This window comes from Roseococcus sp. (assembly GCF_965227005.1).
Lineage (GTDB): Bacteria > Pseudomonadota > Alphaproteobacteria > Acetobacterales > Acetobacteraceae > Roseococcus.
In genome coordinates, this window is the sequence record NZ_CBDDFJ010000020.1 from 112,268 (window position 1) to 167,415 (window position 55,148).

General features: G+C 69.6%; 56 protein-coding genes and 1 pseudogene (2 of these 57 running past the window's edge). 28 read left to right on the plus strand and 29 right to left on the minus strand.

The window, feature by feature from the left end; translation table 11 throughout:
- The 5 genes in view from ACO057_RS10815 to ACO057_RS10835 are tightly spaced (each overlapping or abutting the next) and all read right to left on the minus strand, a layout consistent with a single transcriptional unit that may run on beyond the window.
- Positions 1 to 256: the beginning of a heterodisulfide reductase-related iron-sulfur binding cluster gene (locus tag ACO057_RS10815; RefSeq protein ID WP_421991497.1), read on the minus strand. Its footprint begins 590 nt before the window's first position; the window shows 256 of its 846 coding nt (coding positions 1–256); it begins with the start codon at positions 254 to 256; its stop codon lies off the left edge, out of view.
- Positions 253 to 663 (minus strand): 4Fe-4S dicluster domain-containing protein, encoded by a 411-nt coding sequence (locus ACO057_RS10820; RefSeq protein WP_421991499.1) that lies wholly within the window; start codon positions 661 to 663, stop codon positions 253 to 255. The genes ACO057_RS10815 and ACO057_RS10820 overlap by 4 nt, the downstream gene beginning before the upstream one ends.
- Positions 660 to 1,751: an alanine racemase gene (locus ACO057_RS10825; protein WP_421991501.1), complete on the minus strand. Its 1,092-nt coding sequence runs from the start codon at positions 1,749 to 1,751 to the stop codon at positions 660 to 662. Before ACO057_RS10825 ends, ACO057_RS10820 begins: the two co-directional genes overlap by 4 nt.
- Positions 1,748 to 3,247 carry a M81 family metallopeptidase gene (locus ACO057_RS10830; protein ID WP_421991503.1) on the minus strand — a complete coding sequence of 500 codons (1,500 nt, stop codon included), beginning with the start codon at positions 3,245 to 3,247 and terminating at the stop codon, positions 1,748 to 1,750. The genes ACO057_RS10825 and ACO057_RS10830 overlap by 4 nt, the downstream gene beginning before the upstream one ends.
- On the minus strand, positions 3,244 to 4,386 hold the full coding sequence (locus ACO057_RS10835; protein ID WP_421991505.1) for a threonine synthase: 1,143 nt from the start codon (positions 4,384 to 4,386) through the stop codon (positions 3,244 to 3,246). Before ACO057_RS10835 ends, ACO057_RS10830 begins: the two co-directional genes overlap by 4 nt.
- Before the next feature lie 27 nt (positions 4,387 to 4,413).
- Between ACO057_RS10835 and ACO057_RS10840 the strand changes: the two genes are divergently transcribed.
- The 3 genes from ACO057_RS10840 to ACO057_RS10850 are packed head-to-tail and all read left to right on the plus strand — an operon-like array spanning position 4,414 to position 8,479.
- A complete protein-coding gene (locus ACO057_RS10840) occupies positions 4,414 to 5,493 on the plus strand; it encodes a M20 family metallopeptidase (RefSeq protein WP_421991507.1) in 1,080 nt (359 codons plus the stop codon).
- Between the two features lie 41 nt (positions 5,494 to 5,534).
- Positions 5,535 to 7,628: an acetate--CoA ligase family protein gene (locus tag ACO057_RS10845; RefSeq protein ID WP_421991509.1), complete on the plus strand. Its 2,094-nt coding sequence runs from the start codon at positions 5,535 to 5,537 to the stop codon at positions 7,626 to 7,628.
- Positions 7,625 to 8,479 (plus strand): MaoC/PaaZ C-terminal domain-containing protein, encoded by an 855-nt coding sequence (locus ACO057_RS10850; protein WP_421991511.1) that lies wholly within the window; start codon positions 7,625 to 7,627, stop codon positions 8,477 to 8,479. Before ACO057_RS10845 ends, ACO057_RS10850 begins: the two co-directional genes overlap by 4 nt.
- Before the next feature lie 54 nt (positions 8,480 to 8,533).
- On the opposite strand, the gene ACO057_RS10855 is transcribed toward ACO057_RS10850, so the two are convergent.
- The 4 genes and pseudogenes from ACO057_RS10855 to ACO057_RS10870 form a co-directional block, all read right to left on the minus strand.
- On the minus strand, positions 8,534 to 8,968 hold the full coding sequence (locus ACO057_RS10855; protein WP_421991513.1) for an amino acid ABC transporter permease: 435 nt from the start codon (positions 8,966 to 8,968) through the stop codon (positions 8,534 to 8,536).
- A gap of 31 nt (positions 8,969 to 8,999) precedes the next feature.
- A pseudogene (locus ACO057_RS10860) lies at positions 9,000 to 9,209 on the minus strand (amino acid ABC transporter permease); the annotation flags it as partial.
- A gap of 4 nt (positions 9,210 to 9,213) precedes the next feature.
- Entirely contained in the window at positions 9,214 to 9,894 is a 681-nt protein-coding gene (locus ACO057_RS10865; RefSeq protein ID WP_421991515.1) for an amino acid ABC transporter permease, read from the minus strand.
- A 40-nt stretch (positions 9,895 to 9,934) separates the two neighbouring features.
- Positions 9,935 to 10,786: a transporter substrate-binding domain-containing protein gene (locus ACO057_RS10870; RefSeq protein ID WP_421991517.1), complete on the minus strand. Its 852-nt coding sequence runs from the start codon at positions 10,784 to 10,786 to the stop codon at positions 9,935 to 9,937.
- Between the two features lie 156 nt (positions 10,787 to 10,942).
- Between ACO057_RS10870 and ACO057_RS10875 the strand changes: the two genes are divergently transcribed.
- Entirely contained in the window at positions 10,943 to 11,143 is a 201-nt protein-coding gene (locus ACO057_RS10875) for a hypothetical protein (protein WP_421991519.1), read from the plus strand.
- A 5-nt stretch (positions 11,144 to 11,148) separates the two neighbouring features.
- On the opposite strand, the gene mtnA is transcribed toward ACO057_RS10875, so the two are convergent.
- The 3 genes from mtnA to ACO057_RS10890 all read right to left on the minus strand — a co-directional run bounded on the left by mtnA (position 11,149) and on the right by ACO057_RS10890 (position 13,202).
- Positions 11,149 to 12,228 carry an S-methyl-5-thioribose-1-phosphate isomerase gene (mtnA, locus tag ACO057_RS10880; RefSeq protein ID WP_421991521.1) on the minus strand — a complete coding sequence of 360 codons (1,080 nt, stop codon included), beginning with the start codon at positions 12,226 to 12,228 and terminating at the stop codon, positions 11,149 to 11,151.
- Between the two features lie 76 nt (positions 12,229 to 12,304).
- A complete protein-coding gene (locus ACO057_RS10885; RefSeq protein ID WP_421991523.1) occupies positions 12,305 to 12,799 on the minus strand; it encodes a UPF0262 family protein in 495 nt (164 codons plus the stop codon).
- On the minus strand, positions 12,780 to 13,202 hold the full coding sequence (locus ACO057_RS10890; protein WP_421991525.1) for a DUF983 domain-containing protein: 423 nt from the start codon (positions 13,200 to 13,202) through the stop codon (positions 12,780 to 12,782). The genes ACO057_RS10885 and ACO057_RS10890 overlap by 20 nt, the downstream gene beginning before the upstream one ends.
- A gap of 68 nt (positions 13,203 to 13,270) precedes the next feature.
- On the opposite strand from ACO057_RS10890, the gene ACO057_RS10895 reads away from it, so the two are divergent.
- The gene (locus ACO057_RS10895) at positions 13,271 to 13,942 is read left to right on the plus strand and encodes an aspartate/glutamate racemase family protein (protein ID WP_421991527.1); all 672 of its coding nucleotides are present in this window, start codon (positions 13,271 to 13,273) and stop codon (positions 13,940 to 13,942) included.
- Positions 13,939 to 14,346, plus strand: a complete 408-nt coding sequence (locus ACO057_RS10900; RefSeq protein ID WP_421991529.1) for a ketosteroid isomerase-related protein — start codon at positions 13,939 to 13,941, stop codon at positions 14,344 to 14,346. The genes ACO057_RS10895 and ACO057_RS10900 overlap by 4 nt, the downstream gene beginning before the upstream one ends.
- On the opposite strand, the gene ACO057_RS10905 is transcribed toward ACO057_RS10900, so the two are convergent.
- Positions 14,347 to 15,162, minus strand: a complete 816-nt coding sequence (locus tag ACO057_RS10905) for a S49 family peptidase (protein WP_421991531.1) — start codon at positions 15,160 to 15,162, stop codon at positions 14,347 to 14,349.
- A gap of 51 nt (positions 15,163 to 15,213) precedes the next feature.
- Here ACO057_RS10905 and ACO057_RS10910 point away from each other — a divergent pair, with 51 nt between their 5' ends.
- The 3 genes from ACO057_RS10910 to ACO057_RS10920 all read left to right on the plus strand — a co-directional run bounded on the left by ACO057_RS10910 (position 15,214) and on the right by ACO057_RS10920 (position 17,406).
- A complete protein-coding gene (locus tag ACO057_RS10910) occupies positions 15,214 to 15,624 on the plus strand; it encodes a CoA-binding protein (RefSeq protein ID WP_421991533.1) in 411 nt (136 codons plus the stop codon).
- 112 nt (positions 15,625 to 15,736) lie between these two features.
- Positions 15,737 to 16,492 carry a DUF2076 domain-containing protein gene (locus ACO057_RS10915; protein ID WP_421991535.1) on the plus strand — a complete coding sequence of 252 codons (756 nt, stop codon included), beginning with the start codon at positions 15,737 to 15,739 and terminating at the stop codon, positions 16,490 to 16,492.
- A 71-nt stretch (positions 16,493 to 16,563) separates the two neighbouring features.
- Positions 16,564 to 17,406, plus strand: a complete 843-nt coding sequence (locus tag ACO057_RS10920; protein WP_421991537.1) for a LysR family transcriptional regulator — start codon at positions 16,564 to 16,566, stop codon at positions 17,404 to 17,406.
- A gap of 56 nt (positions 17,407 to 17,462) precedes the next feature.
- Here the strand turns inward: ACO057_RS10920 and ACO057_RS10925 are convergent, their stop codons facing one another.
- The 7 genes from ACO057_RS10925 to ACO057_RS10955 form a co-directional block, all read right to left on the minus strand.
- The gene (locus tag ACO057_RS10925; protein WP_421991540.1) at positions 17,463 to 18,800 is read right to left on the minus strand and encodes an LLM class flavin-dependent oxidoreductase; all 1,338 of its coding nucleotides are present in this window, start codon (positions 18,798 to 18,800) and stop codon (positions 17,463 to 17,465) included.
- A gap of 30 nt (positions 18,801 to 18,830) precedes the next feature.
- Positions 18,831 to 19,667 carry a CheR family methyltransferase gene (locus ACO057_RS10930; protein WP_421991542.1) on the minus strand — a complete coding sequence of 279 codons (837 nt, stop codon included), beginning with the start codon at positions 19,665 to 19,667 and terminating at the stop codon, positions 18,831 to 18,833.
- The gene (gene cheB / locus ACO057_RS10935; RefSeq protein ID WP_421991544.1) at positions 19,664 to 20,737 is read right to left on the minus strand and encodes a chemotaxis-specific protein-glutamate methyltransferase CheB; all 1,074 of its coding nucleotides are present in this window, start codon (positions 20,735 to 20,737) and stop codon (positions 19,664 to 19,666) included. Before cheB ends, ACO057_RS10930 begins: the two co-directional genes overlap by 4 nt.
- On the minus strand, positions 20,734 to 21,111 hold the full coding sequence (locus tag ACO057_RS10940; protein WP_421991546.1) for a response regulator: 378 nt from the start codon (positions 21,109 to 21,111) through the stop codon (positions 20,734 to 20,736). Before ACO057_RS10940 ends, cheB begins: the two co-directional genes overlap by 4 nt.
- A gap of 11 nt (positions 21,112 to 21,122) precedes the next feature.
- Positions 21,123 to 21,608 (minus strand): chemotaxis protein CheW, encoded by a 486-nt coding sequence (locus ACO057_RS10945; protein ID WP_421991548.1) that lies wholly within the window; start codon positions 21,606 to 21,608, stop codon positions 21,123 to 21,125.
- Positions 21,609 to 21,623: 15 nt separating this feature from the next.
- Positions 21,624 to 24,164, minus strand: coding sequence for a chemotaxis protein CheW (locus tag ACO057_RS10950; protein ID WP_421991550.1), 2,541 nt, complete (start codon positions 24,162 to 24,164; stop codon positions 21,624 to 21,626).
- Between the two features lie 126 nt (positions 24,165 to 24,290).
- Positions 24,291 to 24,887, minus strand: a complete 597-nt coding sequence (locus ACO057_RS10955) for a histidine phosphotransferase family protein (RefSeq protein ID WP_421991552.1) — start codon at positions 24,885 to 24,887, stop codon at positions 24,291 to 24,293.
- Positions 24,888 to 25,117: 230 nt separating this feature from the next.
- Here ACO057_RS10955 and ACO057_RS10960 point away from each other — a divergent pair, with 230 nt between their 5' ends.
- From ACO057_RS10960 to modC, 4 genes are read left to right on the plus strand one after another with little or no spacing between them, the layout of a single operon-like run.
- Positions 25,118 to 25,285, plus strand: a complete 168-nt coding sequence (locus ACO057_RS10960) for a DUF3553 domain-containing protein (protein ID WP_421991554.1) — start codon at positions 25,118 to 25,120, stop codon at positions 25,283 to 25,285.
- Positions 25,282 to 26,037 carry a sulfite exporter TauE/SafE family protein gene (locus tag ACO057_RS10965; RefSeq protein ID WP_421991556.1) on the plus strand — a complete coding sequence of 252 codons (756 nt, stop codon included), beginning with the start codon at positions 25,282 to 25,284 and terminating at the stop codon, positions 26,035 to 26,037. The genes ACO057_RS10960 and ACO057_RS10965 overlap by 4 nt, the downstream gene beginning before the upstream one ends.
- Before the next feature lie 21 nt (positions 26,038 to 26,058).
- Positions 26,059 to 26,790 carry a molybdate ABC transporter permease subunit gene (gene modB, locus ACO057_RS10970; RefSeq protein WP_421991558.1) on the plus strand — a complete coding sequence of 244 codons (732 nt, stop codon included), beginning with the start codon at positions 26,059 to 26,061 and terminating at the stop codon, positions 26,788 to 26,790.
- Positions 26,790 to 27,890: a molybdenum ABC transporter ATP-binding protein gene (gene modC / locus ACO057_RS10975; protein ID WP_421991559.1), complete on the plus strand. Its 1,101-nt coding sequence runs from the start codon at positions 26,790 to 26,792 to the stop codon at positions 27,888 to 27,890. Before modB ends, modC begins: the two co-directional genes overlap by 1 nt.
- Positions 27,891 to 27,990: 100 nt before the next feature.
- On the opposite strand, the gene ACO057_RS10980 is transcribed toward modC, so the two are convergent.
- From ACO057_RS10980 to ACO057_RS10990, 3 genes are all read right to left on the minus strand, one after another.
- A complete protein-coding gene (locus ACO057_RS10980; protein WP_421991560.1) occupies positions 27,991 to 28,950 on the minus strand; it encodes a Bug family tripartite tricarboxylate transporter substrate binding protein in 960 nt (319 codons plus the stop codon).
- 66 nt (positions 28,951 to 29,016) lie between these two features.
- Positions 29,017 to 30,354, minus strand: coding sequence for an MmgE/PrpD family protein (locus ACO057_RS10985; protein ID WP_421991562.1), 1,338 nt, complete (start codon positions 30,352 to 30,354; stop codon positions 29,017 to 29,019).
- 12 nt (positions 30,355 to 30,366) lie between these two features.
- Positions 30,367 to 31,326, minus strand: coding sequence for a Bug family tripartite tricarboxylate transporter substrate binding protein (locus ACO057_RS10990; protein WP_421991564.1), 960 nt, complete (start codon positions 31,324 to 31,326; stop codon positions 30,367 to 30,369).
- Between the two features lie 127 nt (positions 31,327 to 31,453).
- On the opposite strand from ACO057_RS10990, the gene ACO057_RS10995 reads away from it, so the two are divergent.
- The 10 genes from ACO057_RS10995 (at position 31,454) to ACO057_RS11040 (ending at position 42,078) form a co-directional block, all read left to right on the plus strand.
- On the plus strand, positions 31,454 to 32,251 hold the full coding sequence (locus ACO057_RS10995) for an SDR family NAD(P)-dependent oxidoreductase (RefSeq protein ID WP_421991566.1): 798 nt from the start codon (positions 31,454 to 31,456) through the stop codon (positions 32,249 to 32,251).
- A gap of 28 nt (positions 32,252 to 32,279) precedes the next feature.
- On the plus strand, positions 32,280 to 33,236 hold the full coding sequence (locus tag ACO057_RS11000; RefSeq protein WP_421991568.1) for a Bug family tripartite tricarboxylate transporter substrate binding protein: 957 nt from the start codon (positions 32,280 to 32,282) through the stop codon (positions 33,234 to 33,236).
- Positions 33,237 to 34,001 carry an SDR family oxidoreductase gene (locus ACO057_RS11005; RefSeq protein WP_421991570.1) on the plus strand — a complete coding sequence of 255 codons (765 nt, stop codon included), beginning with the start codon at positions 33,237 to 33,239 and terminating at the stop codon, positions 33,999 to 34,001.
- Complete coding sequence (locus tag ACO057_RS11010; protein ID WP_421991572.1) at positions 33,983 to 35,023, plus strand: LacI family DNA-binding transcriptional regulator; 1,041 nt, start codon at positions 33,983 to 33,985, stop codon at positions 35,021 to 35,023. Before ACO057_RS11005 ends, ACO057_RS11010 begins: the two co-directional genes overlap by 19 nt.
- A gap of 78 nt (positions 35,024 to 35,101) precedes the next feature.
- Positions 35,102 to 36,016, plus strand: a complete 915-nt coding sequence (locus ACO057_RS11015; protein WP_421991618.1) for an NAD(P)-dependent oxidoreductase — start codon at positions 35,102 to 35,104, stop codon at positions 36,014 to 36,016.
- The gene (locus ACO057_RS11020) at positions 36,013 to 36,984 is read left to right on the plus strand and encodes a Bug family tripartite tricarboxylate transporter substrate binding protein (RefSeq protein ID WP_421991574.1); all 972 of its coding nucleotides are present in this window, start codon (positions 36,013 to 36,015) and stop codon (positions 36,982 to 36,984) included. Before ACO057_RS11015 ends, ACO057_RS11020 begins: the two co-directional genes overlap by 4 nt.
- A 91-nt stretch (positions 36,985 to 37,075) precedes the next feature.
- On the plus strand, positions 37,076 to 37,990 hold the full coding sequence (locus tag ACO057_RS11025) for an allantoinase PuuE (RefSeq protein WP_421991576.1): 915 nt from the start codon (positions 37,076 to 37,078) through the stop codon (positions 37,988 to 37,990).
- Between the two features lie 257 nt (positions 37,991 to 38,247).
- Entirely contained in the window at positions 38,248 to 39,297 is a 1,050-nt protein-coding gene (locus tag ACO057_RS11030; RefSeq protein WP_421991578.1) for an ABC transporter substrate-binding protein, read from the plus strand.
- 2 nt (positions 39,298 to 39,299) lie between these two features.
- Complete coding sequence (locus ACO057_RS11035) at positions 39,300 to 41,009, plus strand: ABC transporter permease (protein WP_421991580.1); 1,710 nt, start codon at positions 39,300 to 39,302, stop codon at positions 41,007 to 41,009.
- Between the two features lies 1 nt (position 41,010).
- Entirely contained in the window at positions 41,011 to 42,078 is a 1,068-nt protein-coding gene (locus ACO057_RS11040) for an ABC transporter ATP-binding protein (protein ID WP_421991582.1), read from the plus strand.
- Positions 42,079 to 42,090: 12 nt separating this feature from the next.
- Here ACO057_RS11040 and allE read toward each other — a convergent pair whose 3' ends face one another.
- Positions 42,091 to 42,855 (minus strand): (S)-ureidoglycine aminohydrolase, encoded by a 765-nt coding sequence (allE, locus tag ACO057_RS11045; RefSeq protein ID WP_421991584.1) that lies wholly within the window; start codon positions 42,853 to 42,855, stop codon positions 42,091 to 42,093.
- 213 nt (positions 42,856 to 43,068) lie between these two features.
- On the opposite strand from allE, the gene ACO057_RS11050 reads away from it, so the two are divergent.
- Positions 43,069 to 44,307: an Hsp70 family protein gene (locus ACO057_RS11050; protein ID WP_421991586.1), complete on the plus strand. Its 1,239-nt coding sequence runs from the start codon at positions 43,069 to 43,071 to the stop codon at positions 44,305 to 44,307.
- Between the two features lie 150 nt (positions 44,308 to 44,457).
- Positions 44,458 to 45,171 (plus strand): response regulator, encoded by a 714-nt coding sequence (locus tag ACO057_RS11055; protein ID WP_421991588.1) that lies wholly within the window; start codon positions 44,458 to 44,460, stop codon positions 45,169 to 45,171.
- A gap of 22 nt (positions 45,172 to 45,193) precedes the next feature.
- Here the strand turns inward: ACO057_RS11055 and ACO057_RS11060 are convergent, their stop codons facing one another.
- Positions 45,194 to 47,188, minus strand: coding sequence for an ATP-binding protein (locus tag ACO057_RS11060; RefSeq protein ID WP_421991590.1), 1,995 nt, complete (start codon positions 47,186 to 47,188; stop codon positions 45,194 to 45,196).
- On the minus strand, positions 47,185 to 48,642 hold the full coding sequence (locus tag ACO057_RS11065) for a PAS-domain containing protein (protein WP_421991592.1): 1,458 nt from the start codon (positions 48,640 to 48,642) through the stop codon (positions 47,185 to 47,187). The genes ACO057_RS11060 and ACO057_RS11065 overlap by 4 nt, the downstream gene beginning before the upstream one ends.
- A 199-nt stretch (positions 48,643 to 48,841) precedes the next feature.
- Here ACO057_RS11065 and ACO057_RS11070 point away from each other — a divergent pair, with 199 nt between their 5' ends.
- The 3 genes from ACO057_RS11070 (at position 48,842) to ACO057_RS11080 (ending at position 51,173) form a co-directional block, all read left to right on the plus strand.
- On the plus strand, positions 48,842 to 50,071 hold the full coding sequence (locus tag ACO057_RS11070; protein ID WP_421991594.1) for a CaiB/BaiF CoA transferase family protein: 1,230 nt from the start codon (positions 48,842 to 48,844) through the stop codon (positions 50,069 to 50,071).
- 150 nt (positions 50,072 to 50,221) lie between these two features.
- The gene (locus ACO057_RS11075; protein ID WP_421991596.1) at positions 50,222 to 50,716 is read left to right on the plus strand and encodes a cupin domain-containing protein; all 495 of its coding nucleotides are present in this window, start codon (positions 50,222 to 50,224) and stop codon (positions 50,714 to 50,716) included.
- Positions 50,717 to 50,792: 76 nt separating this feature from the next.
- Complete coding sequence (locus ACO057_RS11080) at positions 50,793 to 51,173, plus strand: cupin domain-containing protein (RefSeq protein WP_421991598.1); 381 nt, start codon at positions 50,793 to 50,795, stop codon at positions 51,171 to 51,173.
- 78 nt (positions 51,174 to 51,251) lie between these two features.
- Here the strand turns inward: ACO057_RS11080 and folP are convergent, their stop codons facing one another.
- The 3 genes from folP to tilS form a co-directional block, all read right to left on the minus strand.
- Positions 51,252 to 52,166, minus strand: a complete 915-nt coding sequence (folP, locus tag ACO057_RS11085) for a dihydropteroate synthase (RefSeq protein ID WP_421991600.1) — start codon at positions 52,164 to 52,166, stop codon at positions 51,252 to 51,254.
- Between the two features lie 113 nt (positions 52,167 to 52,279).
- Positions 52,280 to 54,202 carry an ATP-dependent zinc metalloprotease FtsH gene (ftsH, locus tag ACO057_RS11090; RefSeq protein WP_421991602.1) on the minus strand — a complete coding sequence of 641 codons (1,923 nt, stop codon included), beginning with the start codon at positions 54,200 to 54,202 and terminating at the stop codon, positions 52,280 to 52,282.
- Positions 54,203 to 54,293: 91 nt separating this feature from the next.
- Positions 54,294 to 55,148 carry the 3' portion of a tRNA lysidine(34) synthetase TilS gene (tilS, locus tag ACO057_RS11095; RefSeq protein ID WP_421991604.1) on the minus strand. 330 nt of this gene lie beyond the right edge of the window, so the window shows 855 of its 1,185 coding nt (coding positions 331–1,185); its start codon lies off the right edge, out of view; the stop codon is at positions 54,294 to 54,296.

Consider the following 55,148-nt stretch of genomic DNA (forward strand, 5'->3'; position numbering starts at 1 on the left):
GGCAGGAAGGGCACCAGGTGATGACCCGGGGCGCGCCAGTCGCATTGAAGCCGGCCATGGTGCGGTCGCCCATCGCCTCCGAGACGCGCGGCGTGCTCTCCTTGGGATTGCCGCAGCAGGCGCCCGGCCCGCCGACCGGCGCGGCCTCCACGCCCACCGCACGCAGCATGCGCTCGCTGAGGCGGATGATCTCGGCATGGCGCGTCATGTTGCAGCCATACCAGAAGAGGCTCTTGGTCGCGGCCGGTTCGCTCATAGCCAATCCCTCTGCTCGTCCTCGGTGAAGCCCAGCCGCGCGAAGACCTTCACGCGGGACATGACGATCGAGGTGTCACGCTGAGGCAGCAGCCCCGTCTCGCTCGCGCGCCAGGTGGCGAGGCGGATCATAAGCTGCGGGTTCACCGCCTCGGGGCAGGCGGCATTGCAGCTGCCGGTGCGGGTGCAGGAAGCGATCCAGGCGCGCGAGGCGGCATCCCCCTCCCCGCCCGTCAGCACTTCCAGCACGCCGCGCACCACCGCCGGGCGGTCCGCGTCCTGCAGCGCGGGCACATAGGGAACCATGGGGCACGCCTCGACACAGGCCCCGCATTGCGAGCAGGCGGCGAGCATGCGCGCCGTCTCGCTCTCGCGCAGGGCCGCCAGATCGGCGTGCCGCGCCGTCACCAATGGTTCACCCGGTCCCATACGCCGATCACCTCCCGCGAGCCGTCGACCACATGATACTGCGTGTGGGCGGCGACGGTCATGCAGGTGTGGTTCGGCGCGACCCGCACCTTGTCGCCGATCCGGAAGGTCTCGCCGCCGGGCACCAGCACCTCGCCATGCTCCTGATAGGCCCGGCGCATGATGGCATCTCCGAAGGCCGGATTGCCATCGAGATCGAGCATCAGGCCGAAACCGTAATCCTTCGGCGCGGCCTCCGTGCTGCGGTCCTTGCTCATGGCGAGGCCACCGGCATCCAGCAGCACCGTGCCGCGATCGGGACGGCGGCCGATGACGCTGGAGAGCACCGTCACCGCGATGTCCCGCAGCGGGTGCGTGCCGATCTGGCCCTGGAACAGGTCGCCGAACATGTAGACGCCGGCGCGCACCTCGGTGACGCCCTCCAGGCTCCTGGCGTAGAGCGCCGTGGGCGAGGAGCCCATGGAGACGATCTTCACCTTGAGGCCCGCATCCCGCATCGCCTGGGCGGTGCTGACCACGGCGGCGCGCTCGGCCTCGGCCACCTCGGCCATCTGGGCCTCGGTGCGGCCGGCATAGGAGTGCCCGCCATGGGTGAAGGTGCCGAGCATCTTCTTGCCCAGGGCACGGGCCACGGCCATCGCGCCTTCCGGCACGGTGCCGCCGCGATGCTCGCCGCTGTCCACTTCCACCAGCGCCGCGATCTGGCCGGGATGGGCGGCAATCTTCTCCGCCATCTCCACGTCGTCGGTGATGATTTTTATCCGCGCGCCGTTCGCGTTCAGGGCCGCCACGCGCTCAAGCTTCTGCGGCGTGATGCCGACCGCGTAGATCTGGTCGATCCAGCCGGCCTTGGCGAGATACTCGGCCTCCGCCAGGGTCGAGACGGTGATCGGGCCGAAATCCGGCGCGGCGAGCTTCGCCACCTCGACGGACTTCGCCGTCTTCATATGCGGCCGCAGCGCCACGCCCGGATGGCGCGCCAGCGCATCGGTCATGAGCTTGAGGTTGCGGCGGAGCACGCCCAGGTCGAGGACCAGGGCCGGGGTCTGGATATCGTCGAGGTTCATCGGTCGGTGTCCTGATCGATCGGCAAAACGGGCCGAGGCAGCTTCTGCCAGTCGAAACGGGTGAGGATGGGTGAGGTCAGGCCGGGGGCATCCACCTCGACGATCTGCTCATGCTGGAAGAACTCGTCGAAGCCGCCACGGAAATGCCCGCGCGACTTCACGACCACGGCGCGGGCCTTGCCCACATCGATGCCGAGATGCTCCAGGAAGGCCGGATCGGCGCATTGCGTCCGCTGGCTGATGACGACGACGGAGATGCCGTCGATCTGAATCCAGGCCGTCTCGCCCAGCTGCATGGCCGTGCCAGCGAAGATGCCGCGCCGGCCGGTGACCTTGCCATCGGAGAGCGCCATGACCTTCGCCTCGGCGGCGAAGGGACGGCGGAAGGGATCTTGCTCGGCGGCGCGGTTGAAGCGGGCCTCGAAGGTCTTGCCCAAGCCGAGGCCGTGCGCCTCGGCCGCCAGCGCCGGATCGTGGATCACGCCGAAGACCGCGCCCTGGACGCCCGCGCGATGGAAGGATTCCAGCAGCCACATGGTGTTGCCACTTCCGCCGCCGCCGGGATTGTCGGCCACATCGGCGAAGGCGAGCGGCGTCTCGCTGGTCCGCGCGCGCTCGGTCGCCTCCTCCAGGCTGGTGAGCTTCGCCACGAAGCGGTCGCGCCGCGCCCAGGCCGCCTCGGCCAGCTCGTCGGCCAGGCGGTCCACCGCGCCCTGATGCGTGCCGGTGACGACGGCGGTCATGCCGTTGAAGGGCGTATCGCCATAGGCGAAGCCGGCCATGACGGAGACATTGGCGATGCGCGGATCGGCCGCCCGGCGCTCCTGGCCGAGGTTGATGACCTCGGCATAGGGCCCCTGAGCGGTGAGCAGGGATACCGTGGGCGCGACGATGGGCAGGCGCCGATGGGCGCGGCAAAAACGCTCGCCGGCCAGCAGGCGGCGCATGAGCTGCGCGCTCTCCGCCCCGCGCTCGCGCATGTCCATGTGCGGGTTGGTGAGGTAGCCGACATAGGCGTCGTTCAGCGCCACATTGGCGTCGGAGACATTGGCGTGCAGGTCGTAGCTGCAGATGAAAGGCAGCTCGCCCAGCTCGGCCCGGACCAGCGCCTGCACGGCGCCCTCCGGATCATCGAGCACCGTCGTCAGCCCCGCGCCGTGCATGACGCAGAAGACGCCATCCACCTGGCCGCGCAGCGCGCGCAGCCCGGCCTGCCATTCGGCCATCAGCGCCTCGAAGAAGGCGTGGTCCACCGGCCCGTTCGGCTCGGCCATGGCGAGCAGGATGGGGAGCGGCCGCCAGGGGCCGGCCGCGTCCATGTCGGTGACGAAGCCCGGCATCTCGCCCAGCGCCTGGGGCGAGGCGCTGCGGGAGTCGGTGACGATGGTCTCGCCGCGCAGCAGGCAGCGATAGGCGAAGTCGGCCTCCGTCGCGAGGGGCGCGAAGCGGTTGCACTCGATGGAGAAGCCCAGCAGCGCGATGCGCGGGTTCTTCATATGGCGACGCCCAGCATCTCGGCATAGCGCTGCGTGGCCTTGATGCCGGTGCCGGTCAGCACCGCCACCGTCGTCTCGCGCGCCGCAATTTTCCCCGAGGCGATGAGCTTGGGCACGGCCGCCGCCGCCTGGGCCGAGGTCGGCTCCACATAGACGCCTTTCTTCGCGAGGCTGAGCGCGGCCGCGGCGATTTCCTCCTCGCTCAGCATCACCGCGCCGCCGCCGCTCTCGCGCATCGCGCGCAGGCATTCGGCCGTGCGCAGCGGCTTGGAGATGGAGGTGCCCTCGGCGATGGTCGGAATGGCCTCCACGGGGTCGAGCCCGAGCGCGGCGCGCGCGATGGGGGCGCAATTGGCCGGCTGGGCCGCGAAGATACGCGGCAGCTTGCGGATCTGCCCGGCCCGCAGCAGCTCCGAGAAGCCGATATAGGCGCCGAGCACGTTGGAGCCCGCGCCGCAGGGCACGATCACATTGTCGGGCGCGGTGAAGTTGAGGTCCTCCCAGAGCTCATAGGCGAGCGTCTTGGTGCCCTGGAGGAAGAAGGGCTGCCAGTTGTGGCTGGCGTAGAAGATCTTTTCCGCCTCGCGCTCGGCCGCATCCGCGCAATCCTGGCGCGAACCGGGAACCATCGTGATCGAAGCGCCCACCGCGCGGCTCTGCACCGTCTTGGCGGGGCTGGTGCTGGCCGGGACGAAGATCGTCGCCGCCATGCCGCCCGCCGCCGCATAGGCCGAGACCGCCGCGCCGCCATTGCCCGAGCTGTCCTCCAGCACGGCCGTGATCCCCTGCTCGCGCAGCAGCGACAGCATCACCGAGGCGCCGCGGTCCTTGAAGCTGCCCGTCGGCATGAACCATTCGCATTTCAGCAATGCGGTCGCGCCGCCGCCGAGGTCCTGCTCGACCAGCGGCGAGCAACCTTCCCCCAGGGTGATGGGCCTGGCCGGCAGGAAGGGCAGCGCGGCGGCGTAGCGCCAGATGCTGCGGATGCCGCCGGCGATGTCGTCGCGTCCGATTCCGGGCAGGTCGCTCACCAGGAGCGGCGCGCCGTCGTCGCCGCACCAGCGAGGCGTTTCAAGGGGATAGCTGCGCCCGGAGCGCGGATCGAGATAAGAAGGCATGGCCGACAGGGTTGCGCGCAAGCCCGCTTCGGGCAAGCCTGGGACACCATGGAAAATGACCTCGTTCGCCTTGCCGTCGATCTGGTGCGGATCGACAGCCGTAGCCCTCTCTCCAATATCCCGGTCGCTGACCGCATCGAGGCGGAACTGGAAGGTTTCGAGATCGAGCGGGTGGATTACACCGACGCCGCCGGCACGCCGAAGCGCTGCCTGGTGGCCCATCGCGGCGGCCCCGGCGGCTTCGCCCTTTCCGGCCATATGGACACGGTGCCCAACACCGGCTGGACCGACGATCCCTGGAGCGGCCGCGTCGCCGACGGCATCCTGCACGGGCTCGGCTCGGTGGACATGAAGGCCAATGTCGCCGCCTGCATCATCGCGGCCAAGGCGAGTCCCCGCGCGACGCTGCTCATCACCACCGACGAGGAGACGACCAAGCAGGGCGCGCGCACCATCGCCGAGCATTCGAAGCTCGCGCAGCGCGCCGGCCTCAAGGGCATCATTGTCGCCGAGCCCACCGGCCTGATCCCCGTGCGCGGCCACCGCGCCCATATCGCCTTCACCGCGACGGCCGAGGGCGTGCAGGCGCATTCCTCCACCGGCAAGGGCACCAATGCCAATTGGGCGCTGATCCCCTTCCTGGTCGAGGTGAAGGCGATGTTCGAGCGGCTGCGCCACGACGTCTCGCTGCAGGATGCAGCCTATGATCCGCCCTTCAGCGACTTCAACCTCGTGATCGACAACCACGGCACGGCGGTGAACGTGACGGCGGCCAAGGCCACCGCGCGGATCAAGTTCCGCTACAGCCACCGCATCGACCCCACGCCGGTCGTCGCCGCCATGCGGGAATCCGCCCAGGCCAACGGCCTGACCCTGGAGGAGATGCGCGAGGGCCGCCCGCCAGAGCTGCCCGCCGATCACCCCCTGATCGCGCTCGCCGCCCAGATCACCGGCAAGGCGCCGCGCACCGCGCCCTACGGCACCGACGCCTCGGAGCTCCAGGCCATCGCGCCCTGCGTGATCCTGGGCCCGGGCAGCATCGAGACGGCCCATACGCCGCACGAGCAGGTGGCCGTGGCCGAGCTTGCGCAGGCGGTGTCGATCTACCAAAGAATGCTGGCGACCTGAGCCGACCGATAGGTCGGCGCCTCGGAGGAAACGTAATAAAAATGGACTTCTCTTCGCTCGACCCGGTCATCAGCCCGCGCTCGATCGCCATCATCGGCGCGTCCGACGAGCCGAGCCGCATCGGCGGCCGGCCCATCGCCTATATGAAGGCGCGCGGCTTCAAGGGCGCCATCTATCCGGTGAACCCCAAGCGCCCGACCGTGCAGGGCCTGACCGCCTATCCGGATGTCGCGAGCCTGCCTGCCGTGCCCGATGTCGGCATCATCGCCGTGCCCGGCGCCGCCGCGCTGGAGGCCATCGAGGCGCTGGGCGCCATGGGCTGCAAGGCCGCCATCGTCTTCACCGCCGGCTATGCCGAGGTGGATGAGGCCGGCGCCGCCGAGCAGGACCGCCTGGTCGCCGCCGCCAAGAAGCATGGCATGCGCCTGCTCGGGCCCAATTGCCTCGGCCTCTTCAACGACGCCATCGGCTTCTACGCCACCTTCACCGCCTCCTTCGACAGCGGCTGGCCGGTTGCCGGCGGACGCATCGGCATCGCCAGCCAGTCCGGCGCCTATGGCACGCATCTCTTTTCGCTGGCGCGCGACCGCAACATCGGCGCGGGCATCATCGTCACCACGGGCAACGAGGCCGAGGTCGCGCTCGGCGACGTGCTGGGCTGGATGGCGCAATCGCCCGATATCGACGTGATCTGCGCCTATGCGGAGGGCATCCGCGAGAGCGAGAAGTTCCTCGCCGCGCTGAAGCTGGCGCGCGCGAACGGAAAGCCCATCGTGATGATGAAGGTGGGCCGCAGCGAGCTCGGCGGGGCGGCCGCGCAGTCGCACACCGCCTCCATCGCCGGCGACGACGCCATCACCGACGCCGTGCTGCAGGAATTCGGCGTGATCCGCGCCCGCAACACCGAGGAGCTGCTGGACATCGCCTATGCGGCGACCAAGGGCATCTATCCCGCAAACAACACGCTGGGCGTGATGACCGTCTCGGGCGGCGCGGGCGTGCTCATCTCGGATGCGGCCGATGCCGTGGGCCTGCCCATGCCGCCGATGCCGCAGGACGCGCAGGACAAGCTGCGCAGCCTCATCTCCTTCTGCGCGCCGCGCAATCCGGTGGACTGCACCGCCCAGGCCATCAACCAGATCGAGATGGTGGGCGAGTTCACGCGCAGCATGGTGGTGGATGGCCAGTACAAGTCCTGCCTGATCTTCTTCTCGCAGGTCGGCGGCTCGCGCACCGTGGCGCCGAAGATCCGCGCACAGCTGAAGGCCGTGATGGAGGAGCACCCGGACCGCATCTGGGCGCTGTCCATCATCGCCCCGCCGGACATGGTGCGCGAATGGGAGGCGGACGGCTTCCTCGTCTTCGAGGATCCGACGCGCGCGGTCGTCGCGCTGCACGCCTTGGGCCGCTTCGGCGACGCCTTCGCCAAGGCCGAGACGGTGGCCGGGCTGCTGCCGAAGGTGACGCTGCCCACGCACACGCCCTCGGAGGCGGAAAGCAAGCGCATCCTGGCGGCCGCCGGCGTGCCCGCGGTGCCGGAGCGCGCCTGCCCCAGCGTCGAGGCCGCTTTGGCCGCTGCGAAGGAATTCGGCTTCCCGGTCGTGCTGAAGATCCTGAGCCCCGACATCCTGCACAAGAGCGAGATCGGCGGCGTGCTGCTCGACATCGACAGCGAGGCGGCCGTGCGCGAGGGCTATGCCACGCTGCTCGAACGGGCGGGCAAGCGGGCGCCGAGCGCGCGGCTCGAGGGCGTGCTGGTCGCCAAACAGATCAAGGGCGCGGTCGAGATGGCGCTCGGCATGGTGCGCGATCCGGTCTTCGGCCCGGTGGCCATGGTGGGCTTGGGCGGCATCTTCATCGAGGTGCTGAAGGACGTGACCTTCCGCCGCTGCCCCTTCAACGCGGCCGAGGCCGAGGCAATGATCCGCAGCCTCAAGGGTTTTCCCCTGCTGGACGGCGTCAGGGGCCGCAAGAAGGCCGACGTGGCCGCGCTGGCCCAGGCGCTGGCGAACCTCTCCACCTTCGCCGCGGCGGCGGGCCCCCAGCTCGCCTCCATCGACATCAACCCGCTGCTGGTGCTGCCCGAGGGTGAGGGCGCCTATGCGGCCGATGCCGTGCTGGAGATCACCCCATGATCGTCGAGGAAAAGCTTCTCGCCTTCCCGATCCCCGAGATCCGCAGCAGCGTCCGCTGGCAGGACACGGCGCTCTACAATCTCTCCATCGGCCTCGGCCAGGACCCGCTGGACCTGCGCCAGCTGCCCTTCACCTATGAGCCGCAGCTGCGCGCCATGCCCTCGATGGCGGTGGTGCTGGGCTATCCCGGCTTCTGGGTGAAGGACCCCGGCACGGGGGTCGACTGGGTGAAGGTGGTGCATGGCGAGCAGTCGCTCATCCTGCACAAGCCGTTGCCGGCCTCGGGCGAGGTCGTCGGCACGACGAAGGTGACCGGCATCGTCGATCGCGGCCCCGGCAAGGGCGCCATGATCTATTCGGAGCGAATCGTGGTCGACGCCGCGACGGGCGAGAAACTGGCCACGATCGAGCAGACCACCTTCGCCCGCGGCGATGGCGGCTTCGGCGGCAAGCCCGGCCCGGTGAAGGCCCCGCATCCGGAAGCGACAGGCACGCCCGACATCACGCTCGACCTGCCCACACGACCCGAGCAGGCGGCCTATTACCGCCTCAACGGCGACCACAATCCGCTGCACATCGACCCCGCCGTGGCGAGCGCCGCCGGCTTCAAGGCGCCGATCCTGCACGGGCTCTGCACCTTCGGCGTGGTGTGCCACGCGCTGATGCGCGAGCTCTGCGACTATGACCCGGCGAAGTTCGGCCGGATGGACCTGCGCTTCTCCTCGCCCGTCTATCCTGGCGAGACGATCCGCACGGAAATCTGGCGCGAGGCGGGCGGCGCGTCCTTCCGGGCGCGCGTCGTGGAGCGGGACGTCGTGGTCGTGAGCAACGGGCTCTTCCGATACGCCTGAGGCGGAAACGGATCCCGATCATGCCGCCCGGCATGATCGGGATCCGCCCCGAGTTCAGTTGCGCTTCGCCATCTGCCGGTTCTCCAGCCTCGACAGCAGCCGCACCACCGGCCAGAGCAGGATGAAGTAGGCCACCGCGGCGGCCATGATGGGCGTCGCGTTGAAGGTCACGCTCTGGGCCTGGCGGGCCTGGAAGAGCAACTCCGGCAGCGCCACCACCGCCGCGATGGAGGTGAGCTTCACCACCTCCAGCGTGTTCGAGATCAGGTCCGGCAGCACGTTGCGGAAGGCCTGGGGCAGCACCACCAGCCGCATGCCCTGGACGCGGGAGAGGCCGAGCGAACGCGCGGCCTCCATTTGGCCGGCCGGCACGCTCTGGATGCCCGCGCGCATGATCTCGCCGTAATAGGCGCCGGTGTTCAGGAAGAAACCGATGGCGACGGCCCCGAAGGCCGAGACCTCGAAGCCCCGCGAAGGGCAGGCCGGCATAGACGAAGATCAGCAGCACCAGCGGCGGCAGGGAACGGAACACGTCCACCCAGGCCATCAGGGGCCAGCGGATCCAGCGCGTCTTGGCCGTGGAGAGCAGCGCCAGGATCAGCCCGCCGATCACCCCGAGCGGGACGACGATCGCCGAGAGCAGCAGGGTCTGCAGCAGGCCCGACAGCAGGATCGGCCAGGCGGCGACGAGGATCTCGACGTTGAAGAAGGCGTCAATGAAGTCGTTCATGGCGCTACCGCTTCCACGCAAAGCGTGCCTCGACCCAGCGGCCGGCGATCACGACGGGAAGGAAGAGCACCAGATAGGCCAGGGCGCCGAGCGTCAGCGGCGTCGGGTTGAAGGAGAAGGACACGCCGGCCTGCGCCGCGCCCAGGATATCCGGCACGGCCACGACCGAGGCGAGCGCCGTGCCCTTGGTGATGGCGATGGTGCGGTTCACCAGAGGCGGAATCACCATGCGGATCGCCTGGGGCAGGATGACCAGGACGAAGGTGACAAGGAAGGGCAGGCCCAGGCTGCGAGAAGCCTCCCACTGCCCCGGCGGCACGGCGGTGATGCCGGCCCAGAAGACCTCCTCGGAGAAGGCCATCAGCACGAGGGAGAGCGCCAGCCAGGCGGCCGCGAAACCCGAGAGCGAGACCCCGATCGCCGGAAGCCCGAAGAAGAGCAGCACGATGATGACCAGCGGCGGCAGCGCGCGGAACAGGTCGACGGTGAAGATGATCAGCCAGTTGATCGGCCGGATGCCCATGGCGCGGATGACGGCCAGCGTCAGCCCCGCCAGGATTCCGGCCACGATGATGCAGGCCGCCAGGAGGATGGTCAGCCAGAGGCCGTCCAGGATCTTCGGCGCGTATTCCATGGCCACACGCGCGTTGAAGAAGCTGTCGGCGAACTTGTCCCAGTTGCTCATGATAATTCCGAGAAGGAGGGGCGCCGCCCCTCCGCTTCCATCAGCCGCAGGTCGGGTTCTGCGGGGTCGGGTCGTAGCCCGGCATGTCCGGCGGGCCGTAGCCCGGGAACTCGATCATCTCGGCCTGGTCGGGGCCCGGGCGGTTGCCGAACCAGCGCTCGCTGAGCCGCGCGACCGTCCCGTCGCGCTTCATGCAGACCAGCACGTCCTCGATCTGGTTGCGCAGCGCGCCCGAATCGAGGCGCAGCGGCGTGCCCCAATGGAAGCGCGTGCCCGGCAGCACGAAGTCGGCGACGAATTGCGGCGCGCGGCTCGCGCTGTAGCGGACGACCGTGTTGCCCGAGAGATTGGCATAGGCGCGGCCCTGGATCACGGCCTGCACGGCGTCGGGCTGGGTGTCGAAGGCCATGAGCGTCAGGTTCAGGCGCTCGGCATTGTTGCGCACCCACACCTCGTAGGGCGTGCCCTTGTTCACGCTGATGGTCTTGCCGCGCAGATCCTCTTCGGAACGGATCGGCGCCGTGCCGCGGCGGATGCCGAATTGCAGCTCGGTCCAGATATAGCCTTCGGTGAAGAGCAGGTTCTGGGCGCGCTCGGCCGTCACGGTGGTCGGCGCGCAGAGGAAGTCGTAGCGGCCGGCATTCAGCGCGGGGATGAGGCCGGAGAAGCTGGCGCTGTCGATCTGGAGCTCACGGCCCATGCGGCGCGCGACTTCGCGGAAGAGGTCGATCTGGAAGCCCTGGACGCCGCCCTGGAGCGAGGGGAAGGCATGGGGGGCGAAAGTGCCGTCGACGCCGCAGCGCAGCGGCGGCAGGGCCGGCGCCGGCGCCTGCGCCAAGGCAGGGGCGGAGACCGCGGCCGCGAGGGCAGCGGCGATGAGGAGACGTCGCATGAGGGAGCTTCCTGAACCTGACGTAACTACATTCCACGGCTTGGCGCCTCGACGCAACTTGCCTGCCGACTGGGCAGGCTTGCCTTGAAAATGCCCTGCTTCTTCCTCGAAGCCGCCTGGAGCCCGAGGCAAAAGGATCCTCAGGAGATCACCACCATGCAACGCTTCGGTTTCACCCTCGTCCTCTTCGGGCTCGCCCTGATTTTAGGCGTCGTGGGCATACTGCTCACGGACGGGATGGCGCCCGGCCGCATCGCGCCCGGATTCGCGGCCGTCGCCGCCGCCACCGGCGGCATCCTCATCGTGGGCGGGCTCCGCTTCCTGGAGCGCGGCCGGACGGACTTCCACCTCGGCTGAAGCCGTCAGGCCTTCTCGGGATAGAGCTCGAGAAGGCCCCGCTCGGTCGCGTCGCAGCGGCCACGCTCGGTGATGAGGCCGCTGACCAGCCGCGCCGGCGTCACGTCGAAGCCGGGATTGGCCGCGGCGCTGCCACCCGCCACCACCCGCACCGTCTCGATACGGCCATCCGCCGTGCGGCCCGTCATCTCCGTGACCTCGGCGGCGCTCCGCTCCTCGATGGGAATCTCGGAGACGCCGTCGCGCACGCGCATGTCGAGCGTGGAATGGGGCATCGCCACCCAGAAGGGCACGCCGTTGTCGCGCGCGGCCAGCGCCTTCAGATAGGTGCCGATCTTGTTGCACACGTCGCCCGTGCGCGTGACGCGATCCGTGCCGACGATGACGATATCCACCTCGCCATGCTGCATGAAATGCCCGCCGGCGTTATCGGCGATGACCGTGTGCGGCACGCCGTGCGCGCCGAGCTCGAAGGCCGTCAGCGCCGCGCCCTGGTTGCGCGGGCGGGTCTCGTCCACCCAGACCTTCACGTCGATGCCGGCGTCATGCGCCTGGTAGATGGGCGACAGCGCCGTGCCCCAATCCACCGTCGCCAGCCAGCCCGCGTTGCAATGGGTGAGGACGTTCACCCGCCCCTTCTTCTCCGCGATGGCGGAGAGCAGCGGCAGGCCGTGCTCGCCGATCCGGCGGCAGGTCTCGGCGTCGTCGTCGGCGACCTCGGCGGCCTCGGCATAGGCCTCGGCGGCGCGGGCCTCCAGCGGCAGGTTGTGCAGCTTGGCCCGCTGGCGATCCAGCGCCCAGCGCAGGTTGATCGCGGTGGGGCGGGTCTCGTTCAGCGCCTCCAGGATCTCCTCGAGGCGCGCGGGATCCTCGCGCATGGCCAGGGCCACGCCGTAGGCGGCCACCGCGCCGATCAACGGCGCGCCGCGCACCTGCATGGAGCGGATAGCGTGCGCCGCCTGCTCCCAGGTGGCGAGGCGGACGACCTCGACCTGCCAGGGCAGCTTCGCCTGGTCGAAGACGTTCACCGACCATCCATCGGAATCCAGCCACACGCTGCGGTAGGAAACGCCGTCGATCTTCATGAAGGAAAAAACCCTTGTCTGCGCCACCCGGTTGTGGCGGGAGAATTGGCCGCGTCAAGGCGCGGCCGCGTGACGGTCACATGCGCTGGTGCAGCGCCGCGATCAACGTGAAGAGCCGCCGCGCCGTCTCGAAATCCACCGCGACGCGGCCATCCAGGCGCATCGTCAGCAGCTCGGCGGCCTCGTTGTGCAGTCCGCGCCGGCCCATGTCGATGGCCTGCACCCGCGCATCCATCGCGCCGGAGGTCACGGCCTCCTCATGGTTCGCGACCAGCATCAGATAGTCCTTGATGAGCCGGCGGAACGGTCCGAGCACCAGCACGATCGCCCGCAGCGGGGCATCGGCCGCGTCGCGGATGTCGAGGATGAGGCGGCCCTCGCGCACCATCAGGTGCAGCACGAAGGGCCCCTCGCCCATGCCCTGCGGCCCGAAGCTGTTGCCGCCCAGCAGGTCGTCGATAGCCTGCCGCCGGTCCGCCTCCGCATAGGCGGAGGGCGGGGGTGGCGCATCGGGCAGCTCGATGCGGATCAGGCGATGGTCGGGCAAGGCCTCAGCCGCGCGACTTGTCACCGCCGAAGCCGAGCCGGCACATCAGGCCGACCGTGGCGCCCTTGATCGGGCGCAGCAGCAACGTGGTCGCGATGGCGAAGAGCGGAATCCATACCGCCATCTGGATCCACATCGGCGGCGCATAATGCCGCTCGATCCAAAGAACGGGCGGAATGAAAATATGGCCGGCGATGAAGATCGTGAAGTAAGGGGGCGCGTCATCGGCGCGCAGCGTGCCCAAAGGCGCGCCGCAGGAGGCGCATTCATCCACGACGCGCAGGAACCCCTTGAAGACTTTGCCCTCGTCGCAGATCGGGCAGCGGTTGCGCAGACCGCGCCAGAGGGCGGTCTTCAACGGCGGGATGATATAGGGGGATTCCGGCGCCAGGCGGCTCGGTTCCCAGGTCGTGGGGGCGATGTCCATGATGTCCGCAATATGGGGTTTGCGACAGCAACTTGGCAAGGAATCGCGGTTCCTGTCATGCTCCACGAATGCATGGCCGTATCCTGATCATCAATCCCAATTCCTCGCGCTCCTGCACCGACGGAATCGTCGAGGCCGTGGCCCCCTTCGGCGCGCCGGGGCTGCCGCGCATCGACGTGACGCGGCTGGCCGATGGGCCGCCCGCCATCATCACCTGGCGCGACTGGTTCGGCGTGGCCGAGCCGCTCTGCCGCGAGGTCGAGAGCGAGGAGGCCGATGCCTATGTCATCGGCTGCGTCAGCGATCCCGGACTGGAGGCGGTTCGCACCGTCACCGACAAGCCGGTGCTGGGCATGTTCCGCTGCGCAGTGACGGCAGCTCTTGCACGAGCGGAACGTTTCGGAGTCATTGGCTTCACCCACAAGTCGCTGCCGCGCCAGCGCCGCGCGCTTCAGAGTCTCGGCGTCGAGGGGCAGATGGCCGGCTGGGTGCCGCTCGACCTGCCGATGGAAGTGCTGACCGACCCCGTGGCGCCCCAGGCCCGCATCGCGGCCGCGGCGCGTGAGCTCAAGGCGCAGGGCGCCGAGGTGATCGTGCTCGGCTGCGCCGGCATGGCGCGGCATGTCGCCGTGACCGCCGAGGCGAGCGGATTGCCGGTGATCGAGCCCTGCCAGGCGGCGGCCGCGGCCGCGATCCTGGCCGTGATCGGCGCCCGTGCGACGGTGACGATCTCCGCGTGAGCGAGCTCGTCCGGCGCTACTACGCCGCCTTCAACGCGCAGGATTGGGAGGACATGCTGGATTGCCTGACCGAGGACGTCCTCCACGACATCAACCAAGGCGGCCGCGAGCGCGGAATCGAGGCCTTCCGCGCTTTCCTGGCCCGGATGGAGCGCAGCTATCGCGAGCGCGTCGAGGACCTCGTCGTGATGGCGAGCGCCGATGGCCACCGCGCCTCGGCCGAATTCACCATCCATGGCGCCTATCTGGCCTCGGATAGCGGCATGCCGCGGGCCGACGGCCAGAGCTACGTGCTGCCGGTCGGCGCCTTCTTCGCGATCCGCGAGGGGAAAATCTCGCGGGTCACGAACTACTACAACCTCGAGAACTGGCTGGCCCAGGTACGTACGCCCCTGCGCGAATAGTCAGAGGCCGAGCCTTCCCCAGGCCGAGCGCTCCTCGGCCACGCCCAGCGCGCCGGCGGCCAGCAACGCCCCGGCCCCGGGCAGGAGGCTCATCGGAAAGCGCCGCCTGCGCGCGCCGATCGCCACGATCCGGACCTTCTCGCCGAAGCGCCGTCGCGCTTCGCTGGTCACATCGCCCAGGCCGTCGCAAAGCCCGAGCTCCAAAGCGCGGCGGCCGATCCAGAAGCGGCCGGTGAAGAGTTCCTCCTCCGGCGCCTTCAGCCGTGCGCCACGCCGGGCGCGCACCCAGTTCTTGAACTCGGCATGGAGCTGCGTGAGCAGCTCCTCCATCCGCGCCTCGTCCTCCGGGCTTTGCGGCCGGAAGGGGTCGCCCGTCGATTTCTCGCTGCCCGCCGTCCGCACCCGGCGCTCGATGCCCAGCCGCCCGATCGCCTCCTGGAAACCGAAGCCCGAGGAGATGACCCCGATGGAGCCCAGGATGGAGGCGGGGTCGGCGATGATCTCGTCGGCCGCGCAGGCGATCCAGTAGCCGCCGGAGGCCGCCGCATCCTCGGCCACCGCGATCACCGGCACCTTCTTCTCCTCGGCCAGCTGCCGGATGCGCCGGGCGATCAGCGAGGATTGCACGGGCGATCCGCCGGGCGAGTTGATGGCCAGGAACACCGCCTGCAGCCGCTTCAGCCCGAAGGCGCGCTCCAGAATCGGGTTCGCGCCGGCGGCGTTCAGCCCGCCGAAGGGACCGGTCCGGGCGGCGATGAGCCCGTCCAGCCGGACGAGTGCGACGAGGGGTGGGCGAGGACGGAAGGGATACCACATGATGGAGACATGCGGGCCCGCCGCCGCGACACAAGCCCCTGGAGAAACGCGATGGACATCAAGGATCTGCTGCTGACCACGAAGCGCATCGCGCTGGTCGGCGCCTCCAACCGCCCGGACCGGGCCTCGCATGAGGTCATGAAGTTCCTGCTCGACCGGGGCTATGACGTCACCCCCGTGAACCCGGCGCTCGCGGGCCAGGAGATCCACGGCCGCAAGGTGGTGGGCCAGCTCGCCGAGGCCGGCCCGCTCGATCTCGTGGACGTGTTCCGCCGCAGCGAGGATGCCGGCGGCGTGATGGACGAGGCCGTCGCCCTCGGCGCGCGGGCCGTGTGGCTGCAACTCGGCGTGGTCAACGAGCCGGCCGCCGAGCACGCCCGCGCCCACGACGTCGAGGTGGTGATGGATCGCTGCCCGGTCATCGAATGGCGCCGTCTCGGCCTCCCCGCGCGCATCGGATGAGGTGGATCCGAAAGATTACAATCTGAACACTTCTTGATTTCGCCGGGCAATCGGGCCACGTCTCACCGCGAAGAAGGGCCGCCCGCATTGCCCTTTCGGAGGCAAGGTTTCCATGACTGACGAAGAACGCCGGATCATCTCGGAGTATGTGACCCGCGTCGCCGGCGCATCCCGCCCGGCGCCGGTGTCCGCCAGCCCCTGGGGCGGCCGCGTCCCGCAGACGGGCCCGCAGCAGGCGCCGCTGCCGCCCGTTGAGGCGGAGGCGGATGCGCTGATCGGCGACCTGTTCAGCCGCTACCCCGAGGCGCGGTTCCGCATCACCCAGACCGCCTTCGTGCAGGAGCACGCGTTGGTCGCGGCGCAGAACCGCATCCAGGAGCTGGAATGGGAACTGGAGAACCAGACCCGCCAGGCCCAGGCCTCGCAGAGCCGTGGGCTCTTCGGCCTCGGCGGTTCGCGCCCCGCGCCGATGCCGCCCCGGCCGCAGCCGCAATATCCCGACAACTATAATCCCCAGGCCATACAGGGCCGGCAGGGCTCGGGCTTCCTCGGCACGGCGCTGACCACGGCGGCGGGCGTCGCCGGCGGCATGGTCGTCGGCAATATGCTGATGAACGCCTTCAGCGGCAGCCATGGCGCGGCCTCGGCCGCGAGCGCGGCGACCGGCGCCTCGGGCAGCTTCGCCAATGAGGCGGTGCCGGCCTCCTCGGCCTGGACCGATCCGGGCCAGGCGGCCGCGTCCTCCGGCTGGGGCTCGCAGGATGCGAGCGGCGACGCCGCCAGCAACGCGGGCTACGACAACGATCCGGGTGGCAACGATGCCTCCGGCGGATATGACGACGGCGGCGGTTACGACGACGAGGTCTGAGGTCTGAGGTCTGGGAAAGGGCGGCTTCGGCCGCCCTTTTGTTTGTGCCCGCGCGGGACGATAACGAAGCGATGCGCGTCCCCGATCTCGACCTCGACCTCCTGCGTGGCTTCGTCACCGTCGCCGAGCGCGGCGGCTTCACCTCGGCCGGACAGGCGCTCGGGCTCACGCAATCGGCGATCAGCCTGAAGGTGAAGCGGCTCGAGGATCTGCTGGGCAAGCCGGTCTTCACCCGCGGCGCCAAGCAGGTGGCGCTGACGCGCGAGGGCGAATCCCTGCTCGCCTATGCCCGCCGCATGCTGGCCCTGAACGAGGAGGCGGTGCGCCAGTTCGTGGCCCCGCCCGCCTCGGGCCGCCTGCGGCTTGGCGTCGCCGACCATTTCGTGCCGCGCCATCTGGCCCCCACTTTGGCTCGCTTCGCGCGCACCTGGCCCGATGTCCGCATCGAGGTGGAGGTGGGCCGCAGCCACGAGCTACGCGCCTCCCTCGCCCGCGAGGAGCTGGACCTCGTGCTCGGCAAGCGCCGCGACGGCGAGACCGAGGGCCGCGTCATCTTCACCGAGGCCGTGGTCTGGGTCGCCGGTCCGGACTTCTTGGTCCCGCGCGACCGGCCCTTGCCGCTCGCGATGCTGCCCCAGGGCTGCATGTTCCGCGACCGCGCGATGACGGCCCTGGCCCGCGCCGGAATTGGCTTCGATGTGGTCTATACCTCGCCCAGCCTGATGGGCATCGCGGCCGCGGCCCAGGCGGGCTTCGCGATCAGCGTGCTGGGCCGGACCGGCCTGCCGGACGGGCTGGTGGAGCTGGAGGGCCTGCCGCCGCTCGGCACGGCGGAGATGTGCCTCTTCGGCGACGCCGCGGGGCAGTCGCCGCTGGTGGAATCGCTGCTGAACGATCTGCGGGCAGTGAGCTGAACTTTCTCCCGAGCCTCTTCACCCGATCCTGCGAAGCGCCAGGATCGGGATGTGCTCTATCGCCGATGCCCCGCGGCCGGATGCGGCGCTGCCAGGCGCGGCCCCGCGCCGAAGAGTTTTTCGCGATAGGTCCCTGAGGCGTAGGCCCGCTTATAGGCCCCGCGTTCCTGCAGTGCCGGGACGAGCTGCTCCACCACCTCCTCCAGTCCTTCGGGGAAGACGGTGCGCGAGAGGTTGTAACCATCCACGCCCGTGGCCTGCGCGTATTCGATCAGCCGATCGGCGATCTGCGCGACGCTGCCGACCATCGGCTTCTGCCGGCTGCCCAGAATGAACTGGTCGATGAGCGCGCGCTTGGTGAAGGCCGGCCCCGTCGCGCGCTTCATCGCGGCGACGTTGGACTGGATGGCATTGCCCGGGCCGGCCTCGATCGGCTCGTCCATGGCGTAGCGGCCGAAATCGATGCCGAGCGAGGCGCTCGCATGCGCCAGCGCGCCCTCGACACTGGAATGGCGGCGGTATTCGGCGAGCTTTTCTTCGGCCTCCGCCTCCGTCCGCCCCAGGACCAGCGTGGCGCCGACAAAGACGCGCAGTTCGCGCGGCGCGGCGAGCGCGCGCAGCTCGGCGACGCTCCGCGCCACATCCGCCGCCGGGCCGCCATTGAGAAAGACGCATTCCGCATGCCGCGCGGCGAAGCGCTGCCCACGCGCGGAGGCACCCGCCTGGTAGAGCACCGGGGTGCGTTGCGGCGAGGGCTCGCACAGGTGGTAGGCGTCCAGGCGGTACTGCGCGCCCTCGTGGCGGATGCGGCGGATGGCGGCGGGATCGGCGTAGCGCCCACCTTCGCGATCGCGCAGAATCGCGCCCTCGCCCCAGCTTTCCTCCCAGAGACGGTAGACGACCTCCATATATTCCTCAGCGAGGTCATAGCGGTCGTCGTGCCGCATCTGCCGCTCGAGCCCCATCGCGCGCGCCGCGCTGTCGAGATAGCCGGTGACGACATTCCAGCCGATCCGCCCGCCGGTCAGGTGATCCAGCGTGCTCATCCGGCGCGCGAAGAGATAGGGCGTTTCATAGGACAGGTTGGCCGTGACCCCGAAGCCGAGCTCGCGCGTCACCGCCGCCATGGCCGGCACGATCATCGCCGGATCGAGCAAGGGCACCTGGGCCGCGCTGCGGATCGCCGCATCGGCGGAGCCGTCGAGCACGTCATAGACGCCGAGGACGTCGGCCAGGAACAGCCCGTCGAAGAGCCCACGCTCCAGCAGCCGCGCGAGATCGAGCCAATGCTCCATCCGCATGTAGCCTGCGCTGCTGTCACGCGGATGCGTCCACATCCCCTGCTGGATATGACCCACGCAGGCCATGTCGAAGGCATTCAGGCGGATCTCCATGGCGCATCCTGCGGACCGATGCCCTGCGACTCAAGCCGAAAGACGTTGCGGCTCGACCAATCCATAGACGCCACGTTCCGCGCCGCGCGGCGCGAGGAGGTTGGTGATGCCGATCGCCGTCTCCGCCGCGCCGAGGAACAGCGCGCCGTCGGTTGCCATTTGCTGCGCCATCCCACGCAGTACGCGCGCCTTGGTCGGCACGTCGAAATAGATGAGCACGTTGCGGCAGAAGATCACGTCGAAGCGGCCGAGTCCGCGCAACTCGCCCATGAGATTGGCCTTCTCGAAGCGGCACGGCGCGGCGACCTCCAGCCTGACGCGCCAGCGCCCCTCCTCCTGAATGAACCGCTTCATCAGCGTGCGAATCGGCAGCCCGCGCTGGACCTCGAACTGGGTGAAGATCCCCGCTCGCGCCCGATCGAGCACGGCGGTGGTGATGTCGGTCCCCAAAATCTCCACGCGCCGCGACCGGAAGCCCGGATCGGCTTCGCCCAACTCGGCCAGGATGATCGCGATGGAATAGGCCTCCTGCCCCGTCGAACAGGCGGCCGACCAGATGCGCATCGGCTGCCCCGCGGGTCGCGCGGCATGCAGCGCGGGCAGCAGCGCGCGCAGATGCTCGAAGGGCTTTCCGTCCCGGAAGAAGCTGCTTTCATTGGTGGTCAGCAGCTCGGTCATCTCCTGGGCCAGGGCCTCGCCGCGCGGGGCCTTCAGCCGTGCCGCAAGGGCCTCGAGGTCGCGCAGAGCCTCGCGCTTCAGCAGGGGCGCGAGGCGCGTCTCCAGCATGTAGTGCTGATCGGGGCCGATGATGCCGCCGGATCGCGACTTCACGATGCCCGTGAGAAGTTCGAAGGTGGACTGGATCAATTGCGCCTCCCGCACAGGCTGGCCAAGGCGTCGCCCAGGGATTCCGGCGTGCCCTGCTCGTCCGCCAATCCCGCCCGCGCGACGGCGCCCGGCATGCCCCAGACCACCGAGGAAGCCTCGTCCTGCGCCCAGGTCACGCCACCGGCCTCGGCCAACACACGACAGCCCGCCAGTCCGTCATGGCCCATGCCGGTGAGGATCACTGCCTGCACTGCGCGGCCGTGGACCGCGACGAGGCTGCGCAAGGTGGGGTCCACCGAGGGCCGGCAAAAATTCTCCGGCGGAGCTTCCGACAATTGCAGCGAGACCTGTTCGCCCTCGGCCTTCGCCAACAGATGCCGGTCCCCCGGCGCGAGGAAGATGCGGCCGGCCTCCAGGACGTCGCCCTCCCGCGCCTCCGTCACGCGCGGCCCGCCCAAGGCGTCGAGGTGCTGGGCCAGCATGGCGGTGAAGCCAGCCGGCATATGCTGCACGATCACCATCGGCACGGCGATCTGGCGCGGCAGGCGCCGCAGCAGGGCCGCCAGCGCCTGCGGCCCCCCGGTCGAACTGCCGATACAAACCACCTTTGGCGCCGCGCCACGCGACGGGATGCGCGGTGCGAAGGGCCTCGCGGGGACCACGGCCGGCTTCTGCCTCAGTCGCGCCCATCCCTTTACCTTGGCCAGCAGATCGCTGCGGAAATGCGGATCGGCGAGGCCGCCGCCCGCCGCCCCAGGCTTCGGGATATAGTCCGACGCCCCGGCACGCAGCGCGGCCATGGTCGCGCCGGCGCCGCGCTGCGTCAGCGCGCTCGCCACGATGACGACCGGCCGCGGCTCTCGCTTCAGGATCAGCGGCAACGCCGTCATGCCATCCATCACCGGCATTTCGAGATCGAGCAGCACGACCTGCGCGCGCTCCAACGGCGAGGCCTGGTCCAGCGCGGCCAGCGCCTGCGCACCGTCACCGACGCGCGCCACGACGCGGATCCCGGGGTCGGTTTCCAGCAGCCGTACAAGCGCCGAACGTACGGTGGAGCTGTCATCGCACAGCATCACCCGCAGCCTCGAAGGCGGAATGATGCTCATGCGGCCAGCAGTCCGACCTGCACCAGCTTGCCGTGGAGAATCTCCTCGTCGAAGGGCTTCATCACGTATTCCTGCGCGCCGGCCTCAAGCCCTTCGAGGATGCGCTCGGTGCCGGCTTCCGTCGTGCACATCACCACAATCGGTTCATCCGGGCCGAACTCAACGCGGAGCGCCCGGAGGAAGCCGATACCGTCCATCACCGGCATGTTGCGATCGAGCAGGACGGCGCGCGGCATCTCGGTCCGGCAGGCCTCGAGCGCCTGCTGGCCGTCCTCGGCCTCGCGCACGGTGAAGCCGTGCCGCTCCAGGATACGGCGCGCGACCTTGCGCACGACGCTGCTGTCATCCACCACGAGGCAGGTGCCGTTGGACATGGGATCCTCCCTCACGCAGCGAATTCGAGCAGCCGCTCGACATCCAGAAGAACCAGCAGCCGGTCGCCTTGCCGATGCACGCCGAGGGAGAACTCCCGCCAGGACGGGTCGAGCGTGGGCGGGTTGGGCGAACGATCCCCCACGTTCAGCGAGAGCACCTCACCCACCTGATCCGCCAGCAGGCTGTAGAGCTCGCCGCCCATCTCGACCACGACGGACATCGCGCCCTTCCCGGCCTCGCGCGGCGGCAGGCCGAGGCGGCTGCGCAGTTCCACCGCCGTCACGATACGACCGCGCAGGTTCAGGCTCCCCGCCACCTCGCGCGGGGCCAGCGGGATGCGTGTGATTGCCTGCACGCCCAGCACGTCGCGCACGGAGAGCACCGGCACGCCGCAGAGCTGCCCCGCGACCGTCAAGGTGAGCATCATGCCGGCCGCGTCGCTGCCGACCGCGCCCGCAGGGCGCGCTTCGGGATGGGTGGATGGATTGGCTTGCATGGGTCTCTCCATCGATCAGCGCGCAAGCGCCGGCTGCAGGCATTGCTGCAGGCTCATGAGCAGGGCCTCGCGATCGAACTTGGCGATGTAGTCGCTGAAACCGGCGGCCCGGCCTCGCTCCACGTCGCGCGGTTCGGACCGGCCGGACAGCGCGATCATCGGCACATCCGCCCAGATCCCGCCCTCGCGCACGGCCTGAGCCAGTCCGAAGCCGTCGAGTTCCGGCATGTTGATGTCCGAGACGATGACGTCGAAGAGCTCACCGGCGTCGCGCAGGCGCAACGCTTCACGCCCGTGCTCGACGGTGGTGACGTCATAGCCCGCCGCCATCACCGCGGGGACGATCAGATTGCGGAAGAAGTCGCTGTCCTCCACGACCAGGACGCTCGGACGCCCGCCCGCGGCCAGAGCCGGCTCGAACCAGTCGGGCTGGCCCTGCTTGAGCCAGAAGGCGGTGTCGAGGATCTCGGTCACGCGCCCCGCGACGACGCAGCTGCCCAGGAAGCCCGGCCGCACGCCCGCCGTGTCCATGTCGAGCGCGGCATCCACCACGTCGAGGATCTCGTCGACCATCAGGCCCATGGACCTGATCCCGTCGCCGAAGACCAGCACCGCCTGATGGCCCGCCTCCGGAAGAGCCATGAAGCCGTGCAACGGCACCAGCGGCATTAGGCTGCCGCGATACTGCATCACGAGGCTGTCCCCGGCATGCTCGATGCGCCCAACCTCCAGATTCTCCAGCCGCGCGACGAGCGAGAGCGGCACCGCCTTGGGCGCCCCCTCCCCGGCGCGGAAAAGCAGCAGCGAGGTGGAGCGGTTGAGCCCGCCCCGGTTCTGGCCCTGCGTCTGAACCGAGGCATTCTCCATGGCCTGCTCGGTCCCGAGGCCGGTGGCCCGCGCGATCCCATTCGGGTCGAGGATCATGATCACGCTGCCATCGCCCAGGATCGTATTGCCCGAGAACATGGTGATGTGCCGCAGGATGGGCGCGACGGGCTTCACCACGATCTCCTCGGTATCGAAGACGCGGTCGACGACGATGCCGAAGAGCTGCGCGCCCACCTGCGTCACCACCACGAAGCCCTCGGTCGCCGGCGCGTCGGTCTCGACATCGAGGCGCAGCAGGCGCTTCAGCGGGATGAGCGGCAGCAGCTGATCACGCAGGCGCATCACCGGCGCCTCCTTGATCAGCTCCACCTTCGGTCCGTCGCCGCGTCCCACGCGCACCAGCTCCAGCACGCTTCCCTGCGGGATGGCGAAGCGCTCGCCGCCCGCCTCGACGATGAGCGCCGCCGCGATGGCCAAAGTGAGCGGGATCTTGATGGTGAAGGTCGTGCCGCGATGCTCGCGCGAGCGGAGGTCCACGATGCCGCCGATGCGCTCGATATTCGTCTTCACCACATCCATGCCCACGCCGCGGCCGGACACCGACGTGACTTCGGCCGCCGTCGAGAAGCCGGCGCGGAAGATGAAGCGATGGATATCGCGCTCGTTCATGGTGGCGAGATCGGCCTCCGTCGCGAGACCTTGCGACATTGCCTTGGCCTTGATCCGGTCCGTGTTCAGGCCGCGTCCGTCATCGCCGATCTCGAGGACAATATGCCCTCCCTCGTGGAAGGCATTGAGCAGGATGCGCCCGGTCTCGCTCTTGCCGGCCAAGCGGCGCTGCTCCGGCGTCTCGAGTCCGTGATCCGCGCTGTTGCGGACCATATGCGTCAGCGGATCCTTGATGAGCTCCATGACCTGTCGGTCGAGCTCGGTCTCGGCGCCGCGCATGTCGAGCTCGATGCGTTTGCCCAGATCCTTGGACAGGTCCCGCACCAGCCGCGGCAGCTTCGCCCAGGCATTGCCGATGGGCTGCATGCGCGTCTTCATCACGCCGTCCTGCAGGTCCGAGGTGATCTGCGACAGGCGCTGCAGCGGCACGGCGAAGGCCACGTTCTCCTCCGAGCGGGCGAGCTGCAGGAGCTGGTTGCGCGTCAGCACGAGCTCGCTGACGAGGACCATCAGGTCCTCCAGCACGTCCACGGCGACGCGGATGGTCTGCGGCGCATTGCCCCCGCCGGTCGCCATATCGGCCACCGCCTCGGGCACGGCCGCCTCGACCATCGCGGGCGCTGCCGCATCAGCGACCGGCACATCCACGACCACCGGGGCCGCCGTGGCATCGGGCGGAAGCTGGCCCGCGGCGGCGGCGTCCAGCGCGGCCTTCAGAGGCGCGTCGTCGCCGGCGGGCTCGCTGCCGGTGGCCTCCAGCCCGGCGACGATCTGCTTGATGCGGTCCGCCGCGGAAAGGATCAGCGTGATCCCACCTTGGGTTACCGCCAGCGTGCCGTCGCGCCACAGGCCCAGCACGTTTTCGGCCGCGTGCGCCATGCCTTCGAGACGCGGCAGGCCAAGAAAGCCGCAGGTGCCCTTGATCGTATGGATCGTCCGGAAGACTTCCGACAGGACGCCGCCATTCGCCGGATTGCGCTCCAGCTGCAGCAGGGCCGCGTCCAGGCTGGCGAGGCCCTCATTCGTCTCGGTCAGGAAGTCGGCGAGCAGATCGTCCATCGGCGGTTCCTTCGAATGCGGCGCCCGACCGGGGCTGGGCATCGAAGGATGGGCCGGGCTTTCCGAAGAAAGCGTAAAGGCGGCGCCGGATTTCGTGACGCATCCTGCAACCCGCCTCCGCGGCGATCAGGCGCCGAGCGTCAGCATGGGCACCGCCGTCCCGGCCGGAAGCACCAGGTTCAGTGCCGCCCCTTGGATCGCGGCCTGCGCCACGACCCAGGGCGCCAATACGCGGCGGGGACCTTCGGCAATGGCGCGCTCCATGCTGCCGCCCGACAGGAGCTGCACCAGCGTGGGCGACCACTCGGCATCGCGCCCCTCGGGCAGGAGCGTCACGGCGCCGTCCGTATTGCTGGAAATCCGCACGACGCCGCCGCGCGGCAGCGCCTCGGCCGCCAGCAGCGCCGCCGAAAGAACGAGGCGCGCCCGCCCGGGCGAAAGCTGCGCGGGGGACGCCGCCCATTCAAACCGCACGCGATGGGCCATCGGCGCCCCCTGCAGCAGCCGCGCCATTTCGCTCCAGCTCAGCTCGTCGCTGGAGCCGAAGGCAACGGAGAACAGCCGCAACCTGGCGCCCAGCTCCGCCGTGGTTTCCGTCAGGATCTCGTGCGCCGCGGGGTTGGAGGCCTGGGGCAGCAGGGCCGTGACGCTGGCGATCGGCGATCCGAGGTCGTGGCAGATCCGCGAGGCGAGCAATTCGGCGAGGCGCGGGTCGGTCGACATGAACAATTTCTCTCTCATCTTGGGCGGGCTGGGCTTCGCCCCTCGCCTGCCCCCGCCTGCCCTCGCCAGCGCAAGTTCCGGGCCAGCCCCTGGCGCCCTGTCCTAGTCCCGCGATGGTTGCCGGATTCTTTAGCTGTCCGGACCACTTATGCACGCAACGCGCTGCGCCGGCATCTTCCCAGCCCGCGCCGATTGCAGTTCAAAGGAGGCCGGAAACGAAGGAACAGCGCTTGAGCGAGATTGAGCCGGGGATGCGCGTGCGCCAGCCCGACCGTCCGGACTGGGGCCTCGGCCAGGTCCAGTCCGTCATCGGCAACCGCGTCACCGTGAATTTCGAGCATGCGGGAAAGCTGCTGCTGAACCTCGCCGTCGTCACGCTGGAGCTGGTGGAGGATTGAGCGACTTCCTCGCCGTCGTCCTCGCGCTGCCCTGGAGCTGGCAGCTCTGGGCCGCCCTCGTCGCCACGACCATCGCCGGGCTGATGCGCGGCTATGCCGGCTTCGGCACCGCAATCATCCTCGCGCCCGTCTATTCGGCGCTGTGGGAACCGCGCAACGGCGTGCCCGTGGTGCTGCTGATGGAGCTGGTCATTTCCCTGCAGCTCCTGCCCCGCGCCTTCAAGGACGCGGACCGCCGGGTGATCCTGCCGATCGGCGGCGCGGCCTGCCTGGCCACGCCCATCGGCACCTTCGTCCTGCTCTCCGCCGATCCCGACATGCTGCGCCGCTTCATCGGCGGCTTCGTCCTGGTCTTCGGCGCGCTGATGATGTCGGGCTGGCGCTATCATGGCAGCCGGCCGCTGCCGCTGAACCTCGCGGTCGGCACCTCTGCGGGGCTGCTGAAGGGGGCGACGGGGATGAGCGGGCCGCCGGTGATCCTCTATCTGCTCTCCGGCCCCGAGGAGGCACGGCAGCACCGCGCGAACCTGATCCTCTTCTTCGGGCTGATCGCGCTGGTCTCGGTGGTGGGGCCCTATCTCGGGGGGCTCTTCACCCTGGACGTGCTGGCCAAGCTCGTCTGGATCCTGCCGGTGCAGATCCTCTGCGTCCGGCTGGGGGCGCGGCTGTTCCACGTGGTCCCTATCCGGCTCTACAAGCCCTTCGCCTTGGCCGTGCTGCTGGCCAGCGGGAGCTTCGCGCTGCTCGTCTGATGCCCCCAGGACGCGGCTGGCTTGCCCACGATATTTCCGCATGACTATAACGGTTCGATGATGCATCTCAGCGCCGAGGAATGGCAGGCGGTCCGCCTCAGCCTGGATGTCGCCTCCCGCTCCGTGCTGGTCTCGCTGCTGCCGGCCATCGCCATCGCCTGGGTGCTGACGCGCGGGCGCTTTCCCGGACGCTTCCTGCTCGACGCCTTCGTGCACCTTCCGCTGGTCGTGCCGCCGGTCGTGGTGGGCTGGGGCCTGCTGATGCTCTTCGGCGTGCGCGGCCCGATCGGCGCGCCGCTGATGGAATGGTTCGGCATCCGCCTCGTCTTCTCGACCGACGGCGCGGCGCTGGCTACGGCGGTCATGTCCTTCCCGCTGATCGTGCGCGCCGTACGTCTGGGCCTTGAGCAGGTAGATCCCGGATTGGAAGCGGCGGCCGCCACGCTGGGCGCCGGGCCGGTGGACCGCTTCCTCACGGTCACGCTGCCGCTGATGTCGCCCGGCATCCTGGCCGGCACGGTCACGGCCTTCGCGGCAGGGCTTGGCGAGTTCGGCGCGGTCATCACCTTCGCGTCCAATATTCCCGGCGAGACGCAGACCCTGCCGCTCGCCATCTACGCCGCCACCCAGACACCCGGCGGCGAGGCGACGGCGGCGAGGCTCGCGCTCGTCTCCTTCGCCCTGGCCATGTGCGGGCTGATCCTGGCCGAGATGATCGGGCGGCACATGCACCGGCTGCTGGGGCGCTTCTGATGCTGGAGGTGATGCTGCGGCACCACTTCGGCGGCTTCACGCTCGACGCCGCCTTCCAGGCCGCGCCGGAGGGCGTGACCGCCCTCTTCGGTCCCTCGGGCTGCGGCAAGAGCACCGTGCTCAAGGCCGTCGCCGGGCTGCTGCGCCCCGATGAGGGCCGCATCGCCTTCGACGGCGTGCCTCTGCTCGATACCGCGCGCCGCGTCATGCTCCCGCCTGAGCGGCGGCGCTGCGGCCTCGTCTTCCAGGAGGCGCGGCTCTTCTCGCATATGAGCGTGGCGAGCAACCTGCGCTACGGCCTGCGCCGTGCCCCCCGCGATGCGACCGGCCCTGGCTTCGACGAGGTGCTGGCGCTGCTCGGCATCGAGCCCTTGCTGGACCGCCGCCCCGCACGCCTTTCGGGCGGCGAGCGCCAGCGCGTGGCGCTGGGCCGCGCGCTGCTCATGCGCCCGCGTTTGCTGCTGATGGACGAGCCTCTGGCGGCGCTGGACGCCGCGCGCCGCGCCGAGATCCTGCCCTTCCTCGCCCGCCTGCGCGAGGCGGCGCGCATGCCGATCCTCTACGTCACCCACGCGCTGGACGAGGTGGACGCGCTGGCCGACCGGCTCGTGCTGATGGAGGCCGGCAAGGTCGTCGCCGCCGGAACCGTCGAGGAGCTGACCGCGCGCACCGACCTGCCGCTGGCCGCGCGGCGCGATGCCGGCGTGGTGATCCCCTGCACCGTCCTCGACCACGATATCGCGCGTGGCCTGACGCGCTTTCGCTTCCCCGGCGGCGAGCTCGTCGCGCCGCTGCGCCCCGAGCCAGCGGGCACGCGCCTGCGCCTGCGCCTGCGTGCCCGCGACGTGTCGGTGGCCACCGCCCCGCCCGAGGGCATCTCGATGCAAAACGTCCTGCCCGCGACGCTGGCCGCCATCGCGCCCACCGCCTCGCCGCACGAGGTCTTCCTGCATCTCGCGCTGGGCGAGACCACGCTCCTCGCCCGCGTCACGCGCGACGCGCTGGAGCGGCTGGGATTGACCCCCGGCGCGCGGATCTGGGCGATGATCAAGTCGGTCACTTTTGACCAGGCCCGGGGCGACCAGGCCCGCGGCGGTTAGAGCATCATCCGATCAGACGGAATCGTCTGGTCGGGTAAAGATGTTCGAAAAAACAAAGAGCTAGAGACTTCGAAGTAATCCCTCGCGAACGAAGAAGGCTCTAGTCCAGCCGGATCCGCGCGCGCGGCAGGAAATCCTGGAAGCGCGCGAGGTCGACCGCGAGGCGCGTCGAAAACTCCTCCGGCGTGCCGAGGATCGGGACCGCGCCGGAGCCCAGCAGCCGGCTGATCACCTCGGCCTTGCCCAGGCTGTTGTTCAGCTCGCCGTTGAGGCGGGCGACATGGGCCCTGGGCGTGCCGGCGGGCGCCATCAGCCCGATCCAGGCCTCCATCACCACGCTGGGCAGGCCGAGCTCCTTGAAGGTCGGCACCTCGGAGAGCTGTGGAATGCGTTCCTCCGTCGCGCTCGCCAAAGCGAGAAGCCGGCCAGCCTGGATCAGCGCCATGGCGTTGGGGAGATTATCGATCATCAGGTCCAGATGGCCCGCGATCAGGTCGGTCTGAGCCGGGGTCGCACCGCGATAGGGCGCATGGACCAGACGCGTGCCGGTCGCCATCGCCAGCGCCTCGGTCACCATGTGGATGGAGGAGCCATTGCCGCTGGAGCCATAGGTCAGCCCGGCGGGACGGCTGCGCGCGAGCGCCAGGAGTTCCGCCAGATCGCGCACGCCAAGCTCGGGCCGCACGACGAGCACGTTGGGGAAGATCGCCATCGTGCCGACGGGAACGAAATCGCGCAGCGGATCATAGGGGAAGCTCGGCATCAGATGCGGCAGCACGGCATGCGAGGCCTGGGTGGCCATCACCAGCGTATAGCCGTCCGGCCGCGCCTTCGCGACGTGATCCGAGCCGAGGACGCCCGTGGCGCCGGAGCGGTTTTCATAGACCATCGGCTGGCCGAGCCGCTGCGCCATGTCGTCGCCGATGATGCGCGAGATATTGGTCGTGAAGCCCGGCGGGTAGGGCACCACCCAGCGGATCGGCTGGGTGGGATAGGCCTGTGCCCATGCCGGAACCGGCGCGGCCAGACAGGGCAGGAAAGCAAGCTCACGACGTCGCATGGCACGCGGTCCATCTACCGGGTCGCGCCAGCATGGCGCGGCCCGGGACGTTCCGGAAGGACGATTTCAGGCCAGGGCCGTCATGAGCTTCGTGACGTCCGCCGCGTCGTCCAGGCCCCAGAGCGCGGCGATGGCCGCATCCGCGCGATCGGAGAAACCACCGATCGCCGCGTTGTCGCGGAACTTCGCATCGAGCTCCGCATCGCTCATCGGCCGCTCGTAGCTGCCACGCGGGGTGATCACCAGGCGCTGGAACTCGCGTCCGTCCGCCAGGCGCAACGTGACCCGCGCGGCCCCGCGCGGCAGGGTATCGTCGAGCTGTGCGGCGACCTTGCCGCGGAAGGCGGCCAGCGCGGGATCGACCACCGCCGGCATCTCGAAATCGGCGACGCCGGCGCGGCCGCGCACCAGGCCGAGCGCGGCGCTGTGATGGATGCTCACGCGCGCATCGCGCTCGTTGTTCACCGCGCGGTCGCCGCGCGCGAGCAGCAGCGCATCGCCCGCGACCGTGACCGAGGCGATGGCCTCCGGCGCCGCGCCGACCTCCTCGCGCAGGGCGAGGCAGGCGTCGATGACGGCGTGGAAGACGATGCCGGCGGGATAGGGCTTGTAGGTGTTCTTCGCGATCTCCCAGCGCGTGCCGAGCTCTCCCGTGATCTGCGTGAGGTCCGCCGCGTCGCCCGTGGCCGTGGCGAAGCCGAGCGGCCCCTCGATCGCGGCGGGGGCGGCCTTGTAGCCCTGCTCGGCCAGCAGCGCGGCGAGCATGCCGTTGCGCGGTGCATTGCCGACGCCGACATTCTTCGCCGCCGTCGGAAGATTCTCCACGAGCCCCGCCGCCTGCGAGGCCGCGATGCCGATGGCGTGCCAGGTCTGCTCGGCCGAGAGCCCCAGCAGCTTCGCGCAGCCCGCCGCCGCCCCGAAGGTCCCGCAGGTGGAGGTGATGTGCCAGCCGCGCGCGTAATGCCCCGGCGAGACGGCATTGCCGATGCGGCACTCGACCTCGCCGCCTAGCAGGAAGGCATGCAGCACCGCCGCGCCCGACAGGCCGCGCTGCTCGGCCAGCGCCAGGAGCGCGGGCGCGACGGGCGCGGTCGGGTGAATGACGGTCTGCAGATGCGTGTCGTCGTAATCCAGCAGGTTGCAGGCGATGGCGTTCACGAAGGACGCCGCCATGGGATCGAGCTTCACGCCCTGGCCGATCACGGTCGCGACCGGCGCGCCGGAGAAGTTCCGCATCACGGCCAGCGCCGTGAGTACCGCCGGATCCTTCGCCACGCCTAGCCCGCAGCCCAGGTTGTTCAGGATGGAGCGCTTGGCCTCCTGCCGGAGCACGGGGGCCATGTCCTCCCAGCGGGATTCCGCGACGAAACGGCCGAGGATCTCTCCGGCATAGCTTGGGCTCATTCGTGGTGCTTCCTATTGCGCGCGGGCGATCAGACCCTCCCGCGCGGCGCGTGACCAGCGGGCGTCCTCCTCGACGAGGAAGGTGCGGAACTCATCCGGCCCGAGGGGCTGGAGATCGGCGCCGATGCCCAGCAGGCGCTGGCGGATGGCGGCATCGCGCAGCGCCTCCTGGATGGCCGCCCCCATGCGCGCGGCAATCGCGCCCGGCAGATTCGCCGGACCGAGCATGCCGTACCATCCGGCGAATTCGTATCCGGCGATACCGGCCTCGGCGAGCGTGGGCACGTCGGGCAGCAGCGCCGTGCGCTCCTTGGTCGAGACGCCCAGCGCGCGGATGCGGCCGGACTGGATATGCGGCAGGGCAGCGACGGTGCTGTTCCAGCTGGTCGGCAGGTGCCCCGCGATCAGGTCGTTCAGCATGGGCCCGGCGCCGCGATAGGAGACCTCTACCATCCGGATATCCGCCAGCCGCGCGAAGAGATTTCCGGCATAGGAGATCGCCGCGTCCGAAGTGCCGAAGCCGATGGTGCTGGGCGCGGCCTTCGCGGCCTCGACAAGCTGCATCGCGGTCGCGAAGGGCTGGCTCGCACCGGCCGCGAGCAGCATGGGAAAGCGTGACAGCAGCGCGACGGGCGTGAAGTCGCGCTGCGTGTTGTAGGGCAGGCTCGGCATCACATAGGGGTTGAGCGCGTGGCTGCCGGTGTCCACGAGGAAGACCTGGCCGTCGGGTTCGGCGCGCGACACCATCTCGGAGCCCACGATGCCGCTCGCGCCCGCGCGGTTCTCCACCAGCACGGGCTGGCCGAGGAGCGGCCGCAGCCCTTCGGCCAGGGCGCGCGCGAAAACGTCGGTGCCGCCGCCGGGTGCATAGGGCACGATGAGGCGGACCGGGCGCTGCGGCCAGGACTGGGCGAGTGCAGGCGCGGCAAGCACCGTGGCGCCCAGGACCAGCGATCGGCGTGATGCGAGCATGGATGATCCTCCCCAAAGCGCGGCCTTTGCCGCGTCGTCCGTGATATCGGTACCGGCAACCAGACGCCGCGTAAACCCGATGATGCTCGGCTTGCCCTGTGCCATGGGCGCGGATTAGCCTTAGCTTATGGTATCGATCACAGAAAATATATCGCCCGGGCTGCGCGGCCGCACCGCCCTCGTCACGGGTTCGGTCGGCGGCATCGGTCTCGCCGTCGCATCGGCCCTGGCCGCCGCGGGCTGCGACATCGTCCTGCATGGCCTCGCCACGGCGGCGCAGGCCGCGCCCGCTTTGGCCGCCATCGAGGCCCAGGGCGTGAAGGCGCGCTTCGACTCCACCGATCTCGCCGATCCCGCCGGGATCGCGGCGATGATGGCGCGCCTGGGCCCCATCGATATCCTGGTGAACAACGCCGCCATCCGGCATTTCGGCCTGGTCGAGGAGATCGCTCCGGCGGATTGGGACCAGGACCTCGCGGTCAACCTCTCTGCCCCCTTCCACCTCGCGCGCCTGGCCCTGCCGGGCATGAAGGCGCGCGACTGGGGACGCATCGTCAACATGTCCTCCATCTACGGGCTGATCGGCGCCACCGGCCGCGTCGGCTACGTCACGACCAAGACCGCGCTGATCGGCCTCACCCGCGCCGTCGCGCTCGAGACGGCGAAGACCGGCGTGACCTGCAACGCCATCTGCGCAGGGTCGACGCTCACGCCCAATATCCAGGGCCGCATCGCGGCGAGCATGGCCGCCTCCGGCATCGACGAGGCCGAGGCCGGCGCGCGCTTCCTCGCCGGCAAGCAGCCCTCCGGGCGCTTCGTCACGGCCGAAGCCATCGGCGCCATGGTGGCGCTTCTCTGCAGCGAAGCGGGGCGCGACATCACGGGTTCCGTGATCCCCATGGATGGCGGCTGGTCCGCCAGCTAAAAGGGCCGCAACAAGGAGGAACGGTATAATGAAAAGACGCATGCTTCTCGGCGCCGGCATGATGCTGGCGGCGCCTTCCCTGGCCTCAGCCCAGAGCTTTCCCTCACGCCCCATCCGCCTGATCGTGACCTTCCCACCCGGCGGCACCACCGACATCCTGGCGCGCCAGCTCCAGCCCAAGATGTCCGAGGTCTTCGGCCAGCCCGTGGTGGTCGAGAACCGCAGCGGCGCATCCGGCGCCATCGGCACGGTGGAGATCGCGCGCGCGCAGCCGGACGGCCACACCTTCGGCATGGTCATCAGCTCGGTCATCTCCTCCACCCTGATCTCGCGCCAGCCCTACGACCCCATCCGCGACCTCACGCCGATCCAGCTCCTCGCCCGCGTGGCCGACATCCTGGTGGTGCCGGTGTCCTCGCCGATCCGCACGGTCGCCGATCTCATCGCGCATTCGAAGGCCAATCCCGGCCTGACCTATGGCTCGCCCGGCATCGGCACCTCCGTGCATATCGCCGGCGAGATGTTCGCCCTCGCGGCCGGGCTGGACATGACCCATGTTCCCTATCGCGGAGGCGGACCGGCGCTGACGGACCTCATCAGCGGCCATCTGAAGCTGATGTTCGGCAATGCGAGCTCGACGCTGCCTTATGTCCGCGACGGCCAGCTCCGCGCCATCGCCGTCACTTCCGCGCAGCGCGCGCCCTATCTGCCGGATGTGCCGACCGTCGCGGAATCCGGCCTGCCCGGCTTCGAGATCGACGAGTGGTACGCCTTCGTCGGCCCTGCCGGCATCCCGCAGCCCATCATCCAGCGGCTGAACGCGGGGCTCAACGGCATCGTGACCCAGCCGGCCGAGCGCGCACGACTGCTCGACATGGGCGCCGAGGTGGTGGCAGGAAGTCCCGAGGAATTCTCGCGCTTCATGCGCAGCGAGGTCGACAAGATCGGCCGCGTTGTGCGCGAAGCCAATATCCGGATGGAATGAATGGCATTGACGGGAAAGGTCGCGCTGGTCAGCGGCGCGAGCCGCGGGATCGGCCTGGCGATCGCCAGGCGGCTAGCGGCCTCCGGCGCGCAGGTCGCGATGGTCGCGCGCTCGGCCGAGGCGCTGCGGGACGAGGCCGCGAAGCTGCGCGGCGCCATCGCCATCTCGGCCGACCTGCGGGATGCGAATTCCGCCGCGGCCGCCGTGGAGCAGACGGTCGCGCGGCTCGGCCGGCTCGACATCTTCGTGCACAGCGCCGGGGCGACGCAGCGCGGCGACTTCCTCGCGCTGGGCGACGACGCCTGGGAGGATGGCTATGCGCTGAAGCTCTTCGGCGCGGTGCGGTTGCTGCGCGCGGCCTGGCCGCATCTGGTGACCGCGCAAGGCAACGCCGTGCTGATCGCGGGCATCGGCGGACGCGTGACCAGCGCCGACTTCACCATCGGCGGCTCGGTCAACGCCGCGCTGATGAACTTCACCAAGGCGATGGCCGATCGCGGCGTGAAGGATGGGGTGCGCGTGAATTGCGTGAACCCCGGCAGCATCCGCACCGACCGCCTCACCGGGCGCATCGCCGCCGTGATGCAGGAGCGCGGGCTCGATGCTGAGCAGGCCGCCGCCGCGCTGGCCGCCGATACCGGCGTCTCGCGCTTCGGCGAGCCGGAGGAGATCGCCGAGATCGTGGCTTTCCTCGCCGGCCCCGGCGCCAGCTACGTCCAGGGCGCGATCATGGACGTCGACGGCGGATGGGTGCGCGCCGTCTGATGGCCGGCAGCGACGACACCCGCCCGGGTGCCGCCCGCATGCGCGACGTGGCCCGCGTCGCGCAGGTCTCGACGATGACGGTGTCGCGCGCGCTGATGGACCCGGCCAAGGTCTCGCCCGAAGTGCGCGCCCGCGTGGCCGAGGCGGTGAGCGCCGTCGGCTATGTGGCGAACAAGGTGGCGGGCAGCCTCTCCTCCAGCCGCTCCAAGGTGATCGGGCTGGTGGTGCCGAGCATCGAGAACTCGCTCTTCGCCAGCACGATCCAGGGCATTTCCGACGTGCTTCGGCGGCACGACCACCAGCTCATGATCGCCGATTCCGGCTACAGCGCCGAGGCGGAAGAAGCGGCGATCCGCGCCTTCCTGGAGCAGCGCGTCGCCGGCCTCATCCTGCACGACACGACGCATACGCCTGATGCGGTGACGATGATCCAGCGCTCCGGCGTGCCGGTGGTGGAGAACGGCACGCTGACGCCCGATCCGCTCGACATGGTGGTGAGCTATTCCAACCACGATGCGTCCAAGGCGATGACGCAGCATCTCGGGCGCCTGGGCTACCGGCGCATCGCCTTCGTCAGCCTCACCTCCGCCGCCAACGAGCGCAGCCGCGACCGCCAGCGCGGCTATCGCGCGGGGCTGGAAGAGATGGGCCAGGCCTTCGATGCGCGACGGATGCTGGAAATGCCGCCGGGCCTCGCTTCCGGCGCCGAGGCGCTGCTGCGACTGGTCGAGGGCGGCGGCGATCCCGACGCGATCTTCTTCGCCGGCGACGTGCTCGCCATGGGCGCCGCGCTGGAATGCACGCGGCGCGGCTGGCCGGTGCCCGGCAAGGTCGCCATCGCGGCTTTCGACAATTTCGACCTGCTGGGCCATCTCGTTCCCCCCGTCACCACGCTGAAGCTGCCGCGCCTGGAGATCGGCCGCCGCAGCGCGGAGGTGCTGCTGGACCGGATCCAGGGCCGCTCCTCCGGCGCCGTCGCCGTGGACCTGCGCTTCGAGATCATCCATCGCGGCAGCACCTGAGCCGGCTGGACAGGCGGCGCGTCGCGACTATGGTATCGATATCACACGGCGGCTGAACGGTCGCGACGTCCAAGGTTTATCAAGGGAGGACCGCGAATGGCGGACCAGGTTCTGGGTTTCATTGGCCTCGGCCAGATGGGTCGCCCCATGGCGATGCGTCTGCTCGAGGCGGGCCACAAGGTCGTGGTGCATGACCGCGTGGCGGCCGTCGTGGCCGAGCTGGTGGCCAAGGGCGCCACTGCCGCCGACAGCCCGCGCGAGGTCGCCGATCGCGCGGATCTCGTCTTCGCCAGCCTGCCCACCCCGGCCATCCTGCGCACGGTCGCCCTCGGTCCCGACGGCGTGATCGAGGGCCAGCGCGCGCGCACCTTCGTCGACCTTTCAACGACCGGCCCGCGCGTGGCCGTCGAGGTCGCGGCCGGCTTCGTCGAGGCCGGCCGCGCCGCCTTCGACTGCCCGGTGAGCGGCGGGAAGTCCGGTGCCACCGCCGGCACGCTGGCCCTGATGGTCTCCGGCCCCCGCGGCGATTACGACGCGCTGGAGCCGGTGCTGAAGGTCTTCGGCAAGCCCTTCTTCTGCGGCGAGAAGGCGGGCTCCGCGCAGGTGATGAAGCTCTGCAACAACATGCTCGCGGCGACCGCGCTCGTCGCCTCGTCCGAGGCGATCGCGATGGGCGTGAAGGCCGGGCTCGATCCGGCGATGATGTGCGAGATCATCAATGCCAGCAGCGGCCGCAACTCCGCGACCCAGGACAAGTTCCCGCGCGCCGTCATCCCCCGCACCTTCGACTTCGGCTTCACCACGGCGCTGTCGATGAAGGATGTCGGCCTCTGCGTGAGCGAGGCCGAGGGGATGGGCGTCCCCATGGTGGTCGGCAGCGCGGTGCTCCAGATGCTGGGCGTCACCGCCGCCACCTATGGCAAGGAGAGCGACTTCACGTCGGTCGCCAAGGTCGTCGAAAGCTGGGCCGGGGTGGAGATCAAGAAGCCATGAACACGAACATCAACCGCCGTTCGCTGCTCGCGCTGACCGGCACGACCGTGCTCGCCACGCCCGCGCTCGCGGCCTTTCCGGACCGGCCCGTGCGCATCATCGTGCCCTGGCCGCCGGGGGCGCTGGCCGATGTGGTGATGCGCTCCATCGCGCAGGCGATGCAGGGCCCGCTCGGCCAGCCCGTGGTGGTGGAGAACCGCCCCGGCGCGACCGGCGCGCTGGGAACGGAATTCGTCGCGCGCGCCACGCCGGATGGGCACACGCTCATCCTCGGCAATGCGGAGACGCATGCCATCAACCCGCTGGTCTATCGGCGGCTCGCCTATAATCCGGTGACGGATTTCCAGCCTGTCAGCCTCTTCGCCCGCGCGCCCTTCGCGCTGGCGGTGGGACAGGCGATGGGCGTGAACGACCTCGCCGGCTTCCTCGCCAAACTGCGCGAGGCGCCGGGGCGCGTCAGCTACGCCTCCTGGGGCGTGGGCAGCACCTCGCATCTCACGATGGAACTGCTGCTGAAGGCGGCGGGGCTGGAGGCGCTGCACGCGCCCTTCACCGGCCAGGCGCCGGGCATCACCGCCGTCATTGCGGGCCAGGTGGATGCCATGTTCCTCACGGCCGGCGGCGCCGAGGCCGCCTCGCGCGACGGGCGCGTGAAGCTGCTGGCCGTCTCGGCGGCGGAACGCGTGGCGCTGCTGCCCAATGTGCCGACGCTGCGCGAGGCCGGCGTGCCGGTCGAGGGCGGCAACTGGTTCGGTGTGCTCGCGCCCGCGCGCACGCCGATGGAGGCCGCCAACAAGCTCGCGCAAGCCATCGCCGAGGCCGCGCGCGTGCCGGCGGTGATGGAGGTCTTCCGCGGCCAGGCCGCGGTGCTCAGCACCAACGCACCCGACGCCTTCGGCCGCTTCATCGCCGAGGATCGCACGCGGTGGGAGGCCCCGGTGAAGGCGCTGGACATCAGGATCGACTGAGCGCCGAAACCTTGCGCGACGGGCCGGTCGGGGAGCCTTGAACCTGAGGAGGATTGGCCGGAAGCTTTCCGTCCCATCCGAGCGAGGTCCCATGCCCTACGAGGTCCAGCGCGATTTTATCGGCTACGGCGCGAACCCGCCCGATCCGCAATGGCCGGGCGGTGCGAAGATCGCCGTCAATTTCGTAATGAACTACGAGGAGGGTTCGGAACCCTCCTTCCAGCATGGCGACGGCTATACCGAGGTCGGGCTGACGGAAGCCATGGGCGGCAGCCAGGTGAAATCGGGCCGCGACCTCGCCGGCGAGGGCATGTTCGAATATGGCAGCCGCGTCGGCTTCTGGCGGCTGATGCGCCTCTTCCAGGAACGTAACCTGCCGATGACCGTCTTCGGCTGCGCCCTCGCTCTGGAGCAGAACCCGCAGGCCGCCGCCGCCATCCGCGCGAGCGGCTTTGACGTCTGCTCGCATGGCTGGCGCTGGGTGAAGCATTTCGAGCTCTCCGAGGACGAGGAGCGCGAGCACATCCGCCGCGCCATCGCGAGCCAGGAAAAGACGGTCGGCCATCGCCCGGAGGGCTGGTATTGCCGCTACGGACCCTCGGTGAACACGCGCCGCCTCGTCGCGGAGGAGGGCGGCTTTCTCTATGACAGCGATTATTACGGCGAGGAGCTGCCGCTCTGGCTCACCGTCGAGGGCAAGCCGCATCTCGTCGTGCCCTATTCGCTGACGAACAACGACGGAAAATATTCGGGCTGGATGGGAACCTCGGACGACTGGTTCTCCTACATCCGCGATGCCTTCGACATGCTCTACGACGAGGGCGCCAAGGGGCAGCCGAAGATGATGTCCGTCGGGCTGCACATGCGCCTCATCGGCCATCCGGCGCGGGCCATGGGGTTGAAGCGCCTGCTCGACTATATGGCCAGCAAGCCGGACGTCTGGATCACGCGGCGTGTGGACATCGCCAGGCACTGGATGGCCATTCATCCTTATAAGGAGATGTGACGGAACACCTCCCGGTCCGGGTCGGGGACGCGCTCCTGCATGTTGCGCAGACCGGGAAGGGTCCGCCGCCATCGCAATGGCCTCAAGGTTCTCGTCGCATCGCTGGAGACTTCGCTGGCCTGAGGATCTCCACGCCAGACATTGGTTTACATCGCATCGCCCGGGTGACAGGCTTCCCCGAAGCAGTGAACGGAGGGCCGGCGCCGGGATCGTGAAAGCGACGGCGCAAGAGCTCCTCCGAAGCGAGGGGGAAGCCGATGTTCCTGATCAACAGGCGACAGATGGCGGGGCTGGCCGTGTGGTCCGCAACGGCGAGCCGGGCCTGGGCGCAATCGCCCCTCACGCCGCGCGAGCAGGAGCTCCACGAGGCGGCGAAGCGCGAAGGCGAGATCACCTGGTATTCCGGGCAATACAGCGCGGATTCCTCCGAGGCCGTGGGGCGCGCCTTCAATGCGCGCTATCCGGGCGTCCGCTGCAACGTGGTGCGGACCACCTCGCAGGTCGCCTTCCAGCGGCTGTCGCAGGATGCGCGCGCGGGCGTGGCGCAATGCGACGTGCTCTCGTCCACGAATGGCGGGCACTACATCCAGCTCAAGCGGCAGAACCGGCTGATGCAGTACCGGCCCGCCAATGCGGAGGGCCTGCTGCCCGTGCTGCGCCAGCCGGACCCCGACAATTTTTTCCAGAGCACCTTTCTCGGCATCTATCTGCTGGGCCACAACACGAGTCTGGTCTCCGAGGCCGAGGCGCCGAAATCCTGGGCCGATATCCTCGACCCGAAGTGGAAGGATCGCCTCGCGGTCGGCCATCCCGGCTATAGCGGCGCGATCGGGCTCTGGGCGCTGCAGATGCGCAACATGTTCGGCAACGACTTCCTCCGTCGCTTCGAGGCGAACAAGCCGCAGGTCGGCCGCTCCTCCATCGATCCCGTGACGATGATGACGGCGGGCGAGCGCCCGGTGGGCGTCGCGGTGCCCTCGGCCTCGACCCTCTTCGCGGCGTCGCGCGGCAACCCACTGAAGGTGATCTACCCGACCGAGGGCGTGATCGCGGCGATGTCGCCCTCGGCCATCATCCGCAACGCGCCGCATCCCAACGCGGCGAAGCTGTTCATGGAATTCCAGACCGGCCCGGCGATGTCGGCGGCGGTGCGCCTGCTGTTCAACGAGAGCCTGCGCCCCGACGTGCCGGCACCCGAGGGCTCGCGGCCGCTCGACCAGGTGACGCTGCTGGCGCCGGGCATGGAGGAGGCCGAGCGCGGCGTGCCCGAGGTGCGCGAGCAGTGGCGCGAGATCTTCGGCGTCTGAGGATGACCCATCGCGCCTCGGCGCTCCCCAGCCGATGGCGTCGCTTCGAGCCGGTGACCCTGCTCTGGATCGCGCTGATCGCGGCGCTGCTGGTGCTGGTCGCGGCGCCGATCCTCAAGATGGTCGTCCTCTCCTTCGAGACGCAGGAGACGGGCGAGTTCACCTTCCAGAACTACCTCACCGCCTATGGGCGCGTGCGCTACCTGGAGGCGCTGCGCAACTCGCTGCTGCTCGGGCTGCTCTCGGCGGCGATCTCGGTGGTGATCGCGGTGCCGATGGCCTGGGCGGTCTCGCGCACCGACATGCCGGGCAAGGGCTTCACCTGGGCAGTGGTGCTCGCCGCCTTCGTGATGCCGCCCTATCTCGGCGCCATCGGCTGGATCCTGCTGGCGGGGCCGAATGCGGGCTGGATCAACGTGGCCTGGCGCGCCGTGACGGGCGCGCAGGCGCCGCTGGTGAACGTCTACACCTTCACCGGCATGGCCTTCGTCATCGCGCTGCATTCCTTCCCGCTCGTCTTCATCTTCGTGAAGTCGGCGCTCGACCTGATTTCCTCGGAGATGGAGGATGCGGCGAACATCCTGGGCGGCGGCACCTGGGCGACGATGCGCAAGGTGACGCTGCCGCTCGTCTGGCCCTCCATCCTCGGCGGCTTCATCCTCATCTTCCTGGAGACCATCGCGCTCTTCGGCACGCCCGCGATCATCGGCATCCCCGCGCGCATCAATGTGGTGACGACGCAGCTGTGGCAGTTCTTCGAGGACCCGGTGCGCGTCGAGGTCGCGGCCGCCTTCGCCATTCCGCTTCTGCTCGTCACGATGGGGCTCATCGCGGTGCAGAAGCTCCTGCTCTCGCGCAAGGGATTCGTTTCGCAGACCGGCAAGGGCGGCGAGCGGCGGCAGGTGAAGCTCGGCCCCTGGCGCTGGGTGCTCTTCGGCTGGTGCCTCGCGGTGGGGCTGCTCTCGGTCGGCAAGCCGCTGCTGGTGCTGATGCAGGCCAGCTTCGCCAAGGCCTGGGGGCGCGGCTTGTCCTTGGACAACCTCACCCTGCGCAACTACCAGTTCCTGCTCTTCGAGCACGACATGGCGCCCCAGGCGGTGTGGAACACGGTGTGGTTCTCCGCGACCTCGGCGACCATCGCCTGCGGGCTGGCGCTGCTCGTCGCCTATATCGTCGTGCGGCGGCTGATGCCCTTCGCGGAGGCGCTGGGCTTCCTGGCGATGGCGCCCTTCGTCATCCCCGGCATCGTGATGGCGATCGGCTTCTACGCCGCCTATGCGGGGCCGCCGCTGTCGCTCTACGGCTCGGCGCTGCTGGTCATCCTCGCCTTCGCGGCGCGCTTCCTGCCCATCGCCTATGTGTCCTCCCAGGCGGCGATCCGCGCGGTGCATCCGGAGATGGAGGAGGCGGCGCGCATCCTGGGATCCGGGCGGCTGCATGCGATCCGCCGGATCACGGCGCCGCTGCTCAAGACGCCGCTGCTGGGCGGCTGGCTGGTGGTGTTCATCGTCGCTTCGCGCGAGCTCTCGGCCGCCATCTTCCTGGTGGGGCCGCGGACGCGGACCATGTCCGTCCTGCTCTACGACCTGACGGAGCAGGGCAATTTCGAGGTGGTGTCGGCCTTCGGCGGCATCCTGCTCGTCATCACGATGGTCATCGTCGGCATCGGCATGAAACTGGTGGGGCGCGACTTCATGCTCCGGAGGGAATAGCTTGCTCCGCCTGACGCTGAACGGCCTGACCAAGGCCTATGGCCCCCTGACCGTCGTCGACCGCGTGGACCTCTCGCTGGAGGAGGGCGAGTTCGTCTCCCTGCTCGGCCCCTCCGGCTGCGGCAAGACGACGACGCTGCGCATGATCGCCGGCTTCGTCGACCCCACGGGCGGGTCCATCTCCGTGGACGGGCAGACGCTGTCCGCCCCGGGCGCAGTGGTGCCGCCGGAGCGGCGCGGCATGTCGATGATCTTCCAGTCCTACGCCATCTGGCCGCATATGACGGTGGCGGAGAATGTCGGCTTCGGGCTGAAGCTGCGAAGCCTGCCCGCGGCCGAGGTGAAGCGCCGCGTGGGCGAGATGCTGGAAGTGGTGCAGCTCAGCCATCTCGCGCATCGCTATCCGGCCGAGCTCTCGGGCGGGCAGCAGCAGCGCGTGGCCCTGGCCCGCGCCGTCGTGGTGAAGCCCTCGGTGCTCCTGCTGGACGAGCCGCTGTCCAATCTCGACGCCAATCTGCGCGAGGAGATGCGCTTCGAGATCCGCCGGCTGCATGACGAGTTCCGCATCACCACCGTCTACGTCACCCACGACCAGAGCGAGGCGATGGCGACCTCGGACCGGATCGCCGTGATGAATGCCGGCCGCATCGAGCAGGTGGATGCGCCGCATCTTCTCTACACCCGGCCGCGCACGCGCTTCGTGGCCGGCTTCGTGGGCCGGACCAATCTGCTGGAGGCGCGGATCGAGGGCGGCGACCTGCTGCTGGACGGCGTGAATCTCGGCCCGGCGGCACGGGCCGGCGTGGCCGCCGGCACGCGCGGGCAGGTGCTGGTCTCGCTGCGGCCGCAGGCGATGACGGTGCTGACCGCGCCGCCCGCCGACGACGCCCTGGTACTGGCCGCCGAGGTGCTGGAGCGGACCTATCTCGGCGAGGCCTGGGACTATGTGGTGCAGCCGGAGGGAACGGCGCTGCGGCTGCGCGCCGCCGCGCCGCCGCTGGAGGCGCATGAGGTGGGGATGCGCGTGTGGCTGCGACTGGATCCGCGGCAGGTCGCCGTCGTGGCCTGACGCCCTGGGCCTCTACAGCTTCACGTCGCGATTGACGTCCTTGTAGAGCAGGTAGGACGTCTCGCCCCAACCCGTCGCGTAGAATTGCTGCGGCACATAGGGGCCCATCCAGATGAAGTCGTCCTTCCAGCACTCGTGCCAGTCGCGCCCGAGCAGATAGAGCCCCTGCCCGTTCAGCATGAAGAGCCCGTGCTCCATGATGTGCGTCTCGACGAAGGGGAAATAGGTGCCCGGCGCGAAGGACAGGATGTTGATCTCCATGTCCATCTCCATCCGCGCCTCGCCCAGCAGATACTGCCAGGCGCGACCGTCGGTGTGCTTGATGACGCGGGGCGATTCCTGCCGGCTGCCGAAGAGATGGCCCGGCGTGCCCAGGCCCGGCGCCGGCTCGAAGCGGCGCTTGATCCAGATGACGCGCGCGGCCGTATCCGCGAGAACCGTATAGGCCGAGCCTGCCGGCACGAAGGCGTAGCCGCCGGCGGAGAGCGAGCGCGTCTCCTCCGGCACGCCGATCTCGACCTGGCCATCGAGCACGTAGAAGAAATGCTCCAGCCCATCCTCGCGCGGCTGCGTGGTCCCGCCGCCCGGCTCCATCGCCAGCAGGGCCTGGGCGAAGCGCGCGCCCATCTGCGGGCTGGTTTGGAAATGCACCTTCGTCTTCGCGAAGCCCGGCAGGCGGCTTTCGAGAATGCCCTCCGGAGGCATCACCGCGTAATGCGGCGTCACCATGGTGCGGTTGTTGCCGAAGATGCCGGGGGGGAGGATGCCTGGTTTCATGATCGGTCCTGCGTCTGATGACCGTCGCAGGGTCGCGCGTCGACGCCGTGTTGGACAGGGGATGCCGGCGCGAAATCCTCGCACCGCCGCGAATGCGCCCCGCGTCACGATCGGTCCTGCCCCGCGGGATCCGCGTCCGCCCCCGCCGCAAGGCTTGCCAAACCGGCGCGACCGGGCTTCAAGGCGCGCCCCTCTTCGTCTGGTTCACGACACATGTCCTCCGTCATCGGCATCGATTTCGGGACCACCAACAGCGTGGTCACCTCCCTGCGCGCCGATGGCGCCGTCTCCGTGCTGACGCACGACACAGCCGAGGTCTTCCGCTCCGTCCTCTCCTTCTGGATGGACACAGAGGGCCGCACGCGCCACGCCGCCGGCCCGCAGGCCATCGAGACCTATCTCGACGATCCCTTCGACACGCGGCTCATCATGTCGATGAAGAGCTATCTGGCGCAGCGCAGCTTCACCGAGACGCGCATCCTCGGCCGCTCCTGGAACCTCGAGAACCTGATCGCGGCCTTCCTCGGCCACCTTCTCGCGCCCTTCCGCGACGAGCTGGCCGGCGCGCAGGTCGTCGTCGGGCGTCCCGTCCGCTTCGTCGGCGAGACGGCGGACGACGCCTATGGCAATGAGCGCCTGATCGCCGCCTTCGCCGCGGCCGGCGTGCCCGAGGTGCAGGTCGCCTTCGAGCCCGCCGCCGCCGGCCATCGCTTCGCCCAGACGCTGGACCATCCGGCCAATGTCCTCGTCGCCGATTTCGGCGGCGGCACGAGCGATTTCTCGATCCTGCGCTTCGATCCCGGCCCGCCGCGCCGCGTTACGCCACTCGGCCATTCGGGCGTGGGCATCGCGGGCGACGCCTTCGACTTCCGCATCATGGACCACGTCGTCTCGCCGCTGCTGGGCAAGGGCGGCACCTACCGGCCCTGGGGCAACGACCTGCCCATCCCCCCCGGCTGGTACATCAATTTCGCGCGCTGGCACCTGCTCTCGCTGATGCGCGCGCCCAAGACCCTGCGCGACATCGCCGACGTCGCGCGCACCGCCGCCGAGCCCAAGCGCCTCGCCCATCTCGTCCAGCTCATCGAGGACGAGGTCGGCTATGCCCTGTACCGCGCCATCTCGGGCGTGAAGGCCGCGCTCTCGAGTGCCGATTCGGCCCGGCTCAGCTTCCGCCACGGCGATTTCGTCGTGGAGACCGACATCGCCCGCAGCGATTTCGAGGCCTGGATCTCGCCCGAGCTGACCGCCATCGGCGGCGCCGTGGATGCGGCCCTGCGCGATGCCGCCATGGCTCCCGCCCAGGTGGACCGCGTCTTCCTCACCGGCGGCTCCTCGCTCGTGCCCGCCGTGCGCCGGCTCTTCGAGGAGCGATTCGGGGCGGAGCGCGTGGTGGCCGGCGGTGAATTCGTTTCGGTGGCCGAAGGTCTCGCGCTGATGGGGCAAGACTGAGGGCATGTCCGGGCCGCTCCGGGCCATGGCGCGTGCACAACATCCCACCAATCCCTTCATCTCAATACTTGCAATCCGCCCGGCGCCCGTCATCCTGCGCGACATGCTTGCCAGCGGAGCCCCCCTGAATCCCGCACGGAGCGGCCGCGCATGAGCGGCCCGCTCCGTCTCGCGCTCGTCGAGGACGATCCGCTCCAGCGGCGTATCGTCTCGGAATACCTGGCCCAGCACGGCCTGCGTCCGCAGCCCTATGCCTCGGGCGCCGAATTCAAGCGCGCCCATGCGCAGTCCCTGCCCGACCTCGCGCTCTTCGACGTCCATCTGAACGAGGTGGAGGACGGCTTCGCACTCGCCCGCTGGGCCCGCTCGCGCTCCAGCCGCATCGGCATCATCATGCTGACCGCGGCCGGGGACACGGTGGACCGCGTGGTCGGTCTGGAATCGGGCGCCGACGACTACGTCACCAAGCCCTTCGAGCCACGCGAGCTGCTGGCCCGCATCAAGGCCCTGCTGCGCCGCGCCTCCGAGGTGCGACCGCCGCCGCCGCTGCTCACCGAGATCCGCGTCGGCATCGCGCGGCTGAACCTGGAGCGGCGCATCCTCATCCTGGCCGATGGCAGCGAGGACCAGCTCTCGGCCAGCGAGTTCGACCTGCTGCAGCTGCTGGTGAAGCACCCGAACCGCCCGCTGACCCGCGAATGGCTGCTGGAGACGGCGGCGCATCGCGAGGCCGAGGTCTTCGATCGCGCCATCGACAACCGCATCATGCGCCTGCGCCGCAAGGTGGAGGCCGATCCGTCCAAGCCCGAGGCCATCCGCTCGGTGCGCGGGGTCGGCTATATCTTCGTGCCGCCCGCCGATTAGAGCGCCGTAGGGAAGAGGCGTCTCAGCGCGCCTCCTTCTCCGGGGCGAGGGCCGGACGCGCCACCCGCATCGTCTCCTCCAGAAGCGACGGAAGCTGCGAGGCCGCCGCCTGCGCCGCGCCCATCCCGCCGGCGCGCGCCGCCTGCTCCACGCCCTGCGCCTGCTCGGCCAGCAGCCGCGCGCCCACCATGCGGGCCGCGCCCTTCAGACGATGCGCGATCTCCACGATGCTGTCGGGCGCCTGGGCGGCCTGCAGCGCCGCCAGGTCGCCCGCCGCCGTCAGGGAGAAATTCTCGAGGATGGAGGACAGCCGTTCCCGGTCCTGCCCGAACAGGCTGCGCAGGGCCTCGGGATCGAAGAGCGTGCCGCCCTGATGCGCGCCTGGCAGCCCCGGCAGCCAGCGCGCCAGCATGCGGGAGAGCCCGTCCAGCGTCACCGGCTTGGCAAGGAAGCCGTCCATCCCGGCCGCGTAGCAGCGCTCCGCCTCGCCCTTCAGCGCATTGGCGGTGACGGCGATCAGCGTGGTGCGCGGCAGGCCCTTGGCCTGCTCCTCCTGGCGGATCGCGCGCGTCAGCTCGAAACCGTCCATGCCGGGCATGTGGATGTCGAGCAGCAGGATGCCGTGGCCGCGCAGGCGCCAGAGCTCCATGGCCTGGGCGCCGCCCTCGGCCATGTCCGAGGGCAGGCCGAGCAGCTCCAGCTGCCGGCCGAGCACCTCGCGGTTCACCGGATGGTCGTCCACCACCAGCACGCCGTCGCGGCTGGCGGCCCCTTCGGCGCGAGGCTCCGGCTTCGCCCGTTCCGGCCTCGCGGTCTTGGCCGCCTGCGAGGCCAGGCCGAGCCGCAGGGTCACGGTGAAGCGGCTGCCGCGGGCGACCTCGCTCTCGGCCTCCACCTCGCCCTCCATCAATTCCGCGAGCCGGCGGACGATCGAAAGGCCGAGGCCCGTGCCGCCAAAGCGCCGCGTCGTGGAGCTGTCGGCCTGGGTGAAGGGCTGGAACAGCCGCGCCAGCGTGGCGGCGTCCATGCCGATCCCGCTGTCCTCGACCCGCAGCAGCAGAACCGCCGTCTCCGCCTCGGCCCGCGTCTCGGCCGAGATGCGCACATAGCCGCGCTCGGTGAATTTCAGTGCATTGCCGATCAGGTTGAACAGGATCTGCCGCACGCGCGTGGGATCGCCGGAGAGCCAGTCCGGCCCGGGCGCCAGCGGATCGGCGAAGAGCGTGAGGCCGCGTGCGGCCGCCGCCGGCGACAGGGTCTCGACCGTGCCCTCGATGAGGCCGCGCAGCGAGAAGGGCAGCGCCTCGACCTCCAGCCGCCCGGCCTCGATCTTCGAGAAATCCAGCACGTCGTCCACGATGCGCAACAGGCCCTCGGCGCTCTCGCGCATCACCTGGACACTGCGCGCCTGGTCGGGCTTGAGCTCGCTGTGCGACAGGATCTCCAGCATGCCCAGCACACCGTTCATGGGCGTGCGGATCTCATGGCTCATGGCCGCGAGGAAGCTCGCCTTGGCCTTCGCCCCGGCCTCGGCCGCATCGCGCGCGGCGAAGGCCGCCTGCTCGCTCTCCTTGAGCGAGGTGACGTCGCGCCCCACGGCCACCACGCGCTTGCCCGAGATCGGCGTGTAGGTGAACTCCAGCCACTTGCCCGAGACCGTGCGGCGCGTGACATGGAGCGGCCCGCCGAGCACGTCCCTCACCCGTCCACCGACGACCTCCTCCTCCGTCACGTCGAAGCCGAAATCCCCGCGGCGGTACATATGCGCCATCGCCCCGGCCATCATCGCGCCGGGCTGCACCAGCGCCTCGGGCAGTTCCAGGAGGTTCCTCCCCCAGCCGTTGGAGAAGATGATCCGCGTCTGCGGATCGAGCAGGACGACCATCTCCTGCATGCTGTTCAGCACCTCGCGCAGGAGCGAGCGCTCGGCCTCCGTCTGCTCCTCCTGCTGCTTCAGGCGCGTGACGTCGCGGTAGAAGCCGAGCATGTCGCCATTGGGCAGATGCTGGATGTTCACGTCGAGCCAATAGCCCGCTTGCGTCTTGCAGATGTACTGCGTGCCACCGGGCCGCGGAGGTTGTCGATGAGCGAATTCAGCGCATGCCCGAACTCCTCCGGATCCTCCGGCGGCGGTCCGAAATCGCCGCGCCTCATCTGCCAGCCGAGGACGTCGCGCATGCTGGTGCCGAGCATGTAGAATTCCTCGGGCAAGGCGAGGAACTTCATCAGCGGCCGGCTGAGCATCCGCCAATGCATCTCGGAATCGAAGAGCATCACGCCGTCGGACATGTTGTCGACGACGAGGCGCAGCTTCTCCTGCTCGCGCTCCAGAGCGAGCTGCGCCTCCTGCAGCTCCGTCACGTCGCGGACGCTGACGACGAACATCCCGTCCTCGCGCGTGACGAGGTTGAACTCGGCCCAGCGCCCATCCGGCATCTGGCGCGTGCGCTGGAAGGGCGTGAGCGAATTGAGCTGGTCGCGCACGTCCTGGATGAACTGCTCCTCGCTCATCTCGAAGCCGAAATCACCGCGGCGATAGAGCGCGCGCAGGATGTCGCGCCGATGGGCGCCGGGCGCGAAAAGCTCGGGCGGCAGGCCGAACAGGGTGTTGCTGCGGCTGGAGCTCTCGAGGATGCGGCCATCGCCGCCGGTCAGGATCACGATGTCGCGCGTGTTCTCCAGCAGGAGATCGGCGCGGCGACGATCCTCCTCGCGCTCGGCCCGCTCGGCCTCCAGGCGCGAGAGAGTCTCCCGCATCTCGGTGACGTCGCGCACCATGACGAGCAGCTCGCCATTGAGGAGTGGGCGGAAGTTGTATTCGGCCCAGCGCCCGTCGGGCATCCGCTCGGCGAAGGTGAGGCGGCCGGCGGCGAGGATGCCCGCGCGCCGCTCGGCGATGAAGACCTCTTCCTCCTGCGTGAATCCGAAATCGCCGCGGCGATAGAGGAAGCGCAGGATCTCCTGATGCGTGCTGCCCGCCCGCGCCAGTTCGTCGGGCATGCCCAGCAGCGAGCCGCTGTTGTTGGAGTTCTGCAGGATGCGGCCCTCGGCATCCATCAGCACGACGCTGTCGGTGATGTTCTCGAGCATATGCGCCATGCGGGCGCGCTCTTCCTCCAGGGCCTCGTCCGTCGTCGCCTCGGTCCAGAGACACAGGCGCGCGCCGCCGGGCAGCGGCTGCACCGACAGCTCCAGCGCGCGGCCGCCGAGGAGCTGCCACCGGGTCTTGCCTGGGGGGCCGTGGAAGGGCGCCCGCAGGGCCGCTCGGCCCTGCGGGCGTTGCAGCCGGCCGGACGCCTCCAGGCGATCGAGCCAGGCGGAGAACGGCGTGTCCTGGCCGGGCGGCGCGACGCCCAGGAGCTCGCCGAGACGCGGATTGGTCCGCAACGCCCTTCCATCGGCCGACAGGTGCAGCAGACCCGATGGCATGTGATCCAGGAGGCTGGCCAGGAGCGTGGCGTCTTCGTTCACGGAGTCTCGCGAGGGGGCAGGTTTGCGGGGAAGAATGCCACAGGAAAGCTAGGCCACACTGTCGCGTCTGTCGCGAGGCGCGCATTGACCCGCCCTCTCCCCGCCCATAGCGTCGGCCGGTCTGGCTGCCTGTCCCAGGCGTCTTCCCCCGGTCCCGCAAAGCGGCAGGATCGGGATCCACGGCAAGGGGTTTGTGACGATGACTGCGAAGCTGCGCCGGCGCCAATTCGACGCGCAGGCGAAGGGGCCGCTGGACGGCCTCCGCGTGGTGGATCTCTCGCGCCTCGTCGCCGGCAATGTCCTCACCAAGGTGCTCGGCGACCACGGCGCCGAGGTGATCAAGGTGGAGCCGCCCGCCGGCGATTCGCTGCGCGCCTGGAAGACCGGTGGCGTCGAGACCTCCTGGAAGACGCTCTGCCGCAACAAGCGCAGCCTCTGCCTGGACCTGCGCAACCCCGAGGCCATCGGCGTGGTGCGCAAGCTGGCCGAGACCGCCGACATCTTCGTCGAAAGCTTCCGCCCCGGCGTGCTGGAGGAGATGGGCCTTGCCCCGGACGTGCTGCTGGAACTGAACCCCGCACTGGTGATCGTGCGCGTCTCGGGCTGGGGGCAGACCGGGCCCTTCTCGCACAAGCCGGGCTTCGGCACGCTGGTCGAGGGCTATTCCGGCTTCGCCGCCATCAACGGCTTCGCCGATCGCGAGCCCGTGCTGCCGCCCATGTTCATGGCCGACGCCTATGCCGGGCTCTACGGCTCCTCGGCGGCGATGATCGCGCTGCACCACGCGAAGGCCACGGGCGAGGGCCAGGTGGTGGACCTTTCCCTCTTCGAGCCGATCTTCGCGATGCTCGAGCCGCAGATGGCCAACTACCGCATCTCGGGCAAGAAAAAGCCCCGCACCGGCAGCCGCAGCACCAGCACCGCGCCGCGCAACGCCTATCAGACGAAGGACGGCGGATGGGTCGGGCTGTCGAGCTCCACCCAGGGCGTCTTCGTGAAGCTGATGAAGAGCCTCGGGCGCACCGATCTGCTGGACGATCCGCGCTTCCGCACCAATTCCGACCGCATCCGGCATATCGAGGAGATCGATGGCGTGGTGCGTGACTACGTGGCCCAGATGACCATGGCCGAGGCCCTGGCGCAGTTCGACCGCGACGGCGTGACCATCGGCCCCATCCTCGACGTCGCCGGGCTGGACGAGGACCATTACATCGCCGAGCGCGAGGCCCTCATCGAGGTGCCCGATGCCGAGATGCCCGGCGGCTGGCTGCCCATGCATGGCGAGATTCCGCGCCTGTCCAAGACCCCCGGCATCCTGCGCAACGCCGCCCCGGCGCTCGGCCAGGACAATGACGCGCTGTTGCTGCCGATCCTCGGCGCGGAGGAGCTCGCCCGGCTGCGCGCGGGTGGCGTGGTGCTGCACGGCTAGAGCCCTCTTCGTTCGCAAGGGCTCACTTCGAAGTCTCTAGCTATTTGTTTTTTCGAGCATCTTTACCCGACCAGACGATTCCGTCTGATCGGGTGACGCTCTAACGAACTCTTCTGGACAGCCGCCGCCGGCCTCGCGGAGGATCGGCGGATGGAACAAGCCCCGCTCGTCGTCGTCCCGCCGGAAGGCGGACGCTCCTACTGGCAGCCCGTGCCCGCCAACGGCTTCGTGCGCTGTCTGCTCGCCTCGAACGAGATCGGGGCCGAGACCCCCTTCTCCATGGGCACGCAGACCGTCGATGCCGGCTGCTTCGTGCGCGAGCACATGCACCCCGACAACGAGGAGGTCATCTTCGTGCTGGAAGGGCGCGGCGAGGCGCTGCTCGACGGTGTCACGACGCAGCCGATGGAGAAGGGCGGATGCTTCTTCCTCGGCAAGGGACGGCTGCATCGCTTCGAGGCCTCGGCCGAGGCGCCGATGGTGTTCCTGTGGCTGATGATGCCCGGCGGGCTCGAGACCTTCTTCGAGCGCATCGGGCGCGAAAGGTCGGAAAGCGAGGCGAAGCCCGCCCCCTTCCCGCGCCCCGCCGACGTGCTGCAGATCGAGGCGCAGACGGTGTTCGGGGTGGTGCCCCCCAAGGGGTGAGATCAGCTCGGGCCGGCTTTGGGATTCCCGGCACGCACGCCATCATGCGGCGACAGACGAGCGCAGGAGCCGCACCATGGCGAACACCAAGGCCCATCTTGAATTCCACGCACTGGATCTCGGCGCCGGCTGGGAGACGCCCCCGGGCTATCCGGCCGGCATCCAGCAGAAGATCCTGGCCGGCACGCTGGACGAGGCGGGCAAGAAGGGCTGCCGCACGCGGCTGCTGCGCTTCCAGCCCGGCGCCTTCACGACCGCGCCCTTCGTGCACGACTATTGGGAGGAGGTCTTCCTCGTCAGCGGCGACCTCTGGGTCGGCAATGACGCGCAGGGCCAGGGCGGCGAGAAGTTCGGGCCCATGACCTATGCCTCACGCCCGCCCGGCGCGTGGCACGGTCCCTTTCGCAGCGAGCAGGGCTGCATCCTCTATGAGAGCCACACCTACGATCCGGCCTAGCCGCCCCGGGACCGCGGTGCATTGCCGCGGTCCCGGCACGGCCGGCGCGGAGCGCGCCCAAGGCCAGCCGCCGGATCCTCAGTCCATGTCCTCGAAGCCGACGGCCAGCGCCTCGGCCATCCGCAGCGCCCGCACCGTTTCCGCCACGTCGTGCACCCGCAGGATATGCGCGCCGTTCGCCGCCCCCGCGAGCGCGACCGCCAGGCTGCCCGTCACACGCTGACCGGCCTCGGCCACGCCGGTCACCCGCCCGATGAAGGTCTTGCGCGAGGCGCCCAGCAGGATGGTGCAGCCGATATTCGCCAGCAGCGCCAGCCGCGCCACCAGCGTCAGATTGTCCTCGATCCGCTTGCCGAAACCCAGGCCCGGATCCACCGCGATGCGGCTGCGCGGGACGCCGAGGCGCTCCAGCGTCTCGACCCGCGCTTCCAGGAAGCGGGCCACCTCCATCGCCGTATCCTGGTAGTGGATCTCGCGCTGCATGGTGCGGGGATCGGTGGTCAGCGCATGCATGATCACCACGGGACAGCGCGACTGCGCCACCACGCGCAGCGCATCCGGATCGTGCCGCAGCCCGCTCACGTCATTGACGATCTCCGCCCCCGCCTCCAGCGCGGCGATCATCGTGCGTGCATTGCGCGTGTCCACGCTGACCGGCGCCGAGGTCGCCAGCGCGCGGATCACCGGCAGCACGCGGGCGATCTCCTCCTCCACGCTCACGGGTTCGATGCCGGGCTTGGTGCTCTCGCCGCCGATATCGAGGATGTCGGCCCCGGCCTCGAGCATGGCGTGGCCCTGGGCGATGGCGGCCGCATGGCCCTCGCCCAGCCCGTCGCCGGAAAAGCTGTCGGGCGTGCAGTTCACGATGCCCATGACCAGCGGCCGCGCGCGATGCCGCGCGATGCCTGCGAATTCGGGCATGCCGCGCGTCAGGCGCTCCAGCGATGGATGCTCCTGCGGCGGCGGCAGGATCGAGCCCTCAGGTCCGCGCACCAGCGAAAACGCGATGGGCCCGCCCTGCAACGGCAGGGCGAGCCCATCTCTTATCGCGGCGAAAGCTGCCGGGCCATTCAACAGGCCCAGCGGCTCAAGCCATTCCTTGCCGCTCACCCCGCGGGCTGCGGGTTCAGCCCGCTGCCGGTATCCGGCCGGGGCGTGCGGCCCGAGCTCGGCACGCTGCCGCGCCCGCTCGAGGTCGGCTCATCGGGGCGAAGGCGCACCACCGGCTCGCCGCGCAGAACCGTGCGGATCTCGTCGCCGGAGAGCGTCTCGTATTCGAGCAGCCCCTTGGCCAGACGCTCCAGCTCCTCGCGGTTCTCGGTGAGGAGCTTCGTGGCTCGGGCATAGGCGCGGTCGATGATGCTGCGGATCTCGCTGTCGATGATCCGCGCCGTCTCCTCGGAGAGGTTCTTGGACTGCGTCACGCTATGGCCCAGGAAGACCTCCTGGCTGTTCTCGCCATAGGCGACCATGCCGATCTTGTCGCTCATGCCCCATTCGGTGACCATCATGCGGGCCATGTTCGTGGCCATCTTGATGTCGCCGGACGCGCCGTTGCTGACCTTGTCGGAGCCGAAGACGACTTCTTCCGCGACGCGGCCGCCCATCGCCATGGCGAGCTCGGCATTCATCTTGGACTTGTGCTTCGAGTAACGGTCGCCGGCGGGCAGGCTCATCACCAGGCCCAGCGCGCGGCCGCGCGGGATGATGGTGGCCTTGTGCACGGGGTCGCATTCCGGCTCGTGCATGGCGACCAGGGCATGGCCCGCCTCGTGATAGGCGGTCATCTTCTTTTCGTCCTCGGACATGACGAGGCTGCGGCGCTCGGCGCCCATCATCACCTTGTCCTTGGCATGCTCGAACTCGGCCATGCCCACGGTCCGGCGGCCCGTGCGCGCGGCCAGCAGCGCGGCCTCGTTCACGAGATTGGCCAGATCGGCGCCCGAGAAGCCCGGCGTGCCGCGCGCGATCGTCTTGGGATCGACGTCGGACGCCAGCGGCACCTTGCGCATGTGCACGCGCAGGATCTTCTCGCGGCCGTTCACGTCGGGGTTCGGCACCATCACCTGACGGTCGAAGCGGCCCGGACGCAGCAGCGCGGGGTCCAGCACGTCGGGGCGGTTGGTGGCCGCGATGATGATGACGCCCTCGTTGGACTCGAAGCCGTCCATCTCGACCAGCATCTGGTTCAGCGTCTGCTCGCGCTCGTCATTGCCGCCGCCCAGGCCCGCGCCACGATGGCGGCCCACGGCGTCGATCTCGTCGATGAAGATCAGGCAGGGCGCGTTCTTCTTGCCCTGCTCGAACATGTCACGGACGCGCGACGCGCCGACGCCCACGAACATCTCGACGAAGTCGGAGCCCGAGATGGTGAAGAAGGGCACGTTCGCCTCACCGGCGATGGAGCGCGCCAGGAGCGTCTTGCCGGTGCCGGGCGGGCCGACAAGCAGCACGCCCTTGGGGATCTTGCCACCCAGCTTCTGGAACTTGCCGGGGTCACGCAGGAAGTCGACGATTTCCTCGAGCTCGGCCTTGGCTTCGTCGATGCCGGCCACGTCCTCGAAGGTCACGCGGCCGTGCTTCTCGGTGAGCAGCTTGGCCTTGGACTTGCCGAAGCCCATGGCGCGCCCGCCGCCGCCCTGCATCTGGCGCATGAAGAAGATCCAGACACCGATGAGCAGCAGCATCGGGAACCAGGAGATCAGGATCTGGAAGAGGGGGTTCACCTCGCTCTCTTCCGGACGGGCCACGACCCGCACGCCCTTGTCGGTCAGGCGCGAGACGAGCTGCGGATCCTCGGGGGTATAGGTGCTGAAGGCCCGCCCGTCGCTCAGCGTGCCCGAGACCGTGCGGCCCTGGATCGTCACGTCCCGGACATGGCCGGAATTCACTTCATTGACGAAATCGCTGTAGGCGACCTGCGTCTGCGCCCGGGTGTTCGTCCCCGAAGGCTGGAACAGGTTGAAGAGCGCCACCAGCAGCAGCGCCACAATCACCCACAAGGCCAGGTTCCGGCCGAAATTGCTCACGTCGCGCGATCCCCTCTGCCGATCATTGTATCGGCACCTGGTGAACATAGTGCGTCCGCCGCTCCAAAAAATCCCGGAGCCCGAAGAGAATTCATCCCATGAGGTGACATTCGGTGACAGGACCGCCTGGAGGGGCGAAGACAGGCGGGAAGCTTACCGCCATTTCAGATTCAGGATAGGCCAAGTGCGGGGCCAGGACCAGCATTCCATCCGCCGCCCGCCGCAGGGCCGGCAGGCTGGCCAGGCCGACGGCCGGCAAATGCCGCGCGCGCCCCCGCACGGCGGAGGCATCCGGGCCGAGGGAGCCGGCGACGAGACCGGGCGGCACCGCGAGACGGAAGCGCGGGTCCGGCCCCTCGCCGCCCTCGCGGACCAGCCAGCCGCCCCGCCACAGCGTGCCTCCGAGCGAGCCTGAGCCGCGGGCCAGCAGTGCGGCGACGGCGGCCTCGGCCGGCGCGTGCTCCCGCCCGCCGATCGCGCGGATCAGCCCGGCCATCAGCTGCCGCGCCACGCGATCCTGCCCCAGCCGGTCCGTCGCGATGGCCGCGCAGCCCTCCGGCAACAGGCGGATGGAGGCGGCCAGCCGTTCGGCGATCCGGGTCGCGAGGCGGCCTCGGCGGCAGGCGAAGCCGTCGGCGGCGAGGGCGGCGGCCGCGATCTCGCCAGAGGCGCGCAGCCGGGCGCGGGCGAAGCGCGGGTCGGCATTGGAGGGATCCTGGACGGGCGCGAGGGGCCAGCCCTCCAGGCTCGCGGCCAGCCGCGCCTTGGGGATCGCCAGCAAGGGCCGCAGGATCAGCGCCTCGGCCGCCACGGTCAGTGAGGCCATGCCGGCGAGACCCTGGCCGCCGCTGCCGCGCAGGGCGCGGAACAGGACGGTCTCCGCCTGATCGTCGGCGTGATGCCCCAGCAGAAGATGCGGTGCGCCGGCCTCCAGGCAGGCCGCCAG

Bases quoted from the DNA above. Each gene is read 5' to 3' on its own strand.
- ACO057_RS10855 (WP_421991513.1), bottom strand. From the start codon at position 8,968: ATGCCGGCCTGCCCTTCGCGGGGCTTCGAGGTCTCGGCCTTCGGGGCC.
- ACO057_RS10995 (WP_421991566.1), top strand. From the start codon at position 31,454: ATGGTATCGATCACAGAAAATATATCGCCCGGGCTGCGCGGCCGCACC.
- ACO057_RS10895 (WP_421991527.1), top strand. From the start codon at position 13,271: ATGCATGGCCGTATCCTGATCATCAATCCCAATTCCTCGCGCTCCTGC.
- ACO057_RS11050 (WP_421991586.1), top strand. From the start codon at position 43,069: ATGTCCTCCGTCATCGGCATCGATTTCGGGACCACCAACAGCGTGGTC.
- ACO057_RS11070 (WP_421991594.1), top strand. From the start codon at position 48,842: ATGACTGCGAAGCTGCGCCGGCGCCAATTCGACGCGCAGGCGAAGGGG.
- ACO057_RS10845 (WP_421991509.1), top strand. From the start codon at position 5,535: ATGGACTTCTCTTCGCTCGACCCGGTCATCAGCCCGCGCTCGATCGCC.
- ACO057_RS10910 (WP_421991533.1), top strand. From the start codon at position 15,214: ATGGACATCAAGGATCTGCTGCTGACCACGAAGCGCATCGCGCTGGTC.
- ACO057_RS10955 (WP_421991552.1), bottom strand. From the start codon at position 24,887: ATGTCGACCGACCCGCGCCTCGCCGAATTGCTCGCCTCGCGGATCTGC.
- ACO057_RS10875 (WP_421991519.1), top strand. From the start codon at position 10,943: ATGCAACGCTTCGGTTTCACCCTCGTCCTCTTCGGGCTCGCCCTGATT.
- ACO057_RS11005 (WP_421991570.1), top strand. From the start codon at position 33,237: ATGGCATTGACGGGAAAGGTCGCGCTGGTCAGCGGCGCGAGCCGCGGG.
- ACO057_RS10865 (WP_421991515.1), bottom strand. From the start codon at position 9,894: ATGAGCAACTGGGACAAGTTCGCCGACAGCTTCTTCAACGCGCGTGTG.
- ACO057_RS10925 (WP_421991540.1), bottom strand. From the start codon at position 18,800: ATGGAGATCCGCCTGAATGCCTTCGACATGGCCTGCGTGGGTCATATC.
- ACO057_RS10890 (WP_421991525.1), bottom strand. From the start codon at position 13,202: ATGGACATCGCCCCCACGACCTGGGAACCGAGCCGCCTGGCGCCGGAA.
- ACO057_RS10870 (WP_421991517.1), bottom strand. From the start codon at position 10,786: ATGCGACGTCTCCTCATCGCCGCTGCCCTCGCGGCCGCGGTCTCCGCC.
- ACO057_RS10915 (WP_421991535.1), top strand. From the start codon at position 15,737: ATGACTGACGAAGAACGCCGGATCATCTCGGAGTATGTGACCCGCGTC.
- ACO057_RS10850 (WP_421991511.1), top strand. From the start codon at position 7,625: ATGATCGTCGAGGAAAAGCTTCTCGCCTTCCCGATCCCCGAGATCCGC.
- ACO057_RS11000 (WP_421991568.1), top strand. From the start codon at position 32,280: ATGAAAAGACGCATGCTTCTCGGCGCCGGCATGATGCTGGCGGCGCCT.
- ACO057_RS11020 (WP_421991574.1), top strand. From the start codon at position 36,013: ATGAACACGAACATCAACCGCCGTTCGCTGCTCGCGCTGACCGGCACG.
- ACO057_RS11080 (WP_421991598.1), top strand. From the start codon at position 50,793: ATGGCGAACACCAAGGCCCATCTTGAATTCCACGCACTGGATCTCGGC.
- ACO057_RS10985 (WP_421991562.1), bottom strand. From the start codon at position 30,354: ATGAGCCCAAGCTATGCCGGAGAGATCCTCGGCCGTTTCGTCGCGGAA.
- ACO057_RS10990 (WP_421991564.1), bottom strand. From the start codon at position 31,326: ATGCTCGCATCACGCCGATCGCTGGTCCTGGGCGCCACGGTGCTTGCC.
- mtnA (WP_421991521.1), bottom strand. From the start codon at position 12,228: ATGAAGATCGACGGCGTTTCCTACCGCAGCGTGTGGCTGGATTCCGAT.
- cheB (WP_421991544.1), bottom strand. From the start codon at position 20,737: ATGAGCATCATTCCGCCTTCGAGGCTGCGGGTGATGCTGTGCGATGAC.
- ACO057_RS10840 (WP_421991507.1), top strand. From the start codon at position 4,414: ATGGAAAATGACCTCGTTCGCCTTGCCGTCGATCTGGTGCGGATCGAC.
- ACO057_RS11035 (WP_421991580.1), top strand. From the start codon at position 39,300: ATGACCCATCGCGCCTCGGCGCTCCCCAGCCGATGGCGTCGCTTCGAG.
- ACO057_RS10905 (WP_421991531.1), bottom strand. From the start codon at position 15,162: ATGTGGTATCCCTTCCGTCCTCGCCCACCCCTCGTCGCACTCGTCCGG.
- ACO057_RS11055 (WP_421991588.1), top strand. From the start codon at position 44,458: ATGAGCGGCCCGCTCCGTCTCGCGCTCGTCGAGGACGATCCGCTCCAG.
- allE (WP_421991584.1), bottom strand. From the start codon at position 42,855: ATGAAACCAGGCATCCTCCCCCCCGGCATCTTCGGCAACAACCGCACC.
- ACO057_RS10945 (WP_421991548.1), bottom strand. From the start codon at position 21,608: ATGCAAGCCAATCCATCCACCCATCCCGAAGCGCGCCCTGCGGGCGCG.
- ACO057_RS10980 (WP_421991560.1), bottom strand. From the start codon at position 28,950: ATGCGACGTCGTGAGCTTGCTTTCCTGCCCTGTCTGGCCGCGCCGGTT.
- ACO057_RS11025 (WP_421991576.1), top strand. From the start codon at position 37,076: ATGCCCTACGAGGTCCAGCGCGATTTTATCGGCTACGGCGCGAACCCG.
- ACO057_RS10950 (WP_421991550.1), bottom strand. From the start codon at position 24,164: ATGGACGATCTGCTCGCCGACTTCCTGACCGAGACGAATGAGGGCCTC.
- ACO057_RS11030 (WP_421991578.1), top strand. From the start codon at position 38,248: ATGTTCCTGATCAACAGGCGACAGATGGCGGGGCTGGCCGTGTGGTCC.
- ACO057_RS10940 (WP_421991546.1), bottom strand. From the start codon at position 21,111: ATGTCCAACGGCACCTGCCTCGTGGTGGATGACAGCAGCGTCGTGCGC.
- ACO057_RS10920 (WP_421991537.1), top strand. From the start codon at position 16,564: ATGCGCGTCCCCGATCTCGACCTCGACCTCCTGCGTGGCTTCGTCACC.
- modC (WP_421991559.1), top strand. From the start codon at position 26,790: ATGCTGGAGGTGATGCTGCGGCACCACTTCGGCGGCTTCACGCTCGAC.
- ACO057_RS11075 (WP_421991596.1), top strand. From the start codon at position 50,222: ATGGAACAAGCCCCGCTCGTCGTCGTCCCGCCGGAAGGCGGACGCTCC.
- ACO057_RS10830 (WP_421991503.1), bottom strand. From the start codon at position 3,247: ATGAAGAACCCGCGCATCGCGCTGCTGGGCTTCTCCATCGAGTGCAAC.
- ACO057_RS11010 (WP_421991572.1), top strand. From the start codon at position 33,983: ATGGGTGCGCGCCGTCTGATGGCCGGCAGCGACGACACCCGCCCGGGT.
- ACO057_RS10825 (WP_421991501.1), bottom strand. From the start codon at position 1,751: ATGAACCTCGACGATATCCAGACCCCGGCCCTGGTCCTCGACCTGGGC.